The 44,528-nt window shown below is 31.0% G+C and carries 37 protein-coding genes and 1 other RNA gene; 30 read left to right on the top strand and 8 right to left on the bottom strand.

Annotation, left to right across the window (positions count from 1 at the left end; all coding sequences use genetic code 11):
• The 3 genes from L3J35_10575 to L3J35_10565 all read left to right on the top strand — a co-directional run.
• Positions 1-1,662 (top strand): hypothetical protein (locus tag L3J35_10575; GenBank protein MCF6366633.1); only part of this gene is annotated, 1,662 nt, incomplete at its 5' end.
• A gap of 8 nt (positions 1,663-1,670) precedes the next feature.
• A complete protein-coding gene (locus tag L3J35_10570; protein MCF6366632.1) occupies positions 1,671-2,678 on the top strand; it encodes a virulence RhuM family protein in 1,008 nt (335 codons plus the stop codon).
• 165 nt (positions 2,679-2,843) lie between these two features.
• Entirely contained in the window at positions 2,844-3,443 is a 600-nt protein-coding gene (locus L3J35_10565) for a hypothetical protein (GenBank protein ID MCF6366631.1), read from the top strand.
• Positions 3,444-3,498: 55 nt separating this feature from the next.
• Here L3J35_10565 and ssrA read toward each other — a convergent pair.
• Positions 3,499-3,900: a transfer-messenger RNA gene (gene ssrA / locus L3J35_10560) on the bottom strand.
• A 187-nt stretch (positions 3,901-4,087) separates the two neighbouring features.
• Here ssrA and L3J35_10555 point away from each other — a divergent pair.
• Genes L3J35_10555 through L3J35_10535 form a run of 5 tightly spaced genes read left to right on the top strand, consistent with a single transcriptional unit; the run spans position 4,088 to position 10,511 of the window.
• Complete coding sequence (locus tag L3J35_10555; GenBank protein ID MCF6366630.1) at positions 4,088-5,302, top strand: NAD(P)-dependent oxidoreductase; 1,215 nt, start codon at positions 4,088-4,090, stop codon at positions 5,300-5,302.
• A gap of 46 nt (positions 5,303-5,348) precedes the next feature.
• The gene (locus tag L3J35_10550; protein ID MCF6366629.1) at positions 5,349-5,939 is read left to right on the top strand and encodes an RNA polymerase sigma-70 factor; all 591 of its coding nucleotides are present in this window, start codon (positions 5,349-5,351) and stop codon (positions 5,937-5,939) included.
• 51 nt (positions 5,940-5,990) lie between these two features.
• Positions 5,991-6,992, top strand: a complete 1,002-nt coding sequence (locus L3J35_10545) for a FecR family protein (GenBank protein ID MCF6366628.1) — start codon at positions 5,991-5,993, stop codon at positions 6,990-6,992.
• A 27-nt stretch (positions 6,993-7,019) separates the two neighbouring features.
• Positions 7,020-9,656, top strand: coding sequence for a TonB-dependent receptor (locus L3J35_10540; protein MCF6366627.1), 2,637 nt, complete (start codon positions 7,020-7,022; stop codon positions 9,654-9,656).
• 3 nt (positions 9,657-9,659) lie between these two features.
• Entirely contained in the window at positions 9,660-10,511 is an 852-nt protein-coding gene (locus tag L3J35_10535) for a DUF4249 domain-containing protein (protein MCF6366626.1), read from the top strand.
• A gap of 3 nt (positions 10,512-10,514) precedes the next feature.
• Here the strand turns inward: L3J35_10535 and L3J35_10530 are convergent, their stop codons facing one another.
• A complete protein-coding gene (locus L3J35_10530; protein MCF6366625.1) occupies positions 10,515-13,535 on the bottom strand; it encodes a PAS domain S-box protein in 3,021 nt (1,006 codons plus the stop codon).
• A 235-nt stretch (positions 13,536-13,770) separates the two neighbouring features.
• On the opposite strand from L3J35_10530, the gene hydG reads away from it, so the two are divergent.
• From hydG to L3J35_10505, 5 genes are all read left to right on the top strand, one after another.
• Positions 13,771-15,198 (top strand): [FeFe] hydrogenase H-cluster radical SAM maturase HydG, encoded by a 1,428-nt coding sequence (hydG, locus tag L3J35_10525; protein ID MCF6366624.1) that lies wholly within the window; start codon positions 13,771-13,773, stop codon positions 15,196-15,198.
• Positions 15,199-15,213: 15 nt separating this feature from the next.
• A complete protein-coding gene (gene hydF / locus L3J35_10520) occupies positions 15,214-16,428 on the top strand; it encodes a [FeFe] hydrogenase H-cluster maturation GTPase HydF (GenBank protein ID MCF6366623.1) in 1,215 nt (404 codons plus the stop codon).
• Positions 16,421-17,509 carry a [FeFe] hydrogenase H-cluster radical SAM maturase HydE gene (hydE, locus tag L3J35_10515; protein ID MCF6366622.1) on the top strand — a complete coding sequence of 363 codons (1,089 nt, stop codon included), beginning with the start codon at positions 16,421-16,423 and terminating at the stop codon, positions 17,507-17,509. The genes hydF and hydE overlap by 8 nt, the downstream gene beginning before the upstream one ends.
• A 110-nt stretch (positions 17,510-17,619) precedes the next feature.
• The gene (locus L3J35_10510) at positions 17,620-18,714 is read left to right on the top strand and encodes a hypothetical protein (GenBank protein ID MCF6366621.1); all 1,095 of its coding nucleotides are present in this window, start codon (positions 17,620-17,622) and stop codon (positions 18,712-18,714) included.
• A 503-nt stretch (positions 18,715-19,217) separates the two neighbouring features.
• Positions 19,218-19,658 (top strand): CZB domain-containing protein, encoded by a 441-nt coding sequence (locus L3J35_10505; GenBank protein MCF6366620.1) that lies wholly within the window; start codon positions 19,218-19,220, stop codon positions 19,656-19,658.
• Between the two features lie 116 nt (positions 19,659-19,774).
• On the opposite strand, the gene L3J35_10500 is transcribed toward L3J35_10505, so the two are convergent.
• Positions 19,775-20,710 (bottom strand): OmpA family protein, encoded by a 936-nt coding sequence (locus L3J35_10500; protein MCF6366619.1) that lies wholly within the window; start codon positions 20,708-20,710, stop codon positions 19,775-19,777.
• Positions 20,711-20,807: 97 nt separating this feature from the next.
• Here L3J35_10500 and L3J35_10495 point away from each other — a divergent pair, with 97 nt between their 5' ends.
• On the top strand, positions 20,808-21,974 hold the full coding sequence (locus L3J35_10495) for a carboxypeptidase-like regulatory domain-containing protein (GenBank protein MCF6366618.1): 1,167 nt from the start codon (positions 20,808-20,810) through the stop codon (positions 21,972-21,974).
• A 260-nt stretch (positions 21,975-22,234) separates the two neighbouring features.
• Here the strand turns inward: L3J35_10495 and pyrH are convergent, their stop codons facing one another.
• Positions 22,235-22,939 (bottom strand): UMP kinase, encoded by a 705-nt coding sequence (pyrH, locus tag L3J35_10490; protein MCF6366617.1) that lies wholly within the window; start codon positions 22,937-22,939, stop codon positions 22,235-22,237.
• Between the two features lie 212 nt (positions 22,940-23,151).
• On the opposite strand from pyrH, the gene trpS reads away from it, so the two are divergent.
• Entirely contained in the window at positions 23,152-24,141 is a 990-nt protein-coding gene (gene trpS, locus L3J35_10485; protein ID MCF6366616.1) for a tryptophan--tRNA ligase, read from the top strand.
• Positions 24,142-24,217: 76 nt separating this feature from the next.
• Positions 24,218-25,063: a 50S ribosomal protein L11 methyltransferase gene (gene prmA / locus L3J35_10480; protein ID MCF6366615.1), complete on the top strand. Its 846-nt coding sequence runs from the start codon at positions 24,218-24,220 to the stop codon at positions 25,061-25,063.
• A 45-nt stretch (positions 25,064-25,108) separates the two neighbouring features.
• On the opposite strand, the gene L3J35_10475 is transcribed toward prmA, so the two are convergent.
• Entirely contained in the window at positions 25,109-26,335 is a 1,227-nt protein-coding gene (locus L3J35_10475) for an SPOR domain-containing protein (GenBank protein MCF6366614.1), read from the bottom strand.
• Positions 26,336-26,500: 165 nt separating this feature from the next.
• Between L3J35_10475 and galE the strand changes: the two genes are divergently transcribed.
• A complete protein-coding gene (gene galE / locus L3J35_10470) occupies positions 26,501-27,523 on the top strand; it encodes a UDP-glucose 4-epimerase GalE (protein MCF6366613.1) in 1,023 nt (340 codons plus the stop codon).
• 9 nt (positions 27,524-27,532) lie between these two features.
• Positions 27,533-29,122 carry a family 10 glycosylhydrolase gene (locus tag L3J35_10465; GenBank protein ID MCF6366612.1) on the top strand — a complete coding sequence of 530 codons (1,590 nt, stop codon included), beginning with the start codon at positions 27,533-27,535 and terminating at the stop codon, positions 29,120-29,122.
• 93 nt (positions 29,123-29,215) lie between these two features.
• Here the strand turns inward: L3J35_10465 and L3J35_10460 are convergent, their stop codons facing one another.
• From L3J35_10460 to L3J35_10450, 3 genes are read right to left on the bottom strand one after another with little or no spacing between them, the layout of a single operon-like run.
• A complete protein-coding gene (locus L3J35_10460) occupies positions 29,216-29,860 on the bottom strand; it encodes a nicotinate-nucleotide adenylyltransferase (GenBank protein ID MCF6366611.1) in 645 nt (214 codons plus the stop codon).
• Entirely contained in the window at positions 29,857-30,465 is a 609-nt protein-coding gene (locus L3J35_10455) for a fumarylacetoacetate hydrolase family protein (GenBank protein ID MCF6366610.1), read from the bottom strand. The genes L3J35_10460 and L3J35_10455 overlap by 4 nt, the downstream gene beginning before the upstream one ends.
• 24 nt (positions 30,466-30,489) lie before the next feature.
• The gene (locus tag L3J35_10450) at positions 30,490-31,263 is read right to left on the bottom strand and encodes a 3'-5' exonuclease (protein MCF6366609.1); all 774 of its coding nucleotides are present in this window, start codon (positions 31,261-31,263) and stop codon (positions 30,490-30,492) included.
• 153 nt (positions 31,264-31,416) lie between these two features.
• Between L3J35_10450 and L3J35_10445 the strand changes: the two genes are divergently transcribed.
• The 12 genes from L3J35_10445 to L3J35_10390 all read left to right on the top strand — a co-directional run bounded on the left by L3J35_10445 (position 31,417) and on the right by L3J35_10390 (position 44,408).
• Entirely contained in the window at positions 31,417-32,355 is a 939-nt protein-coding gene (locus tag L3J35_10445; GenBank protein MCF6366608.1) for a glycosyltransferase family 2 protein, read from the top strand.
• Positions 32,352-33,482 (top strand): glycosyltransferase family 4 protein, encoded by a 1,131-nt coding sequence (locus tag L3J35_10440; GenBank protein ID MCF6366607.1) that lies wholly within the window; start codon positions 32,352-32,354, stop codon positions 33,480-33,482. The genes L3J35_10445 and L3J35_10440 overlap by 4 nt, the downstream gene beginning before the upstream one ends.
• Before the next feature lie 57 nt (positions 33,483-33,539).
• Complete coding sequence (locus L3J35_10435) at positions 33,540-34,592, top strand: NAD-dependent epimerase (GenBank protein MCF6366606.1); 1,053 nt, start codon at positions 33,540-33,542, stop codon at positions 34,590-34,592.
• A complete protein-coding gene (locus L3J35_10430; protein MCF6366605.1) occupies positions 34,589-35,695 on the top strand; it encodes a glycosyltransferase in 1,107 nt (368 codons plus the stop codon). Before L3J35_10435 ends, L3J35_10430 begins: the two co-directional genes overlap by 4 nt.
• A 29-nt stretch (positions 35,696-35,724) precedes the next feature.
• Positions 35,725-38,055 carry a glycosyltransferase family 39 protein gene (locus tag L3J35_10425; protein ID MCF6366604.1) on the top strand — a complete coding sequence of 777 codons (2,331 nt, stop codon included), beginning with the start codon at positions 35,725-35,727 and terminating at the stop codon, positions 38,053-38,055.
• On the top strand, positions 38,040-39,173 hold the full coding sequence (locus L3J35_10420; GenBank protein MCF6366603.1) for a glycosyltransferase family 4 protein: 1,134 nt from the start codon (positions 38,040-38,042) through the stop codon (positions 39,171-39,173). Before L3J35_10425 ends, L3J35_10420 begins: the two co-directional genes overlap by 16 nt.
• Positions 39,174-39,226: 53 nt before the next feature.
• Positions 39,227-40,027 (top strand): hypothetical protein, encoded by an 801-nt coding sequence (locus L3J35_10415; protein MCF6366602.1) that lies wholly within the window; start codon positions 39,227-39,229, stop codon positions 40,025-40,027.
• Positions 40,024-41,142, top strand: coding sequence for a glycosyltransferase (locus tag L3J35_10410; GenBank protein MCF6366601.1), 1,119 nt, complete (start codon positions 40,024-40,026; stop codon positions 41,140-41,142). The genes L3J35_10415 and L3J35_10410 overlap by 4 nt, the downstream gene beginning before the upstream one ends.
• Positions 41,139-41,930 (top strand): class I SAM-dependent methyltransferase, encoded by a 792-nt coding sequence (locus L3J35_10405; protein ID MCF6366600.1) that lies wholly within the window; start codon positions 41,139-41,141, stop codon positions 41,928-41,930. The genes L3J35_10410 and L3J35_10405 overlap by 4 nt, the downstream gene beginning before the upstream one ends.
• A gap of 3 nt (positions 41,931-41,933) precedes the next feature.
• Positions 41,934-42,968 carry a glycosyltransferase gene (locus L3J35_10400; protein ID MCF6366599.1) on the top strand — a complete coding sequence of 345 codons (1,035 nt, stop codon included), beginning with the start codon at positions 41,934-41,936 and terminating at the stop codon, positions 42,966-42,968.
• A gap of 6 nt (positions 42,969-42,974) precedes the next feature.
• Positions 42,975-43,973, top strand: a complete 999-nt coding sequence (locus L3J35_10395) for a glycosyltransferase (protein MCF6366598.1) — start codon at positions 42,975-42,977, stop codon at positions 43,971-43,973.
• 105 nt (positions 43,974-44,078) lie between these two features.
• The gene (locus L3J35_10390; protein MCF6366597.1) at positions 44,079-44,408 is read left to right on the top strand and encodes a sulfotransferase; all 330 of its coding nucleotides are present in this window, start codon (positions 44,079-44,081) and stop codon (positions 44,406-44,408) included.
• Positions 44,409-44,528: the final 120 nt, after the last annotated feature.

Genomic DNA, 44,528 nt, shown 5'->3' with positions numbered 1-44,528 from the left:
AGAAAATATAATATAGAAAAAGGAATAACTGTACCTGCTGCTGCAACAGCAGCAACAAGGGGACATGTCCCCTTGTCGGAGAAAGAAACGAACTCGAAAGCCGAGAAGAATAAAAAAAAATATAACTCCCTCTGGGTGCAAAAATTCGGAAAGAAAAAAATAACCGATAAAGAACAATACCGAAATACCCTAAATTATATCGTAAATAACCGAATAAAACACGAACTGCCTGAAAACAAAGAATTGCAAAATATGGCAAAAGAAATAAGTTGCACGGCAAAGCATGCCTTTCGCTCGGAATATAATGGCGGTTTTGATGTTGTTATTGGTAATCCGCCGTATGTAGATAACAGAGGATTTAATAAGACTGAACTCTTTTTTTTATATCAAGCATTTCCGAACTCATTTGAAAAGTCAGGAACTGATAAGTTTAAAACAACAAAACTAAATTTGATAGCACCTTTTATTGAGTTAAATAAATCTATTTTAAAAGTTGATGGAATTACAAGTTATATTTTCCATAAAAACATTTTTAAAACTAATAGTTACACTTCAATTAGAAAATTTATTCTTACTAATTTTGATATTAAATTACTAACAGATTGGGGAGCTGGACAATTCAAAGATGTCGTTGCAGAAACTGCAACATTCATTCTGAAAAAAGGAAAAATATTAAATGACCAAATTAATGTTGAATTTTACAGAATTGCAGATAAGATTATGGAAAATAAACAACTTCAAAGTGTTTTTCTACAATCTGAACAATATATATATGGCATTTATTCAAGTTTGGAAGACCGAAAAAATTTAAAACTAATTGAACATAATTCCAAATATCTTAAAAATTATGTAAATATAAACAATGGTATAGTTACAGGAAATGACAAACTTTTTTTGTCAAAATCTCAACTTGATAATACTTATAAAAAAATAGTAAGAGGAAAAGGTATTAAACGATATAATTATTTAGTTAATGACGAATTCATATTTTATGACAAAGAAAAACTTCTTAGAGCCAGAAATGAGAATATTTTTAAATCTAATGAGAAATTAATTATGCAAATGATTAATATTAATTTTGTTATAACTTATGACAACAATCAATATTATAATTTGGGCACTACTTACGCTATAACAAATAAATCAAAACTTAGTCTTAAATATCTTTTATGTGTATTAAATTCCAATCTTATAAATTATTATTACCAAAAAAAATTCACAAATAATTCGTCTTTAACAAATGCTATTTCAACTCAAAACCTTTTTCACATACCAATAAAAGAAATCTCACAAGAAAACCAACAACCATTCATAGAAAAAGCAGATTTAATGCTTTCCCTAAACAAAGAACTGCAAGAAAAATCAGATAAATTTATAAAACGCATACAATCAAATTTAGAAATAGAAAAAATAACCGGCAAACTACAAAATTTCTACAATTACGATTTTAAAACATTTATAGCAGAACTAAAAAAACAAAAAATAAAACTCTCCCTCACCCAACAAGATGAGTGGGAAGATTATTTCGACACATACAAACAAGAAATAAACCAAGTCCAAACCCAAATAGCCCAAACCGACAAAGAAATTGATAAAATGGTTTATGAGTTGTATGAGCTTACGGAGGAGGAGATTGGGATTATTGAAGGCTCTGTTAAATAAAAAAATCAATGCAAAATATAATCATATATAACACAGCAGACGGCAAAGCATCAGTATCGCTTTATGCAAAAGACGGCAACATTTGGATGAACCAAAATCAACTTGCCGAACTTTTTGCCACCTCTAAACAAAACATAGGTCAGCATATAGTAAATATACTGAATGAAAAAGAATTACAGCAAAATTCAGTTGTAAAGAATTACTTTACAACTGCCGATGACGGCAAGAAATACAATGTTACTTTTTATTCACTTGATATGATACTTGCAATTGGTTTCAGGGTTAGAAGTAAGCGAGGAACACAGTTTAGAATTTGGGCAAACAAAAACCTGAAAGAATATATGATTAAAGGTTTTGTAATAGATGATGAACGACTGAAAAATCCCGACGGCAGACCCGACTATTTCGATGAACTTTTAGAACGAATAAGGGATATTCGTGCATCGGAGAAACGTTTTTATCAAAAACTAAAAGATTTATTTGCATTAAGTAGTGATTATGATAAAACAGACAAAGCCACTCAAATGTTTTTTGCCGAAACACAAAATAAATTATTATTTGCTGTTACTGACAAAACCGCAACCGAAATAATTGTTACACGTGCTAATGCAAACGAACCAAACATGAATTTATCTTCATGGAAAGGCTCAATTGTTCGTAAACAAGATATTTTTATTGCAAAGAACTACCTGTCAGAAGATGAAATTGACACACTCAATCGTCTTGTTGTAATATTTCTTGAAAGTGCAGAACTCAGAGCAAAAAACAGAATGGAGATTACAATGAATTTCTGGAGAGAAAATGTTGATAAAATACTTGAATTTCAAGATAAAAAAACACTTAAACATACAGGTTCAATAAGTAAAAACGAAATGGAACAGAAAGCAAGGGCAATCTACACCAACTTTGACAATAAACGAAAAAAATACGAAGCATTACAAGCCGACAAAACTGATATTGACGAACTAAAAGAGCTGGAAAAAGAAATAAAACAAGAAAAAAAAATAAATATATAAATCACTTGCATAATGCAAGTAGTTTCATGGTTTTAAGTTTAACAACGTGAAAACCCAAATACCTCAAACCGATAAAGAAATTGACAAAATGGTTTATGAACTATACGGTCTTACGGAGGATGAGATTGCAATTGTTGAAAATTCAGTAAATTAAAAACACATAATATGAAAAAAGTTATTTCACCCCTGTTAATTATTGTATTGCTCGGCTTTGTTGGTTATGAGCATTATGAGCACGTATTAGATTATTCAAAACTAATCATTCAAAATCCTGCAAAAGCAGTATTAAATGCCAACTTGCCGAAGGAGGAAGATATTTACACTTTTGATAACGATGTTTACGGAACAATATATCTCGATGCCGGTACAGAACCGACCTATGGTTTGAGGCACATTCTTGCAAGGCATACCAAACAATTTTTTATCAATTACGAAGATAAAAACAACAGTACAATGTTTTCGGAAGACCTGTCAGGTAATGAAATAATTTTAGGCATAAAAGAGTTTTATGAACATTGTATTGATGTGGATGCTTATAACCGCAGTATTAACAGAAATATTGCTTATGTCGGCTTTACTGTATTAAATAATGAAAAAGTTAAATGTTTGCTGATAGTCAGAAAAAACACAAAACAAATAATAACATTTTATCCGTTTAATGAAATAAGAGAACAAGAAGTTTTAGAAGAAATTGAAGATGAACGACAACGTATTGAAGAAGAAAAAAGAGAAAAAGAAAGAAGAAAAACATTTTACTATGATTAATTTATAACCAAAGCAATAAAAAAACAGCCGTAAATCATAATTTACAGCTGTTAATTTGTGGAGCCGGCGGGAGTCGAACCCGCGTCCGAACAAGTAACAAAAGTGTTTTCTACATGTTTATCTTTTTATTGGTTTTCGACATAAACTCGGGAAAAAGCACCCAAAATTTATGCTTATCTTTTTAATTTTGCCTTGACATCAAAGCTCTGCCAAAACTATCCCGATGTTGTCGGTGCCTCAAATCAAAAAGGAATCGGGCAATCCCTTTTGTGAGACATCTCGTTCTGCACTTTGTGCAGAATTAAGCGGCTAACTTACTAAACTTCGGTTACGCAGCGAGAGCATAATTATTATTATTGCCTCTTATAGGTTTGCTGTACAGTTTTACGAGTTAATCAACATTGCTCGACATGCTTACAAATCCATTATCCTTGCTGTCAAAACCAAAAACGACCCCAAAGATTTTTTCAAAGAACAAATTCTGATATTTAGAATACAATAACTGTACAAAATTCAGTTTATTTGACAAAAAGACCTGTATTTTTAAGCAATTATGCCAAAAGGACTGCAAAATTACAATAATTTTTGACAGAATAGTAAAAATTCATATCTTTTCCGACTGAAAAATAAATAAAAGAGACGCAATGAGTAAGAAAATTAAAGTAGGAATTTTAAAAGAAACCAAAACACCGCCAGACAGAAGAACAGCAATATCGCCAAAATTAGGCGTTCAATTAATTGAAAAATTTCCCAATGTTGAACTTTTTATACAATCAAGCGATATCAGAGCTTTTAAAGACGAAGAATATACCGAACTTGGATTAACTGTTGTTGATGACATCAGTCATTGTGATATTCTTGCAGGTGTAAAAGAAGTTCATATTCCCGAATTAATTGCCGGTAAAACGTATCTTTTTTTCTCACATACAGCAAAAGAGCAGGAATATAATCGACCTTTGCTTAAAGAATTTTTAAAGAAAAATATAAAAATGCTCGATCATGAGTATTTTACAAATGAAAAAGGCATACGGCTTGTTGCTTTCGGAAACTGGGCGGGCTTGGTCGGTGCATACAACGGATTAGTTACACTAGGAAAAAGAACCGGTAAGTACGAGTTAAAACGTGCAAAAGACTGCCATGATATTAAAGAAGTAAAGGAGCAACTAAAGAATATTGAGGTTCCTGCAAAGAAATTCTTAATTACCGGAGGAGGCAGAGTTGCACGCGGAGCAATGGAAATTTTGGAAACAGCAGGAATAAAAAAAGTATCTCCCGAAGATTTCTTAAATAAAGAGTTTGACAAAGCTGTTTACAGTCAATTAGATCCTCAATATTATGTTGCAAGAAAAGACGGTAAAGAGTTCAGCCTACAACATTTTTTCCGAAACCCCGAAATGTATAAATCAACATTTAAGCCTTTTACTAAAGTTACCGATGTTTATATTGCATGTCATTTTTGGGATGAAGATTCTCCGAAATTTTTTACAAAAGAAGATATTAAGGAAAGTGATTTCAGAATACAAGTAATCGCAGATGTAAGTTGTGATATTGCCGACCCGATACCGTCAACTTTACGTCCTTCAACAATTGCCGACCCTTTTTACGGTTACGATAAACTTAATGAAAATGAAGGCGATGCTTTTGATAAAAATAATATTACCGTAATGGCTGTCGATAATTTACCGGGTGAAGTTCCCAGAGATGCTTCTCTTGATTTCGGACAAGGGTTGATTGACAATATTTTTCCGGCTCTTTTCGGCGAAGATACAACCGGAATTATTGAACGGGCAACTATTACCGAAAACGGAAAGCTCGGAAAACATTTTCAATATTTAAAAGATTTTGCAAACGGAAAGTAAACATTAAAGATTATGCGGGTTTTCAAAACTCGCAGGAGTCTGAAAAATGAAACTTACCAAAGTTCGCATCAAATACAACTTGACAAAAACAAAAAACATATCAAATCTGAACAAACCTGATTTTGAAAAACTTTTCAAAGAGTATTTCAAGCCTCTTACCGCTTTTGCATATAAATTTGTGAAAGACACCGGTGATGCTAAAAGTATTGTGCATGACGTGTTTATGAAACTTTGGGAAAAGCGTGATGATATTGATATGTCAAAATCTGTAAAATCATATCTTTTTACTTCTGTGAATAACAGAAGTTTGAACTATATTCGAGATAATAAAAAGTTCACACATGAAGAGTTTATTTTGGAAAACGAACATGATAAACATTGGGAACTTGCCGATGAAATGGAAACTGATGAAATACAAAAAAAAGTTGATGAAACATTAAACAACATAAGCCCGAAAGCAAAAGAAGTATTTTTAATGAGCAGAAATGAAGGTTTAAAATATCGAGAAATTGCCGAAAAACTCAGTATCTCAATAAAAACGGTTGAAACGCACATGTCAACAGCACTAAAAGAGTTGCGGAAAAATTTAAAGCAATATCTAACAGTTATAATATTTTTATTAATCAATAATCAATAAAAAAATCAGGGTAAAACCTACAGTAAGTGTATAAGAGTTAGAGAAAATTAAATGCAAGAACAAAATAAACATATCACATTAATACTCAAGCATCTTTCCGGAGAATTAAACAATTCTGAAAAGAAACAACTTTTTGACTGGATTGAAGAGAGCAAAGAAAACAAAAGCACTTTCAATGAATATCAAAAAGCTTGGGATATGTCCGATTCTTCAATTATTCCTGAAATTGAAGCTATTGATGTAAATGCTGAATGGAAAATGTTTAAAAACAAAGTCGGGTTTGATGATAAAGTTTTAATTCCTAAAAAAATTGAGAAAAAGAAGTTTTCATTATTGAGAATTGCTGCAGTTATATCAACAATTATATTACTCGGTATTGCATCTTTATATGTTTTCAATCCGAAACAAGAAGTGCTTTTTGCCCAAAATGAAGTTATTGAAACAAATTTACCCGACGGAACAGAAATAAGTATCAATAAAAATTCGAGCATAATTTACTCCAAGAAATTCAATAAAAAAGAACGAAAAATTGAACTGAAAGGCGATGCGTATTTCAAAGTAGAAAAAAACAAAACCAAACCGTTTATTATTAAAGCCGAAAGTTTTTATGTTGAGGTTCTGGGAACAGAATTTTATGTAAATTCAAACTTCAAAAACAGGAAAGTTGTAGTAACAGAAGGAACTGTTGCCGTTTATCAACAAAAAGACAAAAGCGATAAAGTTATATTAACTGCCGGAGAAGAAATTATCTTCGATAAAAAAGCAAACAAGTTAAGAAAAATTGAAACATTCGATAAAAACTGTATTGCTTGGAAAACAAAAATCTTTAATTTTAATAATCAAAGTTTAAACGAAATATTCAAACAACTTGAAAAAGTTTATGATGTAAATTTTGAGTTTAAAAATCCGCAACTAAAAAATTGCAGACAATCTGTTTCCTTTGATAATCAGACAATTGATGAGATTTTAAATGTTCTTAATGCAACTTTTGATAATGTTAAATTTCATAAAAAAAGAAATACAATTTATGTAAACGGAAATGCTTGCAAATAATATTCTTAAAAATTCAGCATAAATAATATGCAACAAATAATAAAAAATATATTAATTTTAATACCCTTATTTTTCCTTGTATTTTCAGCAAGTTCTCAAAACATAAATCTTAAAAAAAAAATTACGATTGTTGCAAAAAACAAACCGCTTAAAACCGTTTTGGATGAAATTCAAAGCAAAACAAAAATTAAATTTTCATACAACACACAGGCAATAAATGCTGAAAAGAAAGTTACTCTTATTGCTCGAAATAAGTCTGTTAAAAACATCCTTAAAAACCTGTTCGCAGGTTTAAACATTGAATTTACACCGGTTGAAAAACAAATTGTTCTTAAAAAAAAACATACAATTCCCGAAAAGAAAATAATAGTAAAAAAAGAAACTCCGAAGCTTTTTATTGTAAGCGGATATATTTATAACGAATATGACGGAGAAATATTAATCGGTGCAGGCATCAGCCTGTTAAATTCCTATAAAGGAACAATGACAAATGAATACGGTTTTTACTCACTATCTCTTCCCGAAGGAAAATACATTTTAAATTTTTCATACATAGGCTTTGAGAATAAGCAAATTGAACTAAACCTGAATTCCGATAAGAAAATTTCTCAAAAGTTAAAACTTGACGCTTCCGAAATTGAAATTGTAGTTGTTACCGAAGATAATAATATTGATATTTTTGAAAAAACACCCTTAAAACAAATAAAGCTTACAAATAAAATGATAACATCAAATGTAGGACTTGCAGGAGAGGCTGATGTTGTAAAAAGCATTCAATCAATTCCCGGAATAACTTCTTTCGGTGACGGCTCAGTTTTATTTTATGTGCGAGGCGGAAATAAAGATCAAAATTTAATAATGATTGATGATGCTCCCGTATATAACCCTTCACATTTGTTCGGCTTCTTTTCTGCAATTGCACCTGATGCCGTAAAAGATATAAAAATATACAAAAATAATTTTCCGATTAAATACGGCGGAAGGCTTTCTTCTTTAATTGATATAAAAACAAAAGACGGAAACCTCTATAAATGGGGCTTCTCAGGAAAAACAACACCTTTTACCGGAAGTTACACAATTGAAGGACCTATTAAGAAAGAAAAAAGCACAATTCTTATAAATTTAAGACGCTCACACATAAATTGGTTAATAAAAAATTCAAACACAAATATTAACTTTTATGATTTTCATATAAAATTTAACAGAAAGTTTAACAGAAAAAACCGTTTGTTTTTTTCAATGTACAAAGGAAAAGATTTTCTTACTGTTCAAATTCCTGTTTTCGGAACAGCCGGTTTGTCTTGGCAAAACAATGCACTTTCTTTAAGATGGAACCATCTTTATTCGGATAAGTTATTCTCTAACATAACCTTACACACAAGCAAGTATGACTATTTTTTATATTATTCTGTTGAGAATAATAATTATTGGAACTCGTTTATAGGAAATTTCAGTTTAAGAAATGATTTTACATATTTTTCAAATCCCGAAAACAAAATCAACTTCGGGTTAAACATTAACACATATTTTTTTAATCCGGGAAATTTAAATAATGACTTTTTCGGAAGGTCGGTTTATGCAAGTGATGCAATAGAAAATATATTGTATTTCGGACACGATAAAAAATTTAAAAACAAAATTAACATTAATTACGGCATACGTTTAATAAGTTGGAATAACATAGGTCCGGCAACAATTTTTTCATTTGATGATAATTTTCGAGTTTCCGATACAGTTAATTATCCGAGCGGAGTTTTTAACACCTCTTTTAACCTTGAACCTCAAGCAAGTATCTCATATTCTTTTTCAAAATCATTTATTGCAAAAATAAGTTACGACAGGCATATACAACATTTGCAATTATTGTCAAATTCAATAAGCCCGTTTACGACATTAGATGTTTGGATGCCTTCCGGACCGAATATTAAAACCGAAAAATCACATCAATTTGTTGCAGGTATTAATAAATATTTTTCAGAAATAAATATTTCAACTGAAGTATATTACAAAACAATTCAAAATTTAATTGATTATGATGATCATGCAAATATGCTCTTAAATCCGTATATTGAAGGAGAACTTCGTTTCGGAGATGCTTATTCTTACGGCATTGAATTTTTGATACAAAAGCAAAAAGGAAATTTTAACTTTTATTCAGGATATACATATTCGCGAATTTTTGCAACTGTAAGCGGTGTGAATAACGGCAATAAATTTCCGGCAAGGCACGATAAGCCTCACAACTTAAATATTAACATTTCATATAAAACGGAGAAATGGTGGACTTTTAGCATGAACTGGGTGTTTTCTTCCGGGATGAGATTCAGCTCACCGACCGGTTTTTATTATTATCGAGGCTATAATTTACCCGTTTATGCTGAAAAAAATAACGACAAACTCCCTGGCTATCACAGACTTGACATTTCAGCTGTTTTAAATCTGAATAAAAAAGAAACAGCAAGATATAAACATGATATTACTTTTTCAATATTCAATTTTTACGGAAGAAATAACATTATTGCCGTTAATTTTAATAAAATTCAAACCGATAAAGGGAACTTTCAAGTTCCGACTAACTTAATTTCAGAAAAAGAAATAATACCCACATCAAAATATTTGCTCGGATTTATGCCCTCAATTGCATATTCATTTAAATTCAGATAAAAAATGAAAAGATATATTGTAAAAATACTCAGAATAAATAAACTGTCTTTCTTGTTTTTGGCTGTCATTTTTTTAGCATTATTTTCATGTGAGCGAAAAATAAATTGGGATTTAAAAACTTCGTCTGAACAATTTTTGATTGTTGACGGACTTATCACAAATGAATATGCTAACCAAAAAATCAATTTAACCTTATCAGTTCAAAATTTAAATGATACGGCAAAATCTGTTTCAGATGCAACAATTACAATTTCAGACGGCGAACAAACATTCAATTTTCATGAAAATACAACTTCGGGAATTTACTTGTCCGATTCAAAATTTTCTGCTGTTGTTAATAAAACATACACTTTGAATATTAAGTATAATAATGAAGATTATTTTGCCGAAGCAAACATTTACCCTGTTTCAGTTTCTGACCCCTTGCCTTATATACAAATTCCCGACACAAATTTGTATTATATTGCTTATGATATTGCAGAGTTTAACCCGTACGAATCAGCAATGTATGAGGTAATATTAGATTGGTCGGATGTTAACGGATATGAAAATTTACCGATAAATGAAACATCGGCAAAGATGTATTATTACCGCCTGAAAACAATTGATGTTAATCAAATTTTTGCTCCCGACAATGAAATTGTAATATTTCCGTACGGAACTTTAATGACACAACGAAAATACTCATTAAGTCCTGAACATGAAGACTTTATCCGATCGGTTCTGATGGAATCTCAATGGCACGGCGGCAATTTTGATATTGAAGAGGGCAATGTTTATACAAACCTAAGCAGCGGAGCACTCGGCTTCTTCGGAGCATCATCGGTTATTTCATTCAGTACAATTGTTCAATAGTAATCACAATTTAAATCCTAAAACCAACATATCATCAATTTGTTCAGAACTTCCTTTCCATTCTGAATATTCCTTTTCAAGTATATTTTTTTGCTCTTTCATAGGAAGTTTATGAATTTTTACCAGCAATTCCTTAAATCTTTTTTTCATGTATTTTCTTCCTGTTTTTTCATTCATCTGATCAACATATCCGTCAGAAAATAAATAAAAAACATCATCTTTTTGAACTTCAATTTCGGTTGAGGAAAATGATTCGCTGTCTTTCGGATAAATCCCGACCGGCATTTTATCAGCTTTGTAAACTATAATTTCATTATTCCTGATAATAAAAAGCGGATTATTTGCTCCCGCAAAACGAATAATATTTGTATCCGGATTAATTACTGCTACTGACATATCCATTCCGTCATTGCCGCGAGTGCTTTTTTCTGTTTGGCGTAAAGCTTTTTTAACACTTTTTCGGAGTTCGTTTAATATTTCATTCGGTTCAATAATTTTATTTTTAATAATAATTTCATTTAAAAATGAAATACCGAGCATACTCATAAAGGCTCCTGAAACTCCGTGTCCTGTGCAATCTGCGGCAACTATTATTATGTCATTGTTGTATTTTTCAACCCAGTAAAAATCACCGCTTACAATGTCTCTCGGCTTAAATAGAATAAAAGAATCAGAAAGGTATTCGGTTACCTGGGTTTCAGGAGGTAATAATGCTTCCTGAATATAGCTTGCATATTGAATATTATCTGTTATATTTTTCTTTTGTTTCTCTATTTTTTTAAGAAACTCTGCTTTTTCTGTAATATCATGAATTATTTCAATTGCTCCCGATGTATTTCCCTCGTTATCATAAATTGCTACGGCTCTTCCGATAAAGCAACCGTTTATACCGCCGTTTTCATTATTTAAAATAAATTCACTTTCAAGAATTCCGTTTATGTTTTTGATGTTTGAGTATTTATCTTTAAGTTCCCCATCTTTTAATTTTACAAGATCAATTAAAACAGGTTTTCTTTCTCCGTAAAAAGGTAGTGAATATTCATAATCGCCTTTTCCTATAATGTCCGAAGCATCAATACCTGTTAATTTTTCCATGGCATTATTCCAATGGGTTACTCTTGAATTTTTATCAATAACAAAAGATGCATCCGGCATAGAAGATAAAATATATTTAATTCTTTCTTCAGAGTCTTCAAGAGCATCTCTTTGAGCCATAATTTCTTCTCTTTGTTGGAAAATTTCCTCATTTCTTTGTGACACTTCTTCAAATGCTTCAGAAAGTTCAATTGTTCGTTCTTTTACTTTTTCCTCAAGAGTTTCGTTTATTTGTCTTAACTCTGCTTCTGCTTTTTTTAAGTTAGAAACATCGGAAACCATTGCAAATGAGCCTATTATTTTCCCACTTACTTTAAGTTCGGAGGCACTTATTAAACACGGAATTTTATTTTTATCTGATTGTATAAATTCAACTTCAAATGAACTGTTGTTATTTTTTTTTCGCTTGCTTATTCTTTTTTCGTAAATTGTTTTGTTTTCATCGTCCATAAACTCATAAATACTTCTGCCTATAATATCATTTTGTTTGAGAATGTTTTTAAATGCATCATTTGCTTTTGTAATAACTTCATTATTATTAAACTCAACAAAACCGTCAATCGAAGTAGATAAAATATTTGACAATTTTTCTTTACTTAACCTTGTGTTTTCATTTGAGATTATAGCCTGTTGTGCTAAATAAAAATGACAATTTTCCGGTCTGTTTAATCCGTTAAGAATAGCAATTGCCATTCCTTTACATGTTCCGTATCCGCAAGCAGAACAGTTCTTTATATCGTCATCTAAATATTTGTGCATCGATTTGAAAATCTCGTCTAATTCCCCATCGTTAGGATATTTCAGGTTTACATTTTGCCATCTGTTTACATAAGTTCTTTTATACAAATCTTTTTTCCAGTACTCATGAATTAAATCCTCTAAACTTTCCTTGCTTTGTTCTTTATCATTATCATTTTCTTCCAAATATTTTTGCTTTAACTCTTCACTTCTCTTATTAACATAAAATTCAATTTCATCTTGACTTTTACCCTCCGTAATAGTTAAAGGACCGGAATTACAACCAAATTCACAACTAAGGCAGTCTATCAAAACAGGAGCTTTTCCCGCTTTGATAACCTCCGGCAAAGTTTCTAAGTATTCATATATTAAAGGGACTCCTTCAATTTTTCTTGCATTATCTGAAATTCCGGGAATCCATCTTTCTGCTGTTTTTAATAAACCTCCCGGGTTAGAAAACAAAACTGCACGTTCTGCCGAAGGATTATCAAAATCGGTATCTTCGAAATTGGCTAAATCAACTTTACTTTCTTTAATAAACTTTTGTATTGATTGATGTCCGATGTTATAATCTCCTAAGCCGGTTTCTTCAAATTCTCTTTTTTTTGCACTGCAAGGAGAAATAATTACAACTTTATGATTTTTGTATTGCGGATAATACTCTTTTATCATTTTTATTGTATGCAACATCGGGCTGTCAACCGGAGCAAGATATTTTAAAAGTTCCGGTTTGTATAACTCAATATAAGTAACAATTGCGGCACACGGTTGTGTAATTATTGTTTTTGGGTTATTGGTTTCAATTTCATCTAAATATGATTTGACAGCCAGCTCTGCACCGAAACTGACATCAAATATAGCTTCAATCCCTATTTCTTTGAAAAAAGTATTCAACTTTAAATATTGATTCGGAAAACTTGCAGCTACAGCAGGTGCCGAAATTGCAATAATTTTTTCTCCGGCAATTACATCTGTAAGGAACTTCTGAAAATCGTCAAGATAAATTCTCGCATCATGTGTACATGCCTTTATACATTTTCCGCAACCAATACACATATTCTCATTTACATTGACATAATCTCCGGTACCGTCGTTGCAATATTTTACAGGACAGGCGGTTATACACGTATGGCAATTTACACATTTGTCAGAATTAACTTCTATAACTTTTTTTAATGCTGTTGCAGACATATTGAATATTGGTTTAAATATCAAAACAATAAAGGTGCAAAAAAAATAACTAACTAAAAAATAAATTGATATGTTCATAAAAACATATACAAACCTTAGTTAGACATAATAAATATCTGAAAGATTTTATTAAATTTGAACAACTTATTTAAGGATTTATAGGCAATAACTTATGTCGTTAAACTATATTGACCGGCAAAATGCTTAAATTGGTCTATAATAAAAAATGTAAGACATGAAATTTACACCCGAAACATATAACATTAAGGATGTTGCAATGACACCCTATATTGACTCTGAAGAAATATGGGATTATATAAATAATACAATTGTTTCAAAAAAAAAGCTTGAAAATGTTATTAAAAAATCACTCTCTAAAAAACGGCTAAACTTAGAAGATGTAGCAGTTTTAGTTAATACTGATAATGCTGAAATGATCAGTATGATTAAAAAAGCTGCTGCAGAACTAAAAGAAAATGTTTACGGCAATCGAATAGTTCTATTTGCCCCGCTTTACATCGGGAATTTATGTTCCAATAATTGTAAATACTGCGGATTTCAAAGCTCAAATGTAAATGCAGTTCGAAAAACCCTCAATAAGAAAGAGTTAGAGGATAATGTGAAGTTTCTTTTGGATAATGGTCAGAAACGATTAATTCTTGTTTACGGTGAACACAGAACATATAGTGCCGAATATATTGCCGATACAGTAAAGACAGTATATAATGTAAAATCCGGAAACAGCACCATAAGGCGTGTTAATATAAATGCTGCACCTATGGAAATTGAAGGGTATAAAACTGTATTAAAAGTCGGAATAGGAACTTTTCAAGTTTTTCAAGAAACTTATCACCGAGAAACTTATAAAAAATATCACATCTCAGGAAAAAAAGCTGATTATGAAAACAGGCTAATTGCTCTTGACAAGGCACAAGAGGCTGGATTAGATGATGTAGGAATAGGTGCATTATTCGGACTTTATGATTGGCGTTTTGAAGTATTGAGTTTGGTAAGGCATACAAATCATTTGGAGGCATGTTACAATGTCGGTCCGCATACAATTTCGTTTCCGAGGTTGCAAGACGCTTCAAAATATGACATCTCTGAAAAATACAAAGTAAATGATGAAGATTTTACAAAGTTAGTTGCAATTCTCAGATTAGCTGTACCGTACACAGGACTTATTTTAACGGCAAGAGAGCCTGCAGAAATCAGAAGGGAAGTGCTACAATACGGTTGCTCTCAAGTTGATGCAGGAACAAAAATAGAACTTGGAGCATATTCAAATGAAGAAAATAAAAGACAAGATCTAACTAAAGAACAGTTTTTAATTAATGATAGTCGTTCGTTAAATGAAGTTATTGATGAGCTAATTGAAAACAATTATATGCCGTCATTTTGTACAGCTTGCTACCGAAAAGGAAGAACGGGCGAACATTTCATGGAATTCTCCGTTCCCGGTTTTATAAAACGATTTTGCACTCCTAATGCAATACTGACCCTTTCAGAATATATTGTAGATTATGCCGATAAAAACAGCTCAATAAAGGCTTGGAAGTTAATTGAGAAAAATATTTCCGGTTTAAAGGAAGAAAAACTTGAGAAAGAACTTAAAAAAAGAATTGAAAGAATTAAGTCCGGAGAACGAGATTTATATTTCTAAAAAAAGAAAACGATAATGAAAAAAGGTAACGATTCAAAACCGCATATCGGTATTTTCGGAAGAAGAAATACCGGAAAAAGCACACTTATCAATTTGTTGACAGGACAAAATGTTGCCATTGTTTCAGAAATTCCGGGAACAACCACCGATCCCGTAAAAAAATCAATTGAAATTTTCGGAATAGGCCCTGCTGTTGTAATTGATACTGCCGGAATTGATGATATAGGAGAAATAGGAGAAAAAAGAGTAAAAAAAACCAAAGAAGTGCTGAAAATTATAGATTTAGCCGTTCTGATGATTTCAAATAATAATTTCGATAAATTTGAGGAAAATTTAATTCTTGAGCTTGAAAATTGGAATGTACCGTATTTTATAATTTATAATAAATCAGACATTGAAGCTATTTCGGACAATTGCAGTCAAAAAATTAAAAAATATGCAAAAAAGGATGTGTTGTCTTTTAGTTCAAAAGGAAGCGCTAATACACAGATGATAATTGAAAGAATGAAAGAGACCATTCCCAGAACAATTTTCCGAAAAAAATCACTTTTAGGACATGTTATCAAAAAAAATGAACACGTACTTTTAGTTACTCCCATTGACAATGAGGCTCCCGAGGGTCGAATGATTTTGCCGCAAGTTATGGCAATAAGAGACGTGCTGGATAATGATTGTGTTAACATTGTTTTAAAAGAAACCCAACTTGAACATTATTTGAATACCTGTTCAATTAAACCAAAAATTGTTATAACAGACAGCCAAGCATTCAGTTATGTAAAGTCAGTTGTCCCTGAAAATATTATGTTAACCGGGTTCAGTGTGTTATTTGCATATTTCAAAGGAAATTTTGAAGCTTATTTAAAAGGAACACAAAAGCTTGACACCTTAAAAGATAACGACAGAGTTTTGATGTTAGAATCTTGCACACATCAGGTAAACTGTGATGATATAGGAAGATATAAAATTCCGAACTGGATAAAAAAACATACCAATAAAAATATTAATTTTGATGTCGTATCCGGGTTGAATAAAGTTGAACGAGATATTGAAGATTACTCCTTAATAATTCAATGTGGCGGATGCATGGTTACAAAAAAACAACTTACGAACCGTTTAAAACCTGCTGTTGACAAACAAATACCCGTTACAAATTACGGAATGACGATTGCCTGGCTAAACGGCATCTTCGAACGAACAACTGCACCTTTTAAAGAAATATTTAATGATTGACATAAAAAAAACATTAAAAAAGAAAGAATTATCCAAAGGCGATTTAATTTTTTTATTGTCACAATACAATAAAGACGAACGTCAATTAATTTTCGAAAAAGCAAGAGAGGTAAAGAAAAAATATGTCGGGAATAAAATATATCTAAGAGGTTTAATTGAATATTCAAATAATTGCAAAAAAAATTGCCTGTATTGCGGCATTAGATATAATAATAAAAAAGTGAAGCGTTATGTTGTAAAAGACGAAGATGTTTTGCAATGTGCAGATTATGCTTTCAAAAATAATTATGCTTCAATTGTATTACAGTCAGGCGAAATAAGTAATAAATACTTTGTTCAGAAAATTTCAAATTTATTAAAAGAAATTCATCAATTAACCGATAATTCCCTAAAAGTAACTTTATCTTGCGGAGAACAAACAAAAGAAACATATAAAAGATGGTTTGAAGCCGGTGCTCATCGGTATTTGTTGAGAATAGAAAGTTCAAATAAAAATATTTACAACAATATTCATCCGAACGATATCAAACATAATTATGAAAAACGAATACAAGCTTTACAGAATTTGAAAGAAATCGGATATCAAGTCGGTTCCGGAATAATGATCGGTTTACCCGAGCAAAGCATTGAAGATTTAGCCGATGATTTATTATTTCTAAAAAACATTAATGTTGATATGGTAGGAATGGGACCCTATGTAGAACATACCGACACGCCGTTATATCAAAAAAAAGAACTTCTGCTCAGCAAAAATGGACGATATAATTTATCTATGATAATGTTTGCACTGTTAAGAATAATTATGAAAGATATTAACATTGCATCAACAACTGCATTGGATGCAATATCCGATTTCGGACGTATCGAAGCCTTAAATATTGCAGCAAATGTATTAATGCCCAACCTCACACCTACAAATTATATTGCAAATTATAATTTATACAATAATAAACCTAATTCGTTGCTTGCCTACAAACTTACAAATCATATTGAGCAATATAAAAACCGTCACGGTTGTTCAATTGCCTACGGAGAACACGGTAATTCAAAGCATTTTAATTTAAGAACACAAAAAAAATAAAAATAATTATCTTTTTTTTCAGGGTAAAAATTATTTAGTGTGTATTACTACCGAAAGCGAATTTAAAATCGCAACAACTAATTAAAATTATATATTAACTTAAATTAAAAATGATGAAAAAGATTAGTTTAATTCTTATGGTAATTTTTGCAACAGCTGTTTTATTTACAAGTTGTAAAGATAAAAATGAAATCGCAGCAGATATTATTCCTGCAAAATTTAAAGTAGATGTCCCCGGTTCCATCAGTAACAGTACTGTAAAATCAGATAAAAACGGTATTCTTAACGGAAGTGATATTTACGGAAATTTAACAACGTTTATTGCAGTAGGAGAGGGTGCTGCTGATATTGTTCAGGCAATAATGTCTGCAATAAGAGAATATGATTTAGATCAAGCAATGTCTTTCTCTTTTCAAAGTGATGATGACGGAAGAACAAAAAGCGTTGTAATAATTGAAAATTCTGAATTTGAAGGACAAGTTTGGGAATATCAATTAACCTTGACAGATGAAGACGGAGGTACAGGTATGCAAGTTTTTTGGAATAACAGCCCGGTTAAAGGTGTTTCAATAATAAATCCTTATGATTTAGACAGAAACTCGCCTGACACTTGGAATGATGCAAATACAATGTACAGAGTAGATTACAGCGAAGCATCTTCTGATTATGATGCTGAAATGAAAGTTTATATTACAGGTTTAGTATTGCCGGCAGATACAATTGGTGACAATAAGTATGCAATGGAAACAATGAAAATGTTTGTAGGTAAAAAAGGTGATATTGTTGATGTATTCGGAAACTCAAACCACCCTAATGCAAGCTTCTTTGATGAAAATACAGTAGGTTTCAACTGGGCTTTTGCTGCTGCCGGTGACGAAAGTAATGACAGAGCTGTTGCAGAAGTTGGATTGCCGCCAAGCAATCTTGACGAAACTTCAAGAACAGTATTACTTGAAACCTATTCAATATATAATGTGTTCTACAATGAATTAATGGGAGCAGGATATACCGATGCTGAAATTTCAGACTATATTTTCAACACACAAGCACCGGGTTATTTTAACGCAAGCGGATTTGTTGCGGCAGGAACCTCGCCTTCAACAGCTTATGATGCAGCCGAAGCATCAATGCAAAACTTAACACCTTATAACCCTGTATTAGTTTCGAATTTAGTAATTCAATTTAAAGATGATAGTGCTTCATAACATATAATATTGTTTTTCTTAAAAGCGGTTTGTAAATTTTCAAATCGCTTTTTTTATTGGGAATAAAACTTGGCTTTACTTTTAACCCAGAATATGCATTAGAAATTCTATTACGGTATGAAACTACTTCAAAATATAAATACTTCGTTACATTTTTCACATTAACCATAGCGGTGCCATGCTTAATATAATAAAATGTCATATTTTATTGTATTTTCAAACCTCATAACAAACTTCCTTAACAATAATATTTTTATATCTTATCTGCATTTTTTTAATTGTTTTTAAAAGAATGATTATAACATAGTATGCTTTTTAGAGAACACTCCTTTTTTCAGGTGTTTTAGAACATTCTGAAGATTATAATTCTTTAGTTACATTTGTAAAACACTCATTAAACATGATATAAATCAACCAATAGGTTGAGATGTGTCACGGTTATACTTGTGAAATACACAAAAAAATGAAAATATTTAATCTCTAATCTTAAATTAATTAAACAAATGACTAAAAAAGATTTTTTAGATGCGTTAACTGACGCACGCACAGCACATGTTAAGTGGCATGCTTATGCACAAGCATTAGCAATGGGTATTGAATCGGGGGCAGAAAAATTACCGCAGTTATATACTGATTGCACTTTCGGGAAATGGTATTACAGCACAGGGCATTTTTTAAGTTTTATGCCTGAATTTCGTGAAATTGAGCCTATACATGAAAATTTACATAAATTGTATATACAAATTTATCAAAAATATTTGTCTCCTGACAAAGTCGGATTATTTTTCAATTCAGCAAAAGCTAAGGCTCGAAAACAAAAGGAAATGAACATTATGGTTGTTCAGTTAAAAGAAATTTCCAACATTTTACTTGACAAAATGACGCTTGTAGAAACAAACCTAAATAATATGTCTGATGATGATTTAAGAGTAAAGATACAATAGTTGTTATTTTGTAAAATAAGGTTTAACAAAACTTTCAGTAATGAGGCTGTCTAAAAGTTCAATTTCTCGCACAGACGGCAAAGGTCTTAGTCTTTTTAGGCAGCCTCATTTGTTTCTTACTCATTCATCATTTCATACAAAGAGTCCAATTTAGGAGCAAGGATTATTTCAATACGCCGGTTTTTTTGTTTTCCGGTATCAGTTTCATTATCTGCAACGGGCTTGTGCATTCCTCTGCCTGATGCAGTTATTCTGTCGGCTTTAATGCTTGTTTTTTCAGATAAAATATTTACTACTGATAATGCTCGTTCGGTACTTAATTTCCAGTTGTATTTATCAGGTCCTACATTATCAGTATGCCCTTCAATAAGTATCTCAGTATCGGTGTTTTTCTCTAAAACTTTTCCGAGCTTAATAATTGCTTCTTCGCCTCTCTTGTCTATTTTTGAACTTCCGGTTTTAAACAGCAGTTTTTCTTCCATTGCAACATATACCTTCCCGTCTTTCAGGTAAACGTTTAACTCCGAATTGTCAAAACTTTTCAAAGCATCGTTAATTATTTTTTTTAGTTTATTAACTTCTTCCTTATTTTTATCAATCATACTTTCTAATTGGGCTAAACGCTTTTGTTTTTCTAATAAGGAATTTCGCAAAGAGTCAATTTCTCGTTCTTTTTGCTCTTGATCTTTGCTTAATCCTTCAATTAAATTACTTTTTTTATTAAGACGGTTTTCAATTTCCATTAATTTATTTCGTTCGATTTCATATTCTCTTATTGCTTCATTTAATGACGAACTTAGACTTGAAGTATCGTTTGCCAATCTTTTAACAATAACATCTAACGAATCCAACATTGAGTCTTTCATTTTTGCATCATCAGCAAAAGCATATCTTTGTTGTTTATATTCAAGTCGTGTTTTATCAAGAATTAAGTCTATTGAATCTATTGATTTTTGTTTTATTGTATTAAGTTCATCATACTTCTTTTTTGTTACAAGGCATGATGACAGCAATAATAACAGTGCGATGCTTGAAATAACTATTTTTTGCATGTTTAAATAATTTTTTTGATTTACTTTTGTTTTTTTAACTGATTTAGCCGTAAAAAAATATTACTTTCGCAAATGTAAAAAGATAAATATTATGAGAATGACTAAAATACAAATTTTTACTGTTTTATTTTTTATTTTTATCGGTTTTAGCCTGAGTTCACAAAATATAGCAGGTAAAGTAATCAGAAATGATAATGAAAAATCAATTCCATTTGCAAGTGTTGCAATAGAAGGAACAACAATTGGTATGGTAACTGATTTTGAAGGGGTTTTTATGCTTAATATTCCGGAAGAATACATTAACGGAAAACTTGTAGTTTCGTGTGTAGGGTTTAAAGAGAAAGAAATAGATATAATAGATATATACGGAAATAATAATTTGTTTATCAAATTAGAACCTGTAAATGTTCAAATTGACGAGGTTGTTGTTGAGCAAAAATCTTTATATCCTTATACTATTTTAAAAAAATCTGTTGATTTTATAAAAGACAACTATATAGACAAACCTTACAATTATGAATTTTATTATTTGAATAAAGACATCAGAAGAGATGAAAAACTTTTGAAGAGAGAGGCAATTGTTTTGATGTCGGACAGCAGAGGTTATTTTAAAACTTCAATTTATAAAACATTTAAGGATATAAATTACAGGTTTTTACAGTCAAGGAGAAATTTTGATGTCAGGTATATAAACGAAGGCAATACAAATGTTGATAATCTTTTAGAATTTGATATTGCAAGACATTCTAACAATATCTTGAACAAAAATCGGCTTTACGATTTTGAGGTTGTTATTAAAGATGAAATTTTATATAAGGAAGATTCTGTTTGGGTGCTTTCTTACAGTTGTAATAAACCGAGTTTTTTATTAAGCGGTGATTTTAATGTAAATTTTTATTCAGGCGAAATATTTGTTAAAAAAGATGATTATGCAATTTTGTATAATAAAACTACGGTAAAATGTAGTGCACAATCAAAATTTGCAAGAAATTTATATGTTAAGCCGGAAAGGAATAAGTTAAAAAATGCTTTTTACAATTATGAAGTAACTTACAAAAAAGAGAACGAGAAATATATTCTTGACAAAATAAACTATAAGATTAATTATAATTATAAAAATAAAGAAGAATCTCAAATAGTCAGCACCGAATCTTCCTTTAATGTTATAAAAGTTATAACACTTAAACCTCATATTTTAGATTCGCGAGTTTACTACGAAGATTTAGATTTTGATAAATCTTTTTGGGCTGAATTTAAGCATTAAAAAGAGAATTAATCTTGCTTTCGGTTGCGGCTTCAATTTCTTTATAAATCATTATATCGAGTTCTTGTTATTAACAACTTGGCACCTTTATTTAGGGCTTGCTGAAAACGCTAAATCTGCTGCAATTCAACACTTTACACTTGTATTTTTTGGTAAAGTGTACGGTTTCTGAATGAAACATCTTGAAACCCTTGCACTTATTTTAATAAAACTACCAATTTTTTGCTGCTCAGTTGCACATCTGAGCTTTTCAGCAAGCCCTATTTAATTATAGTTCCGATTTCTTTTCCGTCAATAACCTTTTTTAAATTACCTTCAGTATCCATATCAAAAACATAAATAGGCATATTGTTTTGTTGGCACATTGTAAATGCAGTTAAGTCCATTATTTTTAATTCTTTTTCAATAACCTCATCAAATGTTATTGTTGTGAATTTTATTGCTTCCGAATCTTTTTCGGGATCAGCGGAATAAACACCGTCAACACGTGTTCCTTTCAATAATGCATCAGCTTCAATCTCCAATGCTCGCAATGCAGCACCCGAATCGGTCGAAAAATACGGATTACCGGTTCCTCCGGTCAACAATGCGACTTTGCTTTGTTTAAAAGCTTCAATAACTTTGGTTTTGGAATAGCGTTCGCCGGCAGGACCTGTATTGAATGCAGTAAACAGTTTTACATCCTGCCCTATTGCTTCAAATGCTGATTCCAAAGCTAAACCGTTGATAATGGTTGCCAACATTCCCATATAATCGCCCTTTACTCGGTCGAAACCCAATTCAACACCGCCCAAACCTCTGAAAATATTTCCGCCGCCGATAACAATGCCGATTTCAACACCTTGTTGTGCAACGTCTTTTATTTGCTTTACATAAGAGTTTAAAATATCAGTATCAATTCCGGTTCCTTTTTTTCCGGCAAGCGATTGTCCGCTTAGCTTTAATAATATCCGCTTGTATTTCATTTTATTAAATTAAAAGTTCAAAGGTTGTAAAGTTATAAAGATTTCTTGAAAGTGTTAAAACTTAAAAGGGGAAAGTTTAAAAATCTGATTTAGGAATATAAATATTCTGTAATAACTTTTTAACTTTTACATTTCTCTTTTCGTCTTATATTAATTTTACTAATTTTGCAAATCATAATAAAGGACTAAATAACTAAATAACAGACAACTTTATGGATACAGTATTAAGCGGAATTAGATCAACAGGGAATTTACATCTCGGAAATTATTTCGGGGCGGTAAAAAACTTTATAAAAATGCAGGATGAGAATAATTGTTATTTTTTTATTGCCGATTACCATTCTCTGACAACTTATCCTACACCGGAAAATCTTCATAACAGCGTAAAATCTGTTTTAGCAGAATATTTGGCAACCGGATTAAATCCCGATAAATCTGCAATATATGTTCAAAGTGATGTTCGAGAAATAACTGAACTGTATCTCTTATTAAACATGAATGCTTATGTAGGTGAACTTGAGAGAACAACTTCTTTTAAAGACAAAATAAGAACACAGCCCAACAACGTAAATGCCGGTTTGTTGACTTATCCCGTATTAATGGCTGCCGATATATTAATTCACAAATCACATAAAGTCCCTGTAGGAAAAGACCAAGAGCAAAACTTGGAAATGGCAAAAAAGTTTGCAAAACGTTTCAACCACATGTATAAAGTTGATTATTTTCCTGAACCGCAACCCTACAATTTCGGAGAAGATTTGGTAAAAGTTCCCGGATTGGACGGAACCGGAAAAATGGGTAAAACAGCAGGCAACGGAATTTATTTAATTGATGACGACAAAGTTATTCAAAGAAAAGTGATGCGAGCCGTTACCGACAGCGGACCGACAAAACCGAACTCTTCGATTACAGAGCCGATACAGAACTTATTTACTTTAATGAGTTTAGTTTCAACAGATGATACGACAGAATTCTTCAAAGAAAAATATGCAAGTTGTAAAATTCGGTACGGAGATATGAAAAAACAACTTGCAGAAGATATTATTAAATTTGTTATGCCCATAAGAGAAAAAATTATTGATATTAAAAATGATTCCGAATATTTGAGAAAAGTTGCAAAACAAGGAGCAGAAAAAGCAATTGAAAGTGCATCAAAAACGGTTAAAGAAGTAAGGGAAATTATCGGGTTTAGGAAGTTTTAAACAATCATTCACATAATTATATCATAAAGGAGAGCATCAAAACGAATTATTGCCAATAGAAGTAAGGTGAAGAATAATGAATAACGAACTTGATTATACAGAACTAATTTGCGAAATAAACCCTAATTTGCAAAAACACGCAGATGTTTTAACTGCACATCTTATCGAACTCGGCTTTGAAAGTTTTATGGAAACGGACAAGGGGATTAATGCTTATATCATAAAGTCTGCTTTTAACGAGCAAGTTTTGCAAGGGCTTGAAAATAACTTTTCAGAATTCAAACTGGCAACTTCGCATAAAGTTATTAAAGACGAAAATTGGAATGAAACATGGACAGAAAATTACTTTGAACCTATTGTTTTCGGCAATGATTTAGTTATAAGGGCATCTTTTCACCCTAATTTTCCCGATGCAAAAAAAGAAATTATTATTGACCCTAAAACCGCCTTCGGAACAGGGTATCACGGTACTACTTATATGCTGATTGAAGAAATAATGAAACTCGACACAAAAAACAAAACAGTTTTGGACATGGGAACCGGCACCGGGATTTTAGCAGTTTTAAGTAAAATGCAAAATTCGGCATATACCTATGCAGTTGACAATGACCCTAAAGCAATTATAAACACAAGAGAAAACATCGTTATAAATAATACACCCGATATTGAAGTTGCACTCGGAGATATGTCAATTATTAAAGACGAAACCTTTGACATTATTTATGAAAATATTTGGAAAAACATCGTAATTGCCGATATGCCCAAACTGGCAAAGGCTCTTAATTTAGAAGGTGTTTTGCTTACAAGCGGTTTTTATTATAAAGAATTTAGAGAAGTTAAAAATGCCGGAAAAAAACAAGGTTTAACATTTGTTTATGCAATAGAAAAAGACGGCTGGGCTGTTGTAAAATTCAAAAAATAAGGCCGAATATATTTTCGACCTTACAGATTCTATATGTGTTTAAAATTATCGTTTTTCCCAAACCCAAGCCTCAATATTTCCGTGCTTTGATTGAATTTCAGCATAAGCATTTTGAGCTTCTTTAACAGAATTGTACTCACCGGCAGAAATTCTGTACCTTCCTTTGCTCGGAACATGAATAATACTTGTACTTATCCCTTTATTTGAAAATCGTTTTTGTTCTTTTTTTGCAGATGTTTCGGTTTTAACACTTCCCACAATAATATAATACTTCCCGCCTTGTGCAGGTGAGATATTAGTATTTGTAACAACTTCTTCAACTACCGCTTCTTCCTGTGTTTCATTATTAACTATAACTTCTTCTGTTGCTGTATTATCTTCAACAACCTCATTGTTTTCTGATGTATTTTCCTCACTATCAGCACCCTCATCAACAATACCATCTTCGTTGTTGTTAATGTTTTCTGTAATAACGGCAGAAGTGTCAATCACATCATTATTTTCTTCAGGTTCAATAATATCATAATTCTCTTTATCATTACCTCCGAATAAATTTGATATTTTTGATTTTACAACGGTTAATTTCTCTGTAGAGAAACTATAACCTTTTTTCCATAAATCCGGCTTGAAGAAATAAACTGCCGTAAGCATTAATGCAACAGCACCGATAAAAATTAAAAATATTAATAAACCTTTTCTTTTCTTTTTTGGTTTCCCGTCTGTACTTTTAACCTTAGTCTGTTTTTTAACAACTTTTTGTTTTACTGTTTTTTGTTTAACCGGCTTTTCTTTTATAACGACTTTTTCTTTAACCGTCTTTTTACTAACCGGCGGCGAAGTTACCGATGTGTTTATACTTTTTTCTCCCAATGAAACTGTCGGCAAACCGAACGAATCCAATAAAAGGTTATCTTCTGATAAAAATGAAAAATCTAATTTCCCGTCAGGTTTTTTGCTGAACTTCCCTAAATCTTTAAATTCAACTGTTTGATTTGACGATAATTTTGCATTTATCATTTTTACATACTCTTGAATTTGCTCTTTTGCATTATCTAATGAAATCCCCTCTTGTTCTGCCATGTGTTTTGCAAGTAAACCGGCATCTTCTTTAATATTTTCGTCAAAAACGGCAATTTTTACAGGGGGTTTCATCGTTTTAGTTTCGGCATCATATTTTGCCGAAATATGTTTAGACATAAAAGTTCCGAATCCTGCTAAAATTACTCTTTCATTAGACTTTAAAAGATTTTTGATGTGTTGACTTATTTCCATTTGATATCAGATTTTTAACAAACTTACACATTTTTTTTAACATACACAAAACAGCCCATAAAATAAGGCTTTAAAACCTAAAAACAATAAATCTTTTTAATTTATAAGATATTATCCTAATTCTCTGTAATATTTATATTTTTGAAGAAATTATATATATTAAAAATGGCAAAAATATTAGTAACCGGCGGAACAGGTTATATAGGCTCACACACATCAGTTGAACTGTTAAATGCCGGATTTGAAGTTATAATTATTGATAACCTTTCAAACTCAAATATTGAAGTTTTAGACGGAATAAAGAAAATTACGGGGAAAAATCCCGAATTTCATAAAATTGATTTAACAGACCCCGGTAAAACAAATACATTTTTTAACTCTTTTAAAGAAATAGACTCTGTTATTCATTTTGCCGCATATAAAGCAGTAGGCGAATCTGTTTCAAACCCTTTAAAATATTATGAAAACAATATTAGTTCATTACTTAACATTCTAAAAAACATACGAAAACACAGTATTAAGAGTTTGGTTTTTTCATCATCTTGTACAGTTTACGGACAACCGGAAAAACTTCCTGTTACAGAAGACTCTCCTGTTTTAAAGGCGGACTCTCCTTACGGAAATACAAAACAAATTTCAGAAGAAATTATTTTTGACTTTGTAAATTCGGTTTCATTTTTTAACAGTATTTGTTTGCGATATTTTAATCCCATCGGAGCTCATGAAAGTGCTGAAATAGGAGAACTTCCTATCGGCACACCGGATAATCTTGTTCCGTATATTACACAGACTGCCGCCGGAATAAGAAAAGAATTAAGTATTTTCGGAAACGACTATGATACGCCTGACGGAACAGCAATAAGAGATTATATCCACGTTGTTGATTTGGCAAAAGCTCATGTTACGGCTCTAAACAGATTGTTAAAAATGAAAACCAAGAAATCTTTTGAAGTTTTTAATCTGGGAACAGGCAAAGGAAATACTGTTTTGGAAGTTGTCAATACTTTTGAAAAGGTTACGGGCATTAAATTGAATTATAAAATAACAGCAAGGCGAAAAGGAGATATTGAAAAAGTATGGGCAGATACAAGCCTGGCAAATAAAGAATTAAGCTGGAAAACAGAAAAATCATTAGCGGATGCCTTAAAATCTGCATGGGTTCGTGAAAAAAAATATAGAGGATTATAATTATTGTAAATGAGATACACTTTACTAATACTGTTTTTATTGAGTTCTTACTTTGTTTCAAAAGCACAAGTATCAGATAAACCTGAAATGCGTGCTGTCTGGATTGCTACGGTTAAAAATATTGATTTTCCTTCTTATGCAAAACTTACAGTTGACGAGCAAAAGAAAGAATTTACGGATATGCTCGATAAGTTTTCTGATGTCGGGATTAATGCAATTATGTTTCAAGTAAGACCGGCTGCTGATGCTTTTTTCCCTTCCGAATTTGAACCTTGGTCAGAATGGTTAACAGGCAAACAAGGAAAAGCTCCCGAGCCTTATTACGACCCTTTGGAATTTATGATTGAAGAGTGTCATAAAAGGAATATCGAATTTCATGCATGGATTAATCCTTTCAGGGCAGTTGCAACAATTGAGTTTGCAGATATTGCAGAAAATCATATCACAAAAACAAAACCTGAATGGTTTTTTACTTATGATATAAACAAATACTTTGATCCGGGAATTCCGGAAGTAAGAAATTATGTTCGTGATATTATTGTTGACATAGTTAAACGATATGATATTGACGGCGTGCATTTTGACGATTATTTTTATCCTTATCCGAAGCGTGATTCTTATAACAGGATTATGAAAATACCGGATAACAAGACATTTCAAAAATACAAAGGAGAATTTGAGGATATTGCCGATTGGAGACGAAATAACATGGATTTATTTATTGAAGAGGTAAATAAAGGAATAAAAAAAGCCGACCCGAATATGGTATTCGGGGTTGCTCCTTCGGGAGTTTGGAGAAATAAAAGCCAAGATCCTGACGGCTCAAACACAAGAGCATTGGCACATTACGATTATTTATATTCTGATGTTATAGCTTGGTTGAGAAACGGATGGATAGATTATGTTGCCCCTCAATTATATTGGCCCATAGGACATAAATATGCCGACTATAAAACTCTTGTTGACTGGTGGAGTAAACATACATACGGAAAACATTTGTATATAGGACATGCAGTTTACAGAACAGGAAAAGATGCAAGTTCGGCAACTTGGAGAAACCCGAATGAAATTCCTAATCAAATAAGAATTATCAGAGAAAACCCAAATGTAAACGGAAGTATTTTTTACAAGGCAAAGTCATTGACAGAAAACAGATTAGGGCTTTTAGATTCTTTGAAAAATAACTTTTACGCAATTCATGTTCAAACACCTGAAATGCCGTGGTTAAAACAAATTGACACAACAATAATTGCAAATAATACAGATAATAATTCACAACAAGATACTTCTGACAACCTTGAAATGATTCCTGTTGAAATTCTCACACAAAAATTAGGAAATAAAATTGTGTTATCTTGGAAAACTGATATTGATACTTCTCAAAAAAAAGAGCATATATATAATGTATATAAATTCAGAAAATATGATTTCAAATATGCAGATGAAAATGACATTTTTAAAACAACAAAACAAGATTTTATTGTGATAAAACGAAAGCGATTTAAAATCTTCAGAAAAGAATATAAGTTTGTAGTAACTTTTGTTGATAAATCCGGAAACGAAAGCTCCGGCAGTAATGAAATTTCAATAAAATTGTAAAAACAAAAATTTACACCACATTAACATCAAAAAAGCTGAATACATCTATGGATTCTAGGAAAATAGAGAACTAAAAATCAATTTTATTGTTTATCATTTCTCATAAAAATGCATCTCTTTCATATATCTCCAAGCACGTTCCGGCATAAAAAATCGAATATCTTTTTTTTCTTTTACAGCTTTGCGTATAAATGTTGAAGAAATTTCCATTAAGGGAGCTTCAACAATTGTAATATTTTCAACATCATTAAACTCGGAAGTATCAAAACCAGGACGAGGATAAACGTAAAGATTATGATTACCAATTATTTGCTTTGAATTTTTCCATTTGTGAAAACTTTTAAAATTATCACAGCCCATAATTAATGAAAATTCTTTTTCAGGATATTTTTCCTTAAGATATGTCAATGTATCTATAGTATAGGAAGGTTTCGGCATTTTAAATTCAATATCGCAGGCATAATATTTATTTGTATCGCCTATCGCTTCTTTAACAAGTGCTAAACGATGGTAATCTTCCAACAAACTTGCTTTTTCTTTAAACGGATTTTGCGGACTTACAACAAAGAAAATTTGCTCCAAACCGGTAAACTCCAATATGTAATTTGCAATAATTAAATGCCCGTTGTGCACAGGGTTAAACGAGCCGAAAAATAAACCTGTTTTGTTTTTTTTGTATTTCTCAACTCTGTTATTATCAGGAATAAAAATATCTTGTATAGTTTTATCTAAAATCATTTTATCATAAAATCAAACATCTGCTTTCCCTCTAAATAACCTTTTAAATTATCGCCTGTTTTAACCTCTCCTACTCCGGCAGGTGTTCCCGTAAAAATTAAATCTCCTATTTTTAAAGGAAAAAACGTTGAAATATAACTTATCAACTTATCGAATGAGAAAATAAGGTCTTTTGTATTTCCGTTTTGAACAGTTTCTCCGTTTAGGTTTAATTTAAAATTTATATCACTTGGTAAATCTTCTTTATTAATGAAATTATCAGACAAAGGTGCTGAATGTTCAAAACCTTTTGCAATTTCCCACGGATGCCCTTTTTCTTTGCATTGCCTTTGCAAGTCTCTTGCCGTAAAGTCAATTCCGAGACCTATTTCCGAATAATATCTGTGTGCAAATTTTTCTTCAATATGTTTTCCCAAACGATTTATTCTTATTACAACCTCAGTTTCATAATGAATTTCATTCGAAAAATCAGGATAAAAAAACGGTTTATTTTTATGCAACAACGAAGTTTCCGGTTTCAAAAAAAACATCGGTTTTTCAGGAACTTTGCTGTTCATTTCTTTTGCATGGTCGGCATAATTTCTGCCTATACATATTATTTTCACAATTACATTATTTTTAACAGAGAATTATTTTTGCATTCCGCTTTTTCTCAATTTAATTTCAGTCAACACTTTTTTTGTATAAAGAGGAAAATCAGCATTCATCATCCAGGCAAAATAACCCGGCTCTTTTTCCAAAACTTCTTCTACTGTTTTATTTGCATGTTTCCCGAAACTGAACACCTCTTCTCCTTTTTTATTATAAACGATTCTTCCTGCAAGATCGGCACTTTTTCGGTGATATGAAATCTTTGATAATTCTTCAATATCATTTTCTAAATCATCATACATTTCAATTTGCGATTTTAAAATCTCATAAGTTGCATTTGTATCTGCCTCTGCCCCGTGAGCACCTTCCAGCTCTTTTTTACAATAAAACTTATATGCGGCAGATAATGTCCTTTGCTCTTTTTTATGATAAATAACCTGAACATCAACAAACTTTCTGTTTTTAACGGAAAAATCAACATCTGCTCTTAAAAATTCTTCCGCCAGAAGCGGAATGTCAAATCTGTTTGAATTATAACCGGCTAAATCACAACCTTCTATAAACTTGACTATATCTTTTGCGACTTGCTTAAAAGTAGGGGCATCTTTTACATCTTCATCAAAGATACCGTGAATTTTAGACGCATCTTTCGGAATAGGAATCGTCGGATTTATCCTCATTGTTTTGCTTTCCGAACTTTGATTCGGGTTTATTTTTAAAATTGCAATTTCAACAATCCTGTCTTTACTTACATCAACACCCGTTGTTTCAAGGTCAAAAAATGCAATCGGTTTTTTTAAGTTTAATTCCATTTGTTTTTTATGTTTTACGAAGAATCTTTTATATTATTTGAATTAACAAAAGTAATAAAACAATGGAGATTATTGAAAATATTATCTAAAATGCAACAGATTATTCCTTAATGTTGTCATAGTTTTTTAAATTTGTATCAAAATAAAAACTATATGAACTCAAAGCCGCAGTATTCTTTTGTTGTTCCTGCCTATAATGAAGAAGCAAATATTATTTCCTTATATGAAAGAATAAAAGTTTTAATGAAAGATACTTCCGACAATTGGGAATTGATATTTGTTAACGACGGAAGTATTGATAAAACACTTTCAATTTTAAAAGAATTAACATATAAAGACTCAAGCGTAAAATATCTTGACTTAAGCAGAAATTTCGGACACCAAGCTGCACTTTCGGCAGGACTGAAGTTTGCAACCGGTGAAGCAGTTATTTCTATGGATTGCGACTTGCAAGACCCTCCGGAAGTTATTCAACAAATGATTGAAAAATGGAAAGAAGGTAACCATATTGTTTATGCTCGCAGAAAAAATTTCAGAAAAGATAACTTTCTTAAAAAATTAGGCTCAAAAATATATTATCGCTTAATGGGAAATTTTACAAGAATAGATATTCCTAAAAACGTAGGCGATTTTCGCTTAGTTGATAAAAAAGTTCTTGCAGAAATAAACCAAATGCCTGAACACTCAAGATACCTCAGAGGAATGGTTGCATGGACAGGCTTTAAACATGCTTTTGTAGATTATCACAGACCTGACAGGCAAAAAGGTGAATCAAATTATACCCTCGGCAAACTTGCAAAACTTGGTATGGACGGAGTTTTCAATTTCTCAATGTTGCCTTTACGCTTAGGGTTTTTATTGGGATTGATTAGCATAATAACAGGTTCCGGACTTTTATTGTATCAAATTATTGATGTGATTATTACGGGGGCTTATTACCATTTATATAAGTGGCTGGTTGTTGTTCTTTTTATTTTTATGGGCTTCATGTTTATGCTGTTTTGGATTATCGGCGAATATATCGGTAAAATATATGATGATGTAAGAAAAAGACCTCTTTTTGTAATAAGTGAAACTAAAAATTTTGAATGAAAATATTGATGTTCAATAATGAATTCCCTCCTCTCGGCGGCGGAACAGGAACGGTTAATCTTGAATTGTTCAATATTTTCAGAAATACCCCCGATTTACATATTGATTTAATAAGTTCGTCAGGAAACAAAAACAAAGAACTCCAACAATTTTCCGAAAATATCAGAATTTTTAAACTTCCCGTCAAAAAAAAAGAGATACATCATGCTTCAAATTTTGAATTAATAAGATATGCTTTAAAGGCTTCTTTTGCCGGCTTCAAACTTCACAAAAAAGAAAAATATGATTTGGTTTTTGTTTGGACAACCGTTCCTGCCGGATTACCGGCTTTTTTCCTGAAAATATTTAAAAAAATCCCGTTTATTGTAAGGGTCGGCGGTCCTGACATCCCGGGTTTTGAGGAACGATATTCTTTTATCTACAAAATTATTTCGCCTTTTATAAAATCAGTTTGGAGAAAATCAGAAATTATTATTGCCAAGTGTAAAACCGAAAAAGATATGATTAAAGCAATAAATCCTAAATTAAAGATTAAAATAATTTACAACGGCGTGGATACCGAAAAATTTATTCCTGCAGAAAAACAGCCGACAGATACTCTGAGAATAATTTGTCCGGCACGACTCATAAAACGTAAAGGGCAATACACATTAATCGAAGCAATTTCAAATTTAAAAAAAGAAGGTATCAAAATTAAAGTTGAGTTAATAGGTGAAGGCGATGAAAAAGAAGCATATATTAAATTTGCAAAAGAAAAGGGTGTTTCTGACCAAATAGTTTTTTCAGGCTACATTCCGAGAAAGAATATGCCGAATAAATACCAAAATGCAAATGTTTTTGTTTTACCTTCTTACAACGAAGGAATGAGCAATGCCTTGCTGGAGGCAATGGCTTGCGGCTTACCGGTTGTTGTTACAAATGTAGGCGGAACTAAAGAGTTGGTTGATGAAAGTAACGGTTTTATTTTTAATCCCGGTGATGTAATTGCTTTAACGAAGATACTAAAACAACTTTCGGGAAATATTAAACAAATTGATAAATTAGGGCAAAATTCAAGATTAAAAGCAGAACAATTTAACTGGGAAAATATTGCAAACAAATATCCGGAACTTTTTAAAACTATATAACCGTAAATTCACAAGAGAAAGCCATTTGTGTTTACACGATAATAAAAATAAAATAAAATGAAAATATTAATTACCGGAACAGCCGGTTTTATCGGATTTCATACAGCAAATAAATTTATTAAAAACGGTTTTGAAGTCATCGGGCTTGACAGCATTAACGATTATTATGATAAAAACCTGAAATATTCTCGCTTAAGCAAAACGGGCATTGTAAAAGAAAAAATTGAATACGGGAAACTTATAAAAAGCAGTAAATTTGAGAATTATAGTTTCATAAAATTGCAAATTGAGGATAAAAACGAAATTCTGAATTTATTCAAAACTGAGAAATTTGACTATGTCTGTCATCTTGCAGCACAAGCAGGTGTTCGATACAGTATTGAAAATCCTTATGTTTATTTTCATTCTAATATTAACGGTTTTCTTAACATCATTGAAGCAAGCAAAAGAAACAAAGTCAAGCATCTTGCATATGCAAGTAGTTCAAGTGTTTACGGTCTAAATAAAGATATGCCTTTTTCAACCTCTCATAATGTTGACCATCCTATAAGTTTATACGCAGCAACAAAAAAATCTGATGAATTAATTGCCCATGCTTACAGTCATCTTTTTAAAATTCCGACCACAGGGCTTCGGTTTTTTACAGTTTACGGACCTTGGGGAAGACCCGACATGGCATTATTCCTTTTTACAAAAGCAATTTTAGAAAACAAACCGATAAACGTTTATAATAACGGAAACATGATGCGAGATTTCACATATATTGATGATATTGTCGAAGGTATTTTCAGAGTTGTTAAAAAACCGGCAAAAGCTAATCCGAATTGGTCAAATAAAAATCCCGACCCTGCAAGTTCTTCCGCTCCGTATAAAATTTACAACATCGGAAACGGCAGCCCTGTGCAACTTATGGACTATATTAAGGCTGCCGAAAAAGCACTCGGAAAAAAAGCAGAAAAAAACTTTATGCCGATGCAACCCGGCGATGTTCAAAAAACATTTGCCGATGTTGAAAGTTTAAAAAAAGACTTCAATTATAAACCCGACACAAGCATTGAAACAGGTGTAAATGAATTCATTAAATGGTATAGAAAGTATTATAAAAAATGAAAAAAATATGCTTTGTCATACCACGTGCTTATTATCTTTTTAATCCGGAAGCAGCCGGCATTAAAGATAAAATCGGAGGTGCTCAAAAGCAAACATATATTTTAAGCACCAAATTAACCGAAGATAAGAACTTTGACGTACATTTTCTTGTTGCCGATTTCGGTCAGCCGGAATACGAAGAAATTAAAAATGTTAAACTTCATAAGTCATTCAATTTCTCAAATAATATATTTAAAAGAACAAAAAACCTTCTGAAAAAGTTGAAAAAAATTAATGCCGAAATTTATATTTTTCGTTCAGCTGATATCGGTGTTGCATTTGCCGTTTTTTATGTTAAAATCTTTCTCAAAAAGAAAACATTGTATATGATTGCCGCAGATGCCGAAACAACAAAAGAACGACAAAAATACCATAACGGATTATTAACGGCTTTTGCAATGAAAAAAGTTTATAAAAAAGCTGATATTATTACGGCACAAACTCAGCAACAATCAAACACTTTTGAAAAAGACAGAAAGCGAAAACCGAATGCTGTGATTAAAAATATCTATTCTGTTGAAAATAATACCCAAATTAAGCAAACAGAAAAGAAAACAATTTTATGGGTAGGAAGATTAACAAAGATTAAAAATCCTGAAATATTTTTAGACTTGGCAAAGAAATTCCCGAACGAACAATTTGTAATGGTTGCTCCCGGTGTAATAGACCATATTGATTACGGAAATAAAATTCAAAAAGAAGCAAAACAAATTAAGAATTTAGAACATATTAATTTTGTCAGTCCGACAGAAATTTCAAAATATTATCAAAAAGCAAAAATATATGTATTAACATCCGACTTAGAAGGTTTTTCAAATACAATGGCAGAAGCAATGATAAACGAATGTCCGATTTTATCTTACAATGTAAATCCTGACGAAATTCTGAATAAATATAAAAGTGGTTTTTGTGCCGGTAAAAATTTAGAAATGTTTTATTCTTATTTTGAAAAACTTAATGCAAATTCAGATTTAAGAAAACAATACGGAAAAAACGGAGCAGAATACATAAAAATAAATCACCAAAAGAACATTATTATTGAGGAATTTAAAATGTTATTGTAACTTTATTATTTTTTAGCATCAAAGAACTAATGAAAAGGACAAGCAAAAAAAACATTCAAAAACCGGAAATTTCAAACAAGAAGCAAAAACAGGAAAATAAATCCAAAAAAACTTCTTTTTTGCAACAAAATCTGAAATATTTATTTCTTGTTTTAATTTTATTCTACATTGCTTCAAATTTTTACGAACAAACTACCGGAAATGCAATTTTTGAAAACTTAAAATCAATTTTGCAAATACCTACAATAATAATTGGTGTAATTTCTCTTTATTTTGACAAAACAAAACTTAACAATGTTATAAACAAGTTATTTGCCGAAAACAAAAAACAATCTTTTTTACAAAAATTTAAAAATCTTTTTACAAAGAAAGAGCTTCCTGCAACAGCACTTTTAATTATAATACTCGGCATTTCTGCATTCTCTCTTTTCTACAAATTAGACCGGTTTGATATTTTTTCTGATGAAGTTCAGCTAACACAAGGAGCTGCCGGTTATTACCACACAGACGAATACAGGCAATGGGATTTTATAAAAAAAGAGCTTGTCGGAAAAGCTTACAACAGAGCAAAACCTCATCAATGGGTTACGGCACAGTCTTATAAATTATTCGGAATAAATACTTGGTCTTCGCGTTTTCCCTCGGCATTTTTCGGTGTTTTATTTATTTTACTTTTTTACTTCATCGGAAAACACTTTGTGAAAGACAAATATACATCATTAATTGCAATTTTCACCTTTGCTCTGTATTTCGAGTTTTTGTTTCTCGGAAGATGGGCTAGAATGTATGCAATGATTTATCCTGTTTTTTTGCTTGCTTTTTATTGGGTTTTTAAATTCCTGACCGAAAATAACTCTTTTCAAATTTTTAATTCGGACAAATATCCGTTTTTACAAAGATATTTTAATTTCAATTATATTTATTTCCCATTTTTGTTAATTTTATTGTATATAGGGTTATATACACATCCGAATATAACGGCAATTTTTCCGGTTTTTTTAATGTTCTTATTAGTAAGTGTTTTTATTTTTCGCATAGAAAAAAAATATTTAACGGCATTTTCAATTGCAGTAACACTTCTTATTTTACAAATACTTTTTCCCTACAAAGTCAATTTCAGTCAATTTACTTTTTTCGAAATAAATAATTCCGAAATTTATAACAAAGCCCTTTTCGGCTACCCTTTTTCAGAAACAATTAATCTGATTTTCATCTTCTTATCAGGAGCAATTCTCTTTATTTCAAAAAACAATAATTTCCGCAAAAGATATCTAATTCTTTTTTCTGTTTTATTTATAATTTGGCTATTATTTTCATATATAATTGACTACGCCCCTTCTTATCGTTATATTTCATTTCTTACGCCTTTTACCGTATTGCTTATTGTAGGAAGTTTTATGCTGATTAATAAAATTTTATATAATAAAATAATTCAAACAATACTTTCATTAATGCTTATTGCTTCCGTCCTTTTAAGCTTTTCAAATCATTACGAAAGTCTGTATGTTACAAACACCTATTCTCCGGCAAAACCTTCGGTTGCTCATAAAAAAGTAGTTAAAAACATTCAAAAAGACGATGTTATTTTTAACCACTGGGGTCCGAAAATGTACCTTTCGGGAATACCTGAGAATACAAAATTTTTAAGTTTAGGCAGCTATCAAGGCAGGAGCTTTTCTGACCTTTATAAAGAAATACAAGAAAATCCGCACGGCTGGTTAATTTGGCATAAATACAATGAAGCACGTTTAGACCCTGAATTAGTAAATTTTGCAAATTTATATTTTAAAAAGTATGCCGGTTACGGAATAGATAATTACGGAGAAGAAGTTTATTATTACAATAAGCAAATGATACAACCGTTAGAATTGTTTCAGTATCAACAATATATGCCGGCTGCAAATTTAAGTTTAAATAACTCTTATTGCTTTGTTTTCGATTTAAAAATAACAAACAACACATCCGAAAATATCTTTTATTTAAATAATAACGACACAAATATTTTAAAATCCTACATAAAGGATAAAAAACTTATTGCAGTAACCTCCGATAAAGACAGTATTAAATATAAAATAAAAACTGATGTATTAAACAGAATATATTTACAAATAAATCCTAAAAAAATAAGTCTAAAAGTAAATAACGAAAACGAAATTACTACAAATATAAATTTAGTGCCCGATTTAGTTAAATTCTCGATAAACCCGCAATTTAACGGATACTTAAACAACATTCGAATTTATGACTTTAATCTTAACACTGAACAAATTAACACAATTCAAAACGATACAAAAATCTCTGAAGAATTAACGGCAAACGGTGATAAATTCAGAACTTTATTTTTATGGAAGAAAAAATAAGTCATAACAGAAAAGTGAAAATTTGTTTTTTTTCACCGGCATCATATCCTTTTTTTGTCGAAAATTCCGAAGTTGCACACGGCGGTGCAGAGTTGCAGATGTTTCTTTGGGCAAGATATCTTTCGGAAAATTCAAACTTCAATATCAAATTTTTAGTCAGAATTAATAAAAAACGTGAAATCAAAAAAAATCACAACGTCAAGTTAATCAACACAATACAACTAAAACAAAATGAATCATTTTTTTTGAAGCTTCTTAACAGCATTAAATACCTGTTTCAACTTATCAGAATAAATCCGGATATAATAATCTGCACTAATGCAAATGCAATTGTAGGCATCAGTGCATTTTATGCAATATTATTTCGCAAAAAATTCATATACAGAACATCAAGTTTAATTGACGTAAACAAAAACTATATAAATTTAAACGGACTTTCGGGGAAATTATATAAATACGGATTAGTTAAAGCTGCAAAAGTTATAACTCAAAATAAAGAACACAAAATATTACTGAAAAAAAATCACAAAATTGAAGCCCCCCTCTTAAAGAATATGATTGAAATTAAAGAAGAAAGTACTTATAAAAAACAATTTATTCTTTGGGTAAGTCGATTTGCCGAAATGAAAAATCCTGAACTTTTTTTACAACTTTCCGGTTTTTTCCCCGAAAGAAAATTTGTAATGATTTGCCCGCATACCGACTCGAATAAACCCGAATGGGAAAAATTGAAAAGTAAAGCCGAAAAGCTTAAAAATTTAACATTTATAAGAAAAGTTCCCTTCTCTGAAATACAAGAATATTTCAATAAAGCTGAATTATTTTTAAACACATCTGATTATGAGGGCTTTCCGAACACTTTTTTGCAAGCGGCACAAAGCAAAACCCCTATTGTTTCACTAAACGTAAATCCTGATAATTTTATTACTGATTATAATTGCGGTATTTTTGCAAACGGAAATTTTGATTTACTTTATTCGAAAATGAAGGAATTGCTGAAAAATAAATCTGAAATAATACAAAAAGGTAAAAATTGTTTTAAATATTTGCAGGAAAACCATGATATAAACATAGCCGGAGAGAAACTAAAATTTGAAATTGAAAATGTTTTATGGTAAAAATTGCTTTAAAAAATATCAGTTTTCTTAAGAAAATGTCAAAAATACCAATTTTGAAACATTTTTTCATTCTTAAAATATCCGAAAATTTCTCTGAAATAGAATCTGATTCAATTCTGAATAAATTTTATAAGGATATTTACGTCAGTAACAAAACATCAAAAAAAACATCAAAAAACCGCTTCTCTGATTTAGACAAAATAAGTTTTGAATTAATTAAAAAAACAGAAAATCCGATAATTCACGATGTTGCCGTATCAAACGGAATAAGTTCATCAGACTTTTGCGACCTTCTAAAAAGCCAAAATCAAAAATGTGATTTTTATATTTCCGATAAGTATTCTGAGGTTTTGGTTAAAAAAGGTTTTATAACAAAAGTTTTCGGAAAAAACAAACAACTGCTTTTTGCTTATATCGGCTGTTTCTTTGCCGGAGATAAAAACACATTCTTCCCGATTACAGTGCTGTTATTCAGAATATTACAAAAGAACAAATTAAGAAACAATTACGATTATCGCTTATTGCTTTTTCACCCGAAAGTTCTGCAAAAAATAGCAGATAATACAATTAAATTTATAGAATACGACATATTTAAAACTGAAATTATCAAAAATTTCACCTTTGTTCGAGTTATGAACATCCTGAACTTCGGTTATTTTTCCGAAAAAAAAATAATATCCGGAATATTAAATATAAAAAAATCAATCAAAGAAAAAGGAATTTTACTTGTGGGCAGAACAAATGCTGACGGTATAAACAATGCAAGTTTTTTCCGTAAAGAAAACGGTAAACTTGTTAAAATAAAAGATATTAATAACGGAAGTGAAATTAAAAGCCTTATTGACAAACTATGAAATTTCTGATAGTCGCACAACGTTTTCATACAAATTTATATTATCGTGCAAAAGCATTGCAAGATGCCGGGCATTCCGTAAAAGTTATTGTGCTTTATAAAGGGAAATCAGAATTTTATGAAGGCATTGACTTAAAGCAAATTTCTCTGTCTTTTTTTTCGAAAACAATACTGAAAATTGTTTCATTATTTAAAAAACAAAGTTTAAAATCAGGCTTCGAGTTAAGAATACAATCTCCGGGAAAAGAACTGAGGCAAATATTCAAAACATACAAACCTGACACAATAATTCTTAAAGCCTACCAAAATGCACTGGCTGTAAAAACATTAGCGGTTGCAAAAAAACATAAAGCAAAAGTGCTGATGCTTACACAAACAACTTTTACGCATATAAAAAAATCTAAATTTCTGTTTCGCTTGAACATAAAGCTTTTTAAATTTCTGAAAGTTTATGCTTACATTACTCCGATTAAAGAAAATTATGATGCTTTTCAAAACTTCGGCATTAAAAACACTTTTTATTTACCGTTTATTTTCCCTGTTAAAGAGAAAATAATTAAGAACGGCAAATTCGAAGAAATAAGAATCCTGTCAGTAGGCAAATTCTTGAAAAGGAAAGACCAACACCTTCTCTTACAGTCTTTTGTAGATTTAAAAAATAAAGGTTATAAGGTAAAGCTTTGTTTTATAGGAGAGCTTGTCAATAAAAAATATCTGAAAACAATGCTTAATTTTGTTAACGAAAATAAACTTTCCGAAGATGTTCGTTTCGAAACTAATTTTCCGTATAAAAAAATCATTGACGAATATCGAAAACACGATTTATTTGTTTTACCTGCTTATGCCGAACCTGCGGCATATTCGCCTGTTGAAGCTATGGCAAACAGGTTACCCGTAATTTGTTCCGATGAAAACGGCACAAAATGTTATATCGAAAACGGGAAAAACGGCTATATTTTTAAAGCTCGAAACCTTAATGACCTAACAGAAAAACTTAAACAGCTAATATCAAACAGGTATGAATTAGAAAAGATGAAAGAAAATGCCTTACTTTCGGCAAAGGAAAATCATAATCCTGAAAAATTTACCGAAAAAATCATTGAAATTATTAAATGAAACGTTGTTACGATAAAAAAAATAACCGATTGGTATATTTCGGAGAATCCTCAAACAAAGATTTTTGGGACAAGCACTGGAACAAAAATACAATAGAAAAACTGTACCCGAAAAAAGTATCATTCTTTGACTATGTCATTAATACAAGCAAAAAATATTTGCCGAAAGGGAGTTTAATTTTAGAAGGCGGGTGCGGAACCGGGCAGCAGGTTTTTAAACTGCAAAATGCAGGTTACAAAGTTATAGGAATTGATTATGCCGAAAAAACCGTTAAAACAGTAAAAAATGCAAAACCCGAATTAAATATTAGCCTCGGAGATGTTCGCAAACTTGATTTTCCGGACAATTATTTTGATGCTTATTGGTCATTCGGCGTAATTGAGCATTTTTATGACGGCTACTTCGATATTATAGAAGAAATGCAACGAATCTTGAAGCCGAACGGTCTTTTGTTTATAACTTTCCCGCATATGAGTAAATTCCGAAAAAGAAAAGCAAAAAAAAATAAATATCCTCTGTGTGAAAAAAAACCGGATAATTTCTATCAATTTGCTCTTGACGAGAAAAAGGTAATTTCAGATTTAAAAAAACATAATTTCAATCTTGTTTCAAAAAAACACCTTGACGGTCTGAAAGGCTTAAAAGATGAAACCGTTTTCATGAAAAAAACTTTGCAAAAAATATATGATAACAGAAAACTACTCAGTCTTATTATCGCAAAAATTATTTCTATAACTTTCGGAAAATTTTCATCTCACTCAATATTGCTTATTTTAAGAAAAACATAACAAATGAAAATATACATTAACGAAAAAGACGGTCACGGCTGGGCTATTGATATGATAAGAAAAGATATTAAAAATGCCTTATCTCGTTTGAATATTCAGGAAACAAGCAACCCGTTGAAAGCAGATATTATTCACAACATTTGGTGGAATAACTTCCTTAAAGTGAGATATTTACCATTAAGATTTAAAAGGAATATAATTCTTACTGCAGTTAATTTTATTGATTTGGAAAATAAAAACTATTTTCTGACAAAAGAGTTTCACAAAGCAAACAAATTTGCAACAGCTTGGATTTCTCCTTCTGAAAAACAAACAAAAATACTTGAAAAATATTGCAAAAAAGTTGTTACAATACCATACTATTTAGATTTTAACTTGTTCAATTTTTCAGAAAATATTAACAAACAAACAATCTATAAAAAATACAATATCCCCGAAAATTTATTGAAAAATAAAGTTGTTATTTCATCTTTTCAGCGCGACAGTTTAGGAAGTGATTTATCAAAACCGAAGTGGCAAAAAGGCCCTGAATTATTAATCGAACTTTTAAAAGATTTACCTGAAAACAAGTTTATTTTACTGCTCTCCGGTCCGAGAAGGCATTTTGTTATAAAACAATGCAAAAAACATAATATTCCTTATTATTATATCGGAAAAGAAATGCCGGGCGACGACATTAATATCAACGGTTTACCTTTCTCGGATATGCCCGACCTATACAGAATTTCTGATTTATATTTAATTACATCAAAATCAGAAGGCGGACCGAAAGCCGTTCAGGAAGCAACAAGCCTGAAAGTTCCGATATTCAGCACCGATGTAGGATTAGCATCAGATTTTATTAACAAAGAAAATATTTTTACCGATACCGAAAAATACAAAACAGCAGTTCTCAATTTTGTAAATAATTACTTGCAAAACCAAAACGCCCGACAATCCACTGTTAATCAGCAATATAATAAGTGCATAGAGTTCTGTTCTTATGAAGTTATTGACAAAAAAATTAAAACCGTTTACGATTATTTGATGAAAAATTAAGCCTTAATGAAAATAAACATTTTTTATAAAATAAATAAAGGTCCTTACGGAGGCGGGAATCAATTTTTAAAAGCTTTACGTGATTACTTTATAAGCATAAATGTTTATGAAGAAAATTCTGCAAATGCCGACATTATATTGTTTAACAGTCATCATAACTTCTCTGAACTTATTAAATTTAAACAAAAACATCCCGAAAAAATCTTTGTCCACCGTATTGACGGACCCGTAACATTTATCCGTAAAAACGATACACAAACCGACCGTTTAATTTATAAAATAAACAACATCATTGCCGATGCAAGTATTTTTCAATCTGATTGGTCAAAACAAAAAAATTACGAACTCGGTATAAAGAAAAAGAAATTTGAAAGTATTATCATAAATGCTCCCAACCCGCTTATATTCAACAATCAAAAAAAAACATCTTTCAATAAAAACAGCAAAGTAAGATTGATTGCAACAAGTTGGTCACACAATCTTATTAAAGGTTTTGAGGTTTACAAATGGCTTGACGAAAGTCTTGATTTCTCAAAATACGAAATGACCTTTTGCGGTAATTCGCCTTTCAAATTTAGAAATATCAGACATATTAAGCCTTTACCAAGCACAAAACTTGCCAAGGAACTAAAAAAACACGATATTTTTATTACTGCATCACAAAAAGACCCTTGTTCTAACTCGTTAATCGAAGCATTACATTGCGGATTACCGGCAATAGTCTTGAACGACGGCGGACATCCCGAAATTATAAAAAAAGGCGGAGTAGTTTTTAACAACAAAGAAGAAATTCCGCAACTCATTGAAATAATTATAGCCGACTACGATTTTTACTCCTCAATTATCAATTTACCGAATATGACAGAAACCGGAAAAAAATATTTTGATTTTATAAAATCTGTCGTTGAGCAAAAAGAAGGGTTTAAAAAACTCAATATTTCGGATATGTTTAGCATTTATTTACAAATCTTAAACTATAAAGTATTAAGCAAAATAAACAGATGATAAATTCGGTTTACACATTTGGCAAATTAGAGAATATTCTTAAAATAAGAGGTAAAGAATGGCCGAAAAGGGGGCAATCGTGGTATGATTTTAAAGAAGGAATAGATGTGTTTTACAAATAACCCGAATTTCAAAAAACCCGCTGTTGCCCCTGACACACAAAAAAGATTAGATAAAATTATAACCCGACCCATTTTTATTTGCGGAAATGAAAAGTCAGGAACAACCCTGCTCACTCAATTGCTCGACGGAAAATCAAACATCTTTGCTCTGCCCGGCGATACACATTTTATCCGCAAATACGGTGAAAACAAAAAACTGAATTTTGAAAACGAAGCAAAACATTGGACAGCACGCATGATTAACCCTACAGGGCAAGCTCCTTTTTTTCCTTTCGGAAAATCAATTTCAGTTTATCAAAACTTTATTAATTAGGGCTTGCTGATTTTCTCGGCCTTAAAAACAGCTTATTTCTGATTTTTTTATTTTATCATCACAAAAATACAAGTCAAAAATTTGGATTTGTGTTTTTGTAAAATTTAAAATCGAAAAATA

It is taken from the genome of Bacteroidales bacterium (genome assembly GCA_021648725.1).
Lineage (GTDB): Bacteria > Bacteroidota > Bacteroidia > Bacteroidales > JAADGE01 > JAADGE01.
Note: the sequence above shows the minus strand (reverse complement) of the source record. Positions and strands in the feature narration are given on the sequence as shown.

What these genes read in the sequence shown, in the direction of transcription:
- L3J35_10445 (MCF6366608.1), top strand. Translation starts at nt 31,417, where the DNA reads ATGAACTCAAAGCCGCAGTATTCTTTTGTTGTTCCTGCCTATAATGAA.
- hydF (MCF6366623.1), top strand. Translation starts at nt 15,214, where the DNA reads ATGAAAAAAGGTAACGATTCAAAACCGCATATCGGTATTTTCGGAAGA.
- L3J35_10535 (MCF6366626.1), top strand. Translation starts at nt 9,660, where the DNA reads ATGAAAAGATATATTGTAAAAATACTCAGAATAAATAAACTGTCTTTC.
- L3J35_10540 (MCF6366627.1), top strand. Translation starts at nt 7,020, where the DNA reads ATGCAACAAATAATAAAAAATATATTAATTTTAATACCCTTATTTTTC.
- L3J35_10530 (MCF6366625.1), bottom strand. Translation starts at nt 13,535, where the DNA reads ATGTCTGCAACAGCATTAAAAAAAGTTATAGAAGTTAATTCTGACAAA.
- L3J35_10425 (MCF6366604.1), top strand. Translation starts at nt 35,725, where the DNA reads ATGAAAAGGACAAGCAAAAAAAACATTCAAAAACCGGAAATTTCAAAC.
- L3J35_10420 (MCF6366603.1), top strand. Translation starts at nt 38,040, where the DNA reads ATGGAAGAAAAAATAAGTCATAACAGAAAAGTGAAAATTTGTTTTTTT.
- L3J35_10555 (MCF6366630.1), top strand. Translation starts at nt 4,088, where the DNA reads ATGAGTAAGAAAATTAAAGTAGGAATTTTAAAAGAAACCAAAACACCG.
- L3J35_10500 (MCF6366619.1), bottom strand. Translation starts at nt 20,710, where the DNA reads ATGCAAAAAATAGTTATTTCAAGCATCGCACTGTTATTATTGCTGTCA.
- L3J35_10495 (MCF6366618.1), top strand. Translation starts at nt 20,808, where the DNA reads ATGACTAAAATACAAATTTTTACTGTTTTATTTTTTATTTTTATCGGT.
- L3J35_10410 (MCF6366601.1), top strand. Translation starts at nt 40,024, where the DNA reads ATGAAATTTCTGATAGTCGCACAACGTTTTCATACAAATTTATATTAT.
- L3J35_10435 (MCF6366606.1), top strand. Translation starts at nt 33,540, where the DNA reads ATGAAAATATTAATTACCGGAACAGCCGGTTTTATCGGATTTCATACA.
- L3J35_10450 (MCF6366609.1), bottom strand. Translation starts at nt 31,263, where the DNA reads ATGGAATTAAACTTAAAAAAACCGATTGCATTTTTTGACCTTGAAACA.
- L3J35_10460 (MCF6366611.1), bottom strand. Translation starts at nt 29,860, where the DNA reads ATGATTTTAGATAAAACTATACAAGATATTTTTATTCCTGATAATAAC.
- pyrH (MCF6366617.1), bottom strand. Translation starts at nt 22,939, where the DNA reads ATGAAATACAAGCGGATATTATTAAAGCTAAGCGGACAATCGCTTGCC.
- L3J35_10510 (MCF6366621.1), top strand. Translation starts at nt 17,620, where the DNA reads ATGATGAAAAAGATTAGTTTAATTCTTATGGTAATTTTTGCAACAGCT.
- L3J35_10405 (MCF6366600.1), top strand. Translation starts at nt 41,139, where the DNA reads ATGAAACGTTGTTACGATAAAAAAAATAACCGATTGGTATATTTCGGA.
- L3J35_10400 (MCF6366599.1), top strand. Translation starts at nt 41,934, where the DNA reads ATGAAAATATACATTAACGAAAAAGACGGTCACGGCTGGGCTATTGAT.
- trpS (MCF6366616.1), top strand. Translation starts at nt 23,152, where the DNA reads ATGGATACAGTATTAAGCGGAATTAGATCAACAGGGAATTTACATCTC.
- galE (MCF6366613.1), top strand. Translation starts at nt 26,501, where the DNA reads ATGGCAAAAATATTAGTAACCGGCGGAACAGGTTATATAGGCTCACAC.
- L3J35_10505 (MCF6366620.1), top strand. Translation starts at nt 19,218, where the DNA reads ATGACTAAAAAAGATTTTTTAGATGCGTTAACTGACGCACGCACAGCA.
- L3J35_10545 (MCF6366628.1), top strand. Translation starts at nt 5,991, where the DNA reads ATGCAAGAACAAAATAAACATATCACATTAATACTCAAGCATCTTTCC.
- L3J35_10395 (MCF6366598.1), top strand. Translation starts at nt 42,975, where the DNA reads ATGAAAATAAACATTTTTTATAAAATAAATAAAGGTCCTTACGGAGGC.
- prmA (MCF6366615.1), top strand. Translation starts at nt 24,218, where the DNA reads ATGAATAACGAACTTGATTATACAGAACTAATTTGCGAAATAAACCCT.
- L3J35_10430 (MCF6366605.1), top strand. Translation starts at nt 34,589, where the DNA reads ATGAAAAAAATATGCTTTGTCATACCACGTGCTTATTATCTTTTTAAT.
- L3J35_10565 (MCF6366631.1), top strand. Translation starts at nt 2,844, where the DNA reads ATGAAAAAAGTTATTTCACCCCTGTTAATTATTGTATTGCTCGGCTTT.
- L3J35_10550 (MCF6366629.1), top strand. Translation starts at nt 5,349, where the DNA reads ATGAAACTTACCAAAGTTCGCATCAAATACAACTTGACAAAAACAAAA.
- L3J35_10475 (MCF6366614.1), bottom strand. Translation starts at nt 26,335, where the DNA reads ATGGAAATAAGTCAACACATCAAAAATCTTTTAAAGTCTAATGAAAGA.
- L3J35_10440 (MCF6366607.1), top strand. Translation starts at nt 32,352, where the DNA reads ATGAAAATATTGATGTTCAATAATGAATTCCCTCCTCTCGGCGGCGGA.
- L3J35_10570 (MCF6366632.1), top strand. Translation starts at nt 1,671, where the DNA reads ATGCAAAATATAATCATATATAACACAGCAGACGGCAAAGCATCAGTA.
- hydG (MCF6366624.1), top strand. Translation starts at nt 13,771, where the DNA reads ATGAAATTTACACCCGAAACATATAACATTAAGGATGTTGCAATGACA.
- L3J35_10390 (MCF6366597.1), top strand. Translation starts at nt 44,079, where the DNA reads ATGTGTTTTACAAATAACCCGAATTTCAAAAAACCCGCTGTTGCCCCT.
- hydE (MCF6366622.1), top strand. Translation starts at nt 16,421, where the DNA reads ATGATTGACATAAAAAAAACATTAAAAAAGAAAGAATTATCCAAAGGC.
- L3J35_10465 (MCF6366612.1), top strand. Translation starts at nt 27,533, where the DNA reads ATGAGATACACTTTACTAATACTGTTTTTATTGAGTTCTTACTTTGTT.